The sequence below is a fragment of the Corallococcus carmarthensis genome (assembly GCF_003611695.1).
GTDB lineage: Bacteria > Myxococcota > Myxococcia > Myxococcales > Myxococcaceae > Corallococcus > Corallococcus carmarthensis.
On sequence record NZ_RAWE01000019.1, the window covers coordinates 1 to 57671 of the forward strand.

Consider the following 57671-nt stretch of genomic DNA (forward strand, 5'->3'; position numbering starts at 1 on the left):
GTAGAAGCCCCCGTCCCGCCCGTCCCGGTACACCCAGGCGGGCCCCAGCCCCTCGAAGTGCACGCGGTAGTAGTCCCGCTGGTACGGGGTGTCCGTCCACCACTCACCACCCAGCCGCTCCGGCCCCGCCATCGCCGTCACCCGGTGCCGCCGTCCCGCGAGCCGCGCCGCCAGCAGTTCCCCGGACGGCGCCACCTCCGCCTCCAGCCGGGCCGGCTGGGCCAACAGCCGCGACGGCCGCTCCCGGGCAGCGCCCGCCTCGCGCCAGACGGTGATGGGCGGCGCGGGCTCCAGAGCCTGCGCCGCTGGCGCTTGCGTGGACAGCAGGCCGCGCCGCGTCTCCGGCGGGTGGAAGGCCCGGGGCGTGTGCGCGGACTCCGGCCGGTGCACGGCCTCCAGGGACGCGGCGAATAGCGCCTCTTCCCCCAACGTCGTCGCCAACCGCGACAGCACGCCCTCCAGGGCCGCGTCCCCTTCCGGCGCGTCCCCCAGCGCGAGCTGCTGGCCCAGGTCCTCGTCGTGCGCGTCCACCCGCACGGCGACCTCCGCCACCGGCCGCTCCAGCCGCAGCTCCCCCAGCTGGTGCCGCGCCAGGTCCAGCAGCAGCTTCGCGCGCGCCGTGGGCCGCGCCAGCAGGAGCGGCACCTGGGCTTCGCCAGTGGGATCCAGGCGCAGCACGAAGGTGAGCCGCACCGCCGCCCGTTGCCGCCCGGAGAGCCGCGCGCCCAGCCGGTCCAACAGCGTCTTGAGCGCGAACTGCACGGGTTCGAAGGTGTCCGCGGGCGCGTCCAGCACCACCCGGTCCTCCAGCGCCTCCTCCAGCGCCTCCGGAGTGAAGGGCGTGTCGTCCACACCCCGGCACCGCGCATGGGCCCGGGCCGCGCCCGCGCCTCCGCGCGCCGTCACCGCCCCGGCAGGCAGCGCCGCCACCTCCCCCAACGTGGACAACCCCAGGACGGAGAAGGCCCGCGCCGCGGTGTCCTCCAGCGCGCTCAGTGGCAGGGGCGCCAGCGCCCGCGCACCCTGCCCCTCCGCGACCACCTCCACCCGCCGGGAGCCATGCCGCGCCAGCACCCGCGAGGTGAACGCCTCCGACGCCACCGTCACGTGCGCCCGGTAGCCCTGCTCGCCGCAGACCTCCAGCACGCGCGCGCCCAGCTCCAGCTCGCCGCCCACCAGGTGCGCCGCGCTCGCGTCGAACCACAGCCCCTCCGGCGCGTCGCGCTGGAAGCCCGGACACAAACCGAGCAGCGACTCCCCCAGGGCGCTCAGCGCCTGGGCCTCGTCCTTGGGCCGGTACGGGAAGTGCCGCAGCGTGGGCTCCAGCGCCGTGGCCGCCGTCAGCGTCATCCCCGGCCGCACGCCGGCCTTCAGCGCGCGCGTGGAGGCGAAGGCCACCCGGCGCTGTCCGCGCACCTCCTCCACCAGCGCCAACGGCTGTCCCGCGAGCGCGGGCGACTCAATGACCTTGCGCTGCACCGGGAAGCGCGTGACGTGCAGGTAGCCCTTCCGCATGGCCCACCGTCCTCAGCGGCCGCCCGGCGACGGCCCGGCGAGCGCATCACCCAAGGCAGGCATGGGCGCGTCGCGGCCGGGACGCTGGCCCAGGATGCCCAGGCCGTTGCGCACGCGGTCTCCCGGGTCGCGGTAGAAGCCCGGCCCCGCGTCCCCCGGCTCCGCCACGTCCGCGTCCAGCATCCGCGCCCCGGCATCCAGCCCCACCTCCGGGTAGAGCTCCCGCCAGGGACACACGATGCGCGTCCCCACGCCACCGCCCCGGCTGCGCTCCAACTCCACGGACCAGCCCTGGACGCCGCGGGCCTCCAGCCGCAGCCGCGCGAGCCCGTCCGCGGGAGCCTCCGGCGACGTCAGGAGCAGCACCAGCGTCCCGCCCCGCGCCGCCGCGTCCGCGAGCTTGCGCGCCTCCGACAGGGACAGCCGCTCCGGACGCCCCGGGGCGCCCACGCCGAGCGTCAGATCCAACACCACCGCCGTGAAGGCACCGCTGCGCGCGAGCTGCACGGTGGACCACACCCGCTGCGCGAAGGCCCGGGGCCGCACGACGAGCAGCCGCTCCAGGTCCACGCCCAGCGCCGCCGCGGCGGGGGGATAGAGCTCCTTCGGACCATCCACCCACGCGCACAGGCGCAGCTCCCGGTGCGCGGACGCCACCGCGCGCAGCGCCAGGCTGGTGCGCCCCGACGCCGCCTCGCCGCACAGCTCCACGGAGTGCCCCAGCGGAAGGCCGCCCTGGGGCAGCAGCGCGTCCACCGCGTCCACGCCCGTGCGCAGCACCGACAGCGCGCGACGGGGCGCCGCCTGCAGTTGGCGGATCCGTTCGCGCAGCTCCTCCACCACGCCCAACCCCGACCGCTCCACCGCCGCGCCCATGTCGCCTCCTCGCGTGCGCACCGCGCGCATGGGGCCAGTATCCGAAGCCGTCTGACACCCCGGCAGGCGGTATTCCGAGCGGGTGGAACCTGTCGCGTCGGGTGCTCCGCTCGACGGGAGGGGTCGGATCCGCGCGCTTCACTTTTCTTGGCACCGGACATGACAGGTCACGTGCCGGCCCACGAAAAAGGGCCCCGCGTGCTTCGCGGGGCCCTTCGGGTGAGGCGCGCGGATCAGCTCCGGGCTACCCGGCGCACAGCACCTTTACTTCGACCTTCGTGTCGCCCACGCGCCGCAGGCACGTGCCCAGGAAGAAGATGCGCGCGGGGCGGTCGCCGCTGGGGGGCTCGTAGCGGAAGTCGCCGTTGGCCGCCGTGCACGTCTGCACGGATCCGTCCGAGCGCGTGACGTTCACCACCGCGAGCCGCGGATCCGGCAGGTTCACCACCGCCACGCTCTGCGCCACCGTGGCCAGCTCCGCGATGTCCAGCAGCGTCTGCTGGTAGCTCGGCTTGCAGATGGAATCCAGGTTCGCCTTGGTCACGTCGAACGCCTGCGCCATGGCGCTCTGCCGGTAGCCGGGCCCGTAGGACGTCGGGCAGTCGACGTTGCGCACGTAGGTGGTGCTGCCCACCGTCTCCGTCGTCAGCTCCGCCCGCTTGTCCGTCAGCGCCACCGGCCCGATGGTCGCCCACAGCACCTCGCGCGACGCCCCCCGGCCATCCCGCAAGGACTGGAACGCCTGGTAGTACTCCGACACCGGGGTCAGCTGATCCCCCTGGGCGGTGCACGAATCCACGGACGTGTCCTGCCCCAGCGCCACCGGGGGCGGGCGCTGCTCGGAGCTGCAGTCCTCCTCGTCCGACACCACCACCACCAGCAGGCGGGCGTCGTCCCGCAGGAAGCCTCCGTTGCCCCCTTCCGCCAGCGGCTGCGTGGCCAGGGGGGAGGCGACCGCCAGCCGCACCGCCTCGAAGGGCGCCTCCTGGCCGCTGCCGGACGTCCCCTGATCCACCAGGCGCTGGAACTTGGGCAGCAGCTGCGGATCCGAGCTCTCGATGAAGCGCTCGGCGGTGGGCTGGTTTGACTCGTCCCGCACCGGTTGCAGCTTCCCCTCTTGATCCGGGAAGGAGCGGAGCACCTCCCCTCCGTCCGGGAAGCGCTGGCGCTGGTACACGGAGGTGGTGATGACCCCCACGCGGAAGTCCTGGATCACGCCGCTGCCCGCCTTCAGCGCGGTCAGGAAGGCGGGCAGCTCCGTCGCGATGCCCAGCTGCTCCTCCCGCATGGATCCGGAGTTGTCGATGACGAAGAGGATGTCCGTCTTCTGGGGGGCCACCACCGGCGGCGTCGCCTGGCAGGCCTCGGGAACGGTGGAGCCTTCGTCGTCCACGGGAGAGTGGCAGCCGAGCGCCAGGAGCGCGGACAGCGACATCAGGTGGGCGCAGGTGTGGAGCTTCACATCGGCCTCCAGTGCGGGGGCGCGCGCTCGCGCACCGCATCAAGCGTGAGAGGGGGCAAGCATGCCCCACCCCTTCGCCGGACGCGAGACTTCTAGGCCGTTACAAGGAGGAGCGTCGTACAGCCGACGAGGCACGGAAATAACGCACATCGCGTTTGCCATGTCCGGTTTGGTTGTTACGTTGGTTCATCCGTCGCAGAAAACAACCGGATGGTTCACCGGCCCGGCCGCTTGCTGACCGGGTTCAAGCAAGGAAGAGGCCGAACTCCCATGTCTGACGAGAAGAAGAAGGGCACCGCGGCCAGCGCCATGCCCACCGCGATGGCCCCTCCGGGGCTCATCAACAAGGAAGACATCCCGCAGGTGCTGCCCATCCTGCCGCTGCGCAACAGTGTCTTCTTCCCCGGTGGTGTGCTGCCCCTGGCCGTCGGCCGCCAGAAGACGATCGCGCTGATCAAGGACGCCGTCCGCGACGACCAGGTCATCGGTGTCGTGACGCAGCGCCGCGCCGAGGAAGAGGATCCGGGCGCGTCCGACCTGTACACGATGGGCACCGTCGCCCGCATCGTGAAGCTGCTGAAGATGGGCGAGGACAACTACTCGCTGGTGGTCCAGGGCCTCGCGCGCTTCCGCGTGATGGAGCTGGTGCAGGAAGCCCCCTACCTCAAGGCCCGCGTCGACGCGGTGGAGGACAAGACCTCCTCCGAAAACGTCGAGGTGGAGGCCCTGGGCATCAACCTGAAGAAGCTGGCGCGCGAGGTCATCGAGCTGATGCCCGAGCTGCCGGCCGCCGCCACGGAGCTGGTGGAGAGCATCACGCACCCGGGCCACCTGGCGGACCTCATCGCCGCCAACGTGGACGTGCCCATCGAGGAGAAGCAGGCCGTGCTGGAGACGGTCGACCTCAAGGCGCGCATGAAGCTCGTCCTGGAGCTGCTCAACCGCAAGCGCGAGATCCTCAAGCTCTCCAACAAGATCGACTCCGCCGTGAAGGGCGAGATGTCGAAGACCCAGCGCGAGTACTACCTGCGCCAGCAGCTCAAGGCGATCAAGGAAGAGCTCGGCGAGATGGGCGAGGAAGAGGAAGAGCTCGACGAGCTCCAGGAGCGCCTGAAGAAGGCCGCCCTGCCTCCTGAGGTGGAGAAGGTCGCCCAGAAGGAGCTCAACCGCCTGAAGACGATTCCGGCGGCCTCCAGCGAGTACACCGTCGCGCGCACCTACCTGGATTGGATCGCGGACCTGCCGTGGTCGAAGATCAGCGAGGACAACCTCGACATCGAGAACGCGCGCCAGCAGCTGGACAAGGATCACTTCGGCATCAAGAAGGTGAAGAAGCGCATCCTGGAGTACCTGGCCGTCCGCAAGCTGAAGAACGACATGCGCGGGCCCATCCTGTGCCTCGTCGGTCCCCCGGGCGTCGGCAAGACGTCGCTGGGCCAGAGCGTGGCGAAGGCCACCGGCCGCAAGTTCGTGCGCCTCAGCTTGGGCGGCGTGCGTGACGAGGCCGAGATCCGTGGCCACCGCCGCACCTACGTGGGCGCGCTGCCGGGCCGCTTCATCCAGAGCATGAAGAAGGCCGGGACGAAGAACCCGGTCATGATGCTGGACGAAATCGACAAGCTGGGCGCGGACTTCCGCGGCGACCCGAGCGCGGCGCTGCTGGAGGTGCTGGACCCGGAGCAGAACAGCACGTTCAGCGACCACTACCTGGACGTGGCGTTCGACCTGTCGAAAGTCATGTTCGTCGCCACGGCGAACCAGCTGGATCCCATCCCCGGGCCGCTCCGCGACCGCATGGAGATCATCGAGCTGACGGGCTACACGTTCGAGGAGAAGCAGGCCATCGCCCGCATCCACCTCGTGCCGAAGCAGCTCAAGGAGCACGGCCTCAACGGGGACCACATCGAGGTGCAGGACGACGCGCTGCTCATCCTGACCACGTCGTACACCCGCGAGGCGGGCGTGCGTAACCTGGAGCGCCGCATCGCGGACATCTGCCGCGCGGTGGCGGTGGAAGTGGCCGGTGGCAAGCTGGACAAGCAGACCATCAACTCCGAGCGCGTGAAGGAGATCCTCGGGCCCGAGATGTTCTACTCGGAGGTCGCGGAGCGCACGGAGGTTCCCGGTGTGGCGACGGGCCTCGCGTGGACCGCGGCGGGTGGCGACCTGCTCTTCATCGAAGCGACCAAGATGGCGGGCAAGGGTGGCATGACCCTGACCGGCCAGTTGGGCGACGTGATGAAGGAGTCCGCCACGGCGGCGCTGAGCTACCTGCGCAGCAAGGCGGAGGCGCTCGGCATCCCGTCCAACTTCCTGGAGAAGACGGACCTGCACCTGCACTTCCCCGCGGGCTCCATCCCCAAGGATGGTCCTTCGGCCGGCGTCACCATCCTCACCGCGCTCACCAGCCTGCTGACGGGCATCCGGGTGCGGCACGACACGGCGATGACGGGCGAGGCCACGCTGCGTGGCCTGGTGCTGCCGGTGGGCGGCATCAAGGAGAAGGTCCTGGCGGCGCACCGCGCGGGCATCAAGCGCGTCATCCTGCCGGAGCGTTGCCGCAAGGACCTCATCGACGTGCCGGATCAGGCGAAGAACGAGCTGGAGTTCATCTTCGCCACGCACATGGACGAGGTCCTCAAGGCCGCGCTGGAGACGTCTCCGTTCAAGGAGGGGGCCGCGATTCCGGCCACCACCACGGACACGCCCCCGGCGGAAGTCCGGGCGTAAGGCTCGGCTTCAGCTCCTGATGTGAAGCAGTGACGCGGGCAGGTTCCTTCACGGGGACCTGCCCGTTGTCTTTGCGGGGGCGGGTCCCCTGCCCTGCTTTTCGTTCAGTGCGGGTGCAGCACGAGCGGCAGCGTGGCGGGCCCGCGCACCACCAGCGTGCGGTGCCACGTCATGGGCTCCGGGCCGGCCTGCAGGTGGCGGAAGGTGTCCAGCAGCGCCTCCAGGGCCAGCCGTCCCTCCATGCGCGCCAGCTGCGCGCCCAGGCAGAAGTGGACGCCGTGGCCGAAGGGCAGGTTCTGCGGGACGGGGCGGGACAGGTTGAAGCGGTCGCCATCCGGAAAGTGCGCGTCGTCATGCGCGGCGGAGCCCAGCAGCACCAGCACGGGAGCGCCCTTGGGCAGGCTCACCCCGCCCACCTCCACCGCCTCCGTGGTGAGGCGCGGCGCGGCCTGGGCGGGCGGCTCGTAGCGCAGCACCTCCTCGATGAAGGCGGGGATGCGCGAGCGGTCCGCGCGCAGCTGGGCCCAGATCTCCGGATGCTCCCTGAGCACGACGAGCGACGCGCCCAACAGGTGCACCACCGTCTCGATGCCGCCCACCAGCAGCAGGGCCATGAAGGCGATGAGCTCGTCCTTCGACAGGGCCTCGCCGTCCACGCGGGCTTGTTGAAGCTCGCTGACCAGGTCCGTGCCGGGCGTGCGGGCTCGGGCGTCCAGCACCTCGCCGAAGTACTGGCGCAGCTCCGCCACCGCGTCGCGGGCCCTCTGCTTGCGGTCCTCCTCCTCCGGCCGGACGGTGGTGACGCCGCCGGTGATGAGGTCCGCCCACTGCTTCAGCCGCGTGGTGCGCGAGGGGTCCAGGCCCAGCAGGTCGCTGATGACGGCGGCGGGGATGCGCAGGGCGTACGGGGGCATCAGGTCCACCGGGACGCCCCGGGGCAGCTCCGCCACCGCCTGCCGGCAGATGTCGCGCACGCGGGGCTCCAGGCGGGCCATGGCCGCCGCGCCGAACGCCTTCTGCACCAGCACCCGCAGGCGGCCATGCTGGGGCGGGTCCAGGGTGAGCATGGATTCGGAGAAGGGATTGCCGCCCAGCCACGGCGGGTTGGTGGCCACGCGGAAGCCCTGCGAGGAGAAGCGCTGGGGGTCCTTGAGGACGCGCAGCACGTCTTCATGGCGCGACACGGCCCACATGCCACCGGGCTCCACCTGACACACGGGGGCCTCGCGGCGCATGCGGGCGTAGGTGGGATAGGGGTTGGCCTTCACTTCCGGCGACAGGAGGTTGAAGCGCTCGCGCATGCTGGGCATACGCAAGCTGCGAACGAAGCTGGCACCACCAGACGCCCCGGCACCTTGAGGTGCCTGCCACGCGAAGGAGCGGACCAATGAAGTACGCCAACCTGGGTCACACGGGCCTGCGGGTCTCCCGCATCTGCCTGGGCTGCATGAGCTACGGCACTCCGAAGTGGCGCCCGTGGGTGCTGGATGAAGAAGCCGCGCAGCCCTTCTTCCGCCGCGCGGTGGAGCTGGGCGTCACCTTCTTCGACACCGCGAACATGTACTCGGACGGGGTCAGCGAGGAGGTGACGGGCCGCGCGCTGCGCAAGTACGCGAAGCTGGACGAGGTGGTGCTGGCGACGAAGGTCTACTTCCCCACGGGCAGCGGCCAGAACGAGCGCGGCCTGTCGCGCAAGGCCATCACGCAAGCGTGCGAGGCGAGCCTCAAGCGGCTGGGCGTGGACACCATCGACCTGTACCAGATCCACCGGATGGACCCGAACACGCCCATCGAGGAGACGCTGTCCGCGTTGGATCAGCTCGTGCGCCAGGGCAAGGTGCGCTACCTGGGCGCGAGCTCCGCGTACGCATGGCAGTTCATGCGCGCGCTGAGCGTGTCCGAGCGCAACGGCTGGGCGCGCTTCGTGTCCATGCAGAACCACTACAACCTCGTCTATCGCGAGGAGGAGCGGGAGATGCTGCCCCTCTGCGAGGCGGAGGGAGTGGGCGTCATCCCCTGGTCGCCGCTGGCGCGGGGACTGCTCGCGGGCTCGCGCAAGTCGCTGGACGACAAGGAGTCCACGACGCGCGCGGGCTCCGACACGCTGTCGCCGGTGCTCTACAACCAGCCCGGGGACTGGGACGTGGTGGAGGCGGTGAAGCAGGTGGCGGAAGCGCGCAAGGCCCCGCCCGCGCAGGTGTCCCTGGCGTGGCTGCTGTCCAAGCCCGTGGTCACCGCGCCCATCATCGGCGCGACGAAGCCCGAGCACCTGGAGGACGCGGTGAAGGCCGTGAACCTCAAGCTCACGCCGGAAGAGGTGAAGGCGCTGGAGGCCCCCTACAAGCCGCACGCGGTGCGCGGCCTGTAGGCCCTGAAGCGGTGGACGCGCCTCAGGGCTCCTTCACGAGCGCGTCCACCTTCTTCTCCAGGGGCTTCACGTCCTCGAAGAACGAATCCACTGAGTGCGCCGGGGCCACGCGCAGCACCGGCGGCAGCAGCGACCGGGGGAACTCCAGCGACTCGCTGAAGGGCTCGTTGCCCAGAAGCTCCGACACGTTCGTCAGCACCAGCACACCCACCGACGCGATGACGAGCCCGCGCACCACGCGCTTCGCGCTCCAACGCGTCACGTAGCGCAGGTGCCAGTAGATGCCCCACCCCACCAGCCCCAGCACGGCCAGCATGCGCACGAAGCCCAACCCCGCGCCCAGCGAGAAGCTGAAGCTCAGGAGCGAGAACAGCGGCGGCGCCACCGCGAAGCCCAGCAGCAGCAGCGCGCCAATGGTGGCGTGCACGCGGAAGTAGAAGCTGCGCCGCGCGATGCGGCTCGCCAGCGACCAGCCCCCCGCCCACAGGAGCGCCAGTCCCAGAGGCAGCACGCTGGACAACAACAGGTCGCCCCAGTCCGTCTTCTGGAACTGGGTCACCCGCTCGGAGATGAAGGACATGGCGACCAACGCCTGCATGGCCAGCGCGAAGGCCCGGGGGCGCTCGAAGAAGCGCTCGCGCGGCGAGGCGGCCGCTTCGTTGACGACGGTGTCCTCCACCACGAAGGAGCGCGGCCGGAAGCGCAGCACCGTGTCCCCCACCGACACGCGCGTGTCCGGGGTGAGCACCAGCTCCTTCACCGCCACCCAGGGCTCCACGCTGAACGTGCCGTTCACGCTGCCCACGTCGCGCAGCACCACCGCGCCGTCCTCGCGCCGCTCCAGGCGCAGGTGTTCGGCGGAGACCTTCGGGTCGTCCAGGATGATGTCGTTGGCGTAGCCGCGCCCCACCGTCACCGGCAGCGTGTCCAGCCGGTGGCGTGACTGGACGGCGTCCCCTTCCAGCACCTCCAGGAAGATCACTTCGTCCACGACAGACCCTCCAGGTAGCGGCGCGCCAGCTTGCGTGCGTTGTCCGCGGAGAAGCCGCCCAGCGTGAGGCTGGTGTCCACGCCGTGCGTGGAAGCGTTCAGCGTGGCCGCGCGCAGCACCAGGTCATAGAGGCCCGGGAAGCGGCGGTAGGCGCGCAGGCAGAGCGCGGCGCGCACCGTGAGGCCATTCACGTTCACGAACTCCGACTTGCAGCGGAAGTTGGTGACGTCCTCGCGCGTGGCGGCCACCGCGTCCGGATCCTGCGAGAAGAGCGTGCTGTAGAGCGCGGAGAAGCGCATCGCGCCCAGCTTCTGGCTTTCGACGTGCTGGTGCAGGTAGGCCACCACACCCGTGCGGTGGCTGGAGGACAGGAAGATGTCCTCCTCGGAGGAGCACTGGTAGCTCGTCACCGTGTAGGGCGTCTCCGGATCATGCGGCGTGTCGCCCCAGCACTTGAGGAACGGGCTCCAGCGGCCGGGGACGCGGTACTCGCCCAGCGCCTGCTTCGGCAGGTCCGTGGCCATCAGCCGGTCGGTGATGCGCTGCTGGTTGGCCAGCAACTGCTCCTGCACGGACGTCATCAGCGCGGCCGGGTCCGGCGGCGCTTCCTGTTGCAGCGCCCGGTCCAGCAACGTCCGCGCGCGGGCCACCGGCACGAGGAAGCCCACCTGGTTGCCCATGGTGGCCACGTTGACGCCCACCACGCCACCCTCGCCGCTGAGCGTGGGCCCACCGCTCATGCCGGGGTTGATGGCGCCGGTGAAGTGCACGCGCTCGTAGAGGGCATCGCGCACCAGGCCGTTGTAGGTGCCCTCCACGATGGTGGTGCCCAGGTCGCGCGGGTTGCCCATGGCGAACAGGCGCGTGCCCTGCGGGGGTTCGTGCTCCTCCAGCTTGAAGTAGTCGCTGACGGGCGCATCCATCTGGATGACGGCCAGGTCGCTCGCCACGTCCACCGCGAGCAGGCGCACCGGCACCGTCGCGTCGCCCCGGTCCAGCTCCGCAGTGTAGTCCTCCGGGTGGAGCACCAGGTCGGAGACGACGTGGTAGTTCGTGAGGGCATGGCCCTTCGCGCTCACGAAGAACGCGGAGCCGATGGAGGACTTCGTTCCGGAGCGGCGCTCGATGATGCGCACCTGCGCGACGCGGCCCTGGATGCGGCGGAACAGTTCATGCGTGGCCGGGGGCAGCGAGGCCACCGGCAGGGGCGGCACCACCGCGTCCGCGACGCCAGCGTCCGGCGCCGGAAGGACGACCGGCGGGGCTGGGGACGCCGAAGGCTCCGGAGGGACCACGGGCCCCTGCGCGAGCACGGCGACAAGGAGGAGGGAGAACATGGGCGGCGGCAACGTATCCCACCGCGAGCTCCACCGGGGGACGCTGTCGCCCTCTGTTGAGAGGGACTACGAAGCGGCCGGCCCCTCCCCCTGCCTGCGGCGGCGCCAGGCCGCGTAGGACACCAGCAGGGCTCCGGCCAGGGTGCCCGCCAGCGCCCCCGCGAGCCGCCGGGACAGGACGCCCGTCACCGGGGCCTCCATGCGGAAGGTCTCCAGCGAGGCGCGCACCCCGGGGGCCAGGGCATCCCAGCGGGCGGCGGGCGCGCTGACCGTCACCACGGCGTGGCGGCCTTCGGAGGCCAGCCCCGTCACCAGCACCGTGCGCACCTGCCCTGCCTCACGCAGCGTGCCCAGCACCTCCACCCGGGGCACCGGCCCGCCCACCCGGTCCACCCGCTCCGGTGTGAGCGCCACGCCCAGCTCCCGCTGGAAGTGCTGGACCACGGCGGTGGAGAACGCGTCGCGCTCGGATGGGCTGGCGGAGAAGCCCCCGTCCACCACGGCGATGAGGAACGTGGCCGCGTCGGCCCCCTCCCCGTCCGCCAGCGCCGCGGACAGGCCGCGCGTGCGCATGGAGTCCTCCGACACCGCGCCCACGTGCGAGCCGGTGTAGCGCTCCCAACGCGTCATCCGGAACGCGTCCGGCGGACGGAAGCTGTAGCCATCCCGCCGCAGCTCCGTTCCGAGCGCGCCGGACAGCGACAACCAGACACCGGTGAGGACGGGCAGGAGCACGGGCCCCGAGGATAACCCCGAAGCCCGCGCCGTGCCCGCGCCCCTGCCCCGCCGCTACCCGATCTTCTTCTTCTGGTCGTCCACCGGCGCCGTCCAGGACGCGATGCGGGACTGGAGCTCCCGCGCCACGTTCGTGATGAGCGGCTTGCGCATCATCGTCATGTGCGTGCCCGGCATGTCCACGACCTCCACGCCGCCGGTGACCAGCTCCTCCCAGCCGTGGCTCTCACGCGTGTCCGGCCGCTGGCTGGCGCGCAGCAACACGAGCTTCCCGTCGTGCGGCTTCGCTTCGTACTGCGTGAAGGCGCGCGAGGTGGCCTCGAACACCCGGTACAGGTTGCGCACGCGATCCACGCCCACTTCGGCGATCTGCGTGTCCGCCTGGCTGCCCAGTTCGTAGAAGTAGTCCACGCGCTCCGGCTGCGTCATGCCGGAGATGCGCTCGCGCAGCTCCATGGGATCGCCTCCGGTGGTGGCCGCCAGCATCATGGTGAGCTCGGACGTGAGCATCTCCTCCAGCACGCGTGCCGGCGCCTTGTCCGGCACCATGTGCTGCACGGTGTACGCGTCGATGCTCGCCAGCAGCGCCACCTCTTCGCCCTGCGCGCGCAGCTGCCGCGCCATCTCGAAGCCGATGATGCCGCCCAGCGACCAGCCCGCCATGTGGTAGGGCCCGTGCGGCTGCACCTCGCGCATGGCCGCCAGGTACAGCGCGGCCATCTCCGCCACGGTGCCCAGGGGCTCCTCGCCCTCGGTGCCCCGGGCCTGCAGGCCGTAGCACGGCTGATCCGCGTCCAGCTCGCGCGCCAGGTCCACGTAGCAGAGGACGCCACCGCCCGCCGGGTGGATGCAGAACAGCGGCGGCTTCGTGCCCTCCGGCTTCAGCGCCACCAGCGGCGACCACGCGCGCGCCTCCTGATCCAGGAGCGCGGACAGCTGCTCCACCGTCGACGCCTGGAACAGCGACGCCAGGGGCAGGCTGCGGCCGGTGAGCTGCTGGATGCGGCCCATCAACTGCACCGCCAGCATGGAGTGGCCGCCCAGGTCGAAGAAGTCGTCGCGGATGCCAATGGGCGACACCCCCAGCGTCTCCTCCCAGATGCGGACCAGTTGCAATTGCAGCGGCGTACGCGCCACCACCAGCGCGGCGGCCTCCGCGCGCGTGGTGTCCGGCGCGGGCAGCGCGCGGCGGTCCACCTTGCCGTTGGACGTGAGCGGCAGCGACTCCAGCGGCACGAACGCGGACGGCACCATGTACTCCGGCAGCGTGCGCCGCAGTTGCTCGCGCAGCTCCTGGGCTCCCGCCACGGTCTGGCCCGGCGCGCCCACCAGGTACGCCACCAGGCGCTTGTCGCCTGGCACGTCCTCGCGCACCAGCACCACGGCCTCGCGCACGCTCGGATGCGAGAGCAGGCCCGCTTCGATTTCGCCCAGCTCGATGCGGAAGCCGCGCACCTTCACCTGGAAGTCCGCACGGCCCAGGTACTCCAGCGTGCCGTTGGGACGCCACCGCGCCAGGTCTCCGGAGCGGTAGAGCCGCGCCCCGGGCCGCGTGCTGAACGGATCCGGGAGGAAGCGCTGCGCGGTGAGCTCCGGCCGGCCCAGGTAGCCGCGGCCCAGGCCCTCGCCGCCCACGTACATCTCCCCCGTGACGCCCGGAGGTACCGGCTGGCCGTGCGCATCCAGCACGTACACCTGGAGGTCCGGGATCGGCACGCCCACTTCGCTGCCGCGCCCGGCTTCCGCGTCCGCCGCCTTGAGCGCGCGGTAGGTCACGTGCACGGTCGTCTCAGTGATGCCGTACATGTTGACGAGCACCGGCGCATTGTCGGCGTGCCGCGCGTACCAAGGCCGCAGGCTGCCGAACTCCAGGGCCTCGCCGCCGAACACCACCGTGCGCAGGGACAGGCCCTCGTGGTCGCCCGTGCGCTCCTCGTGCTGGATGAGCTGACGGAAGGCGGACGGCGTCTGGTTGAGCACGGTGACGCCCTCGCGCTTGAGCAGCGCGTGGAAGTCCGCGGGCGTGCGGCTGACCTCGTAGGGCACCACCACCAGCTTGCCGCCGTACAAGAGCGCGCCCCACATCTCCCAGACGGAGAAGTCGAACGCGTACGAGTGGAACAGCGTCCACACGTCCTTCGCGCCGAAGTCGAACCAGTGCTTCGTGCCGTCGAAGAGGCGCACCACCTGGGCGTGTTCGATCTGCGCGCCCTTGGGCCGGCCCGTGGATCCGGACGTGTAGATGACGTACGCCAGGTGATGCGGCGCCACGCCGCTGTCCGGCGTCGTGGTGGGCGCGGAGGCCCACGCGGAGGCATCCGAGTCCAGGCACAGGCGCTTCGCCGCGCCCGACGGCACCACGTCCAGCAGGTGCTGCTGGGTGAGCACCACCGGCACGCGCGCGTCCTCCACCATGAACTCCAGGCGCTCACGCGGGTACGCCGGATCCATGGGCAGGTACGCGCCGCCGGCCTTGAGGATGGCCAGCAGGCCCACCATCAGCTCCAGCGAGCGCTCCACCGCGAGCCCCACCAGGACCTCCGGTCCCACGCCCAGCGAGCGCAGGTGGTGCGCCAGCTGGTTCGCCCGCGTGTCCAGCTCGCGGTACGTGAGGCGCAGTCCGTCGTAGGTGACCGCGACGGCGTCCGGGGTGCGTGCGGCCTGCGCCTCGAACAGCGTGTGCAGGCACGCCTCCACCGGGAAGCGGGCGTTGGCGTCGTTCCAGCCCGCCACCACCTGCTTGCGATCCTCCGGCGTGAGCAGCGGCAGTTGGTGCAGGCGCGCATCCGGGTTGGCCGCGATGCCCTCCAGCAACACGCCCAGGTGCCGGGCGATCCGCTCGGCGGTGCTCGCGTCGAACAGGTCGGTGTTGTACTCGATCCCGCCCTCCAGGCCGTTCGCCGTCTCCCCAAGGCCGAGCGCCAGGTCGAACTTCGCGGTGCGGTGCTCCACCTCCACGCCTTCCAGGGTGAGGCCGGGCAGCGTGACCGCCCCCTCCGGCGCGTTCTGCAGCGTCATGGACACCTGGAACAGCGGCGTACGGCTGGTGTCGCGCGTGGGCGCCAGCTCCTCCACCAGCTTCTCGAACGGCAGCTCCTGGTGCGCGTACGCGCCCAGTGTCGTCTCCCTCACGCGGCCCAGCAGCTCGCGGAACGTGGGGTCGCCGTCCAGCTTCGTGCGCAGCACCAGCGTGTTGACGAAGAAGCCGATGAGGCCCTCCGTCTCCGCGCGCTGCCGGCCCGCGATGGGCGTGCCCACGCTCACGTCGTCCTGTCCGGAGTAGCGCGACAGCAGCGTCTGCCACGCGGCCAGGAGGACCATGAAGGGCGTGGTGCCCTCCTTGAGCGCCAGGGTCTTCAGCGCTTCCGTCAACGCCGCGCCCAGCTTCACCGGGACGCTGGCGCCGTGCGACGTCTGCACCGCAGGACGCGGACGGTCCGTGGGCAGCTCCAGCGCGGCAGGCGCACCGGACAGCTGCTGCTTCCAGTAACCGATCTGCTTCTCCAGCACCTCACCCTGGAGCCAGCCGCGCTGCCAGCCCGCGTAGTCCGCGTACTGCACCGGTAGCTCCGGCAACGACGGCGCGCCGCCGGAGGCGAAGGCCTTGTAGGACGCGATCATCTCGCGCACCAGCACGCCCATGGACCAGCCGTCGGAGACGATGTGGTGCATGACGAGCAGGAGGATGTGCTCCTCCTCGTCCAGCTTGAGCAGCTTCACGCGCAAGAGCGGGCCGGTGGCCAGCTGGAACGGGTGCCCCGCTTCTTCGTCCGCGAGCCGGCGGGCCTCGTCATGGCGCTCCGGCTCCGCGATGTCGGAGAGGTCCACCACCGGGAGCGGCAGCGACACCGCCGGGTGGATGACCTGCGCGGCCTGTCCGTTCTCCAGGTGGAACGACGTGCGCAGCGATTCGTGCCGCCGCACCAGCTCCGTGAAGCTCTGCTCCAGCGCCGTCACGTCCAGCGAGCCCTTCAGGCGAAGGACCATGGGCACGTTGTAGGCCGGGCTGGACTCATCCAACTGGTGCAGGAACCACAGACGCTGCTGCGCGAACGACAGCGGCAGGCGGCCCTCGCGAGGCAGCGGCACGATGGCGGGCGCCTGGGTGCCCGCGCCGGCCTGGAGCGCCTGGTCGATGATCACCGACAGCTTCTGCACCGTCGGAGCGTTGAAGACGTCCCGCAGCTGGAGGTCGATCCGGAAGATGCTCCGGACGCGCGACAGCACCTGCGTGGCCAAGAGCGAGTGGCCACCCAGTTCGAAGAAGTCGTCCGTCGCCCCCACGCGCTCCACGCGCAACAGCTCGCTCCAGGCTCCGGCGAGCAGCTCCTCCGTGGGCGTGCGCGGCGCGATGAACGCATCGGCTTCCGAGCGCTCGTCACTGGGGACGGGCAGCGCCTTGCGGTCCACCTTGCCGTTGGACGTCACCGGCAGCGCTTCCAGCACCACGAAGGCCGACGGCACCATGTACTCCGGCAGCGTGCGCTCCAGGTGCTCACGCAGCCCCTGACGCTCCAGCGACTCCACGTCTCCCGCGACGTACGCCACCAGCCGCTTGTCTCCCGCCACGTCCTCGCGCACGACGACGACGGCCTCGCGCACGCCGTAGGCGCCCATGAGGGCCGACTCAATCTCCCCCAGCTCGATGCGGTAGCCACGCACCTTCACCTGGTGGTCGACGCGGCCCAGGTACTCCAGCGTGCCGTCGGCGCGCCAGCGTGCCAGGTCTCCGGAGCGGTACAGCCGTGCCCCACCGTCCGTGCTGAAGCCGTCCGGGATGAACTTCTCCGCCGTGAGTTCCGGCCGTCCCAGGTAGCCGCGGCCCACCTGCACGCCGCCGATGTACAGCTCACCCGGCACGCCCACCGGCACCACTTGCAGGTGCGCATCCAGCACGTACATCCGCGTGTTGGGCAAAGGCTTGCCGATGCGCACCGCGCCCGCGCCCGAATCCTCCGGGGCCACGACGTGCACCGAGCAACCCACCACCGTCTCCGTCGGGCCGTACTCGTTGATGAGCCGCGTGCCCGGCGCATGCTTGCGCCAGAAGGCCAGCTCCTCCGAGAAGAGCGCTTCGCCGCCGATGACGAAGGCGCCCGTGCGCCCCGCCGCCGCGTCCGCGCCCAGCAGGTCTGACAGCAGCCGCAAGTGGCTGGGCGTCAGCTTCACGAGGCTGAAGCCCGTGCCCTCACGCAGCACGTCGCCCAGGCCTTCCACTCCTCGCGCCTCGGACACCATCACCACGCCACGCCCGGCCACCAGCGGCGCCAGCATGCTGGTGACGGTCAGGTCGAACGCGAGCGACGAGTGCACCGGCGCACCCGCTCCCGAGTCGAGCCCGTACGCCGACAAGCACCACGTCAGGTAGTTGGACACGCCCCGGTGCTCAATCGCCACGCCCTTGGGCTTGCCCGTGCTGCCCGACGTGTAGATGACGTAGGCCAGGTTGCCCGCGCCCACCGCCGTCACGGGCGCGTCTTCGCGCTCGCGGGAGATGCTGCGCTTCCAGTCGCCATCCAGGCTGATGAGCTGCTGGGTGGTGACGGGCAACTCATCCGCCAGCGAGTCCTGGGTAAGCACCACCGGCACCTGCGTGTCCTCCAGCATGAAGGACAGGCGGTCCAGCGGGTACTTCGGGTCGAGCGGCACGTACGCGCCGCCGGCCTTGAGCACGCCCATCACGGCGATGACCATCTCCAGCGAGCGCTCCAGGCACAGGGCGACCTTCACCTCGGGCCCCACGCCCAACCGGCGCAGGTGGTGCGCCAGTTGGTTGGCCTTCGCGTCCAGCTGCCGGTACGTCAGTTGCTCACCCTCGAAGGTCGCGGCAATCGCGTCCGGAGTGCGTGCCACCTGCGCCTCGAAGCGCTGGTGGATGCAGGCATCGCGCGGGAAGTCGGCCTGCGTGTCGTTCCACGTGTTCAACAACAGCTGGCGCTCATCGGCCGGGAGCAGCGGCAGGCGCTGGATGGGGGCGTCCGGCGAAGCCGCCGCGCCCTCCAACAGCACCTTCAGGTGCGAAACCATCCGCTCGGCGGTGGTCGCGTCGAACAGGTCGGTGTTGTACTCCATTGCTCCACGCAGCTCGCCGCCGTCCTCGGTCAACGTCATCTTGAGCTCGAACTGGGCCGTGCGGTGCTCCAGCGGCACGGCGCGCAGCGTGAGCCCCGGCGCCTTCAGCTCCGACACTGGCGCGTTCTGGAACGACAGCATCACCTGGAACAGCGGCGAACGGCTGGTGTCGCGCGTGGGCGCCAGCTCCTCCACCAGCTTCTCGAACGGGACCTCCTGGTGCGCGTACGCGCCCAGCGTCGTCTCGCGCACCCGCGCCAGCAGCTCGCGGAAGCTCGGGTTGCCACCCAGCTTCGCGCGCAGCACCAGCGTGTTGACGAAGAAGCCGATGAGGCCCTCCGTCTCCGTCTGGCCACGGCCTGCGATCGGCGTGCCCACGCTCACGTCGTCCTGCCCGGAGTAGCGCGCCAGCAGCACCTGCCAGGCCGCCAGCAGCACCATGAAGGGCGTCGCGCCCTCCTTCCGCGCCAGGGCCTTCAACGACTCCGTCAGCTCCTGGCCCAGCTTCACCGGCACGCTGGAGCCCCGGTAGGTCTGCACCGCTGGACGCGGCCGGTCCGTGGGCAGCTCCAACGCGGCGGACGCGCCAGACAGCTGCTGCTTCCAGTACGTCATCTGCTGGGCCAGCACATCACCCCGCAGCCAGCCGCGCTGCCAGCTCGCGTAGTCCGCGTACTGCACAGGCAGCTCCGGCAGCGACGGCGTGCGGCCCGTGGCGAACGCCTCGTAGAAGGCCGCCATCTCCCGCACCAGCACGCCCATGGACCAACCGTCCGAGACGATGTGATGCATCGTCGCGAGCAGCACGTGCTGCTCCGCTTCCAGCTTGAGCACCTTCACGCGCAACAGCGGACCCGTGTCGAGCCGGAACGGCCGCTGGGCCTCTTCATTGGCCTGCCGCGAAGCCTCGGCCTCGCGCTGGGCCTCGGGCAGACCGGACAGGTCCATCATGCCCAGCAGGAACGGCGCCGCGGGATGGACGACCTGGGCCGGCTGGCCTTCCTTCGTCGGGAAGGTGGTGCGCAGCGATTCGTGCCGGCGCACCAGCTCCGTGAACGCCTGCTCCAACGCCGCCACATCCAGCGCTCCCTCCAGCCGGATGGAGAGCGGGATGTTGTAGAAGGCGCTGTCCGGTTCCAGCTGGTTGAGGAACCACAAGCGCTGCTGCGCGAACGACAGCGGCATCCGCTCCTCGCGGGCCAGCGCCACGAGCGGCGGCGCCTGCACGCCCATCCCTTCCGCCACCAGCGCGTCCACGCGCCGCGCGAGCTCCGCGACGCTGGGCGCCTCGAAGAGCATGCGCACCGGCAACTCCACGCCGAACGTCTCGCGGATGCGCGAAGCCACCTGCGTGGCCAGCAGTGAGTGCCCGCCCAACTCGAAGAAGTTGTCGCGCACCCCCACCCGCTCCACGCCCAGGACCTCCGTCCAGACCGTGACCAGCAGCTCCTCCGTCGGAGTGCTCGGGGCCACGATCTCCACTTCGCTGCGCTCCGCGCGGGACTCGGTCGGCGCGGGCAGCGCCTTGCGGTCCACCTTGCCCGCGGGCGTCATCGGCAGCGCGTCCAGCACCACGAAGGCCGACGGCACCATGTACTCCGGCACCTCGCCCTTCAGGTGTTGCCGCAGCTCGCTTGCATCCAGCGAGCCCTCCTCCGCCGCCACCACGTAGGCCACCAGGCGCTTGTCGCCCGGCACGTCCTCGCGCACCACCACCGCCGCCTCACGCACCTCCGCGTGGTGCAGCAGCACCGACTCCACCTCACCCAGTTCGATGCGGAAGCCGCGCACCTTCACCTGGTGATCGATGCGGCCCAGGTACTCCAGCTCGCCCGTGGCCAGCCAGCGCACGCGGTCTCCCGTGCGGTACAGCCGCGCTCCCGGCTCCGCGCTGAACGGGTTCGGCAGGAACCGCTCCGCCGTCAGCTCCGGCCGGCCCTGGTAGCCCCGTGCCAGGCCCACGCCCGCCACGTACAGCTCCCCCGCGACGCCGGGCGGCACCGGGCCGAGCGTGTCGTCCAGCACGTACACGCGCACGTTCGCCCAGGGGCGGCCAATCGTCAGCCGCTCCGGATCCACGCCCTCGTGCGTGAGCGTCGCGCACACCGTCGCTTCCGTGGGGCCGTAGGCGTTGAGCATCAAGCGCCCCTCGCCCCACTTGCGCGCCAGCTCCACGCTCAGCGCCTCGCCCGCGGACACCACGCTGCGCAGCCCGTCCAGCCCTTCGGTGCCCAGGCGCGACAGCACGGACGGCGTCAACGTCACGGCCGTGATGCGCTGCTCCTGGAGCAGCGTGCGCAGCGGTTCGTCCGGCAGCAGCCGGTCGCGCGGCGCGAGCACCAGCGTCGCGCCCGCCACCAGCGTGCCGAACACCTCCGCGACGCACGCGTCGAAGCTGGACGCCGCGTACTGCAACACGCGGGAGCCCGGCGCGTAGCGGTGCACCTGGCCCGCTTGGAGCGCCGTGTTCACGAGACCCTGGTGCTGCAACAGCGTGCCCTTGGGACGGCCCGTGCTGCCCGACGTGTAGATGACGTAGGCCAGGTTGCCGGCGGCCACGCTCGTGGCCGGTGCCTCCTCCGGCATCCGTTCGATGCTGTCCCAGTCCGCGTCGATCTGGATGAGCAGCCGGCCCCCGGTGGGCAGCGTGTCCACCAGCGACTCCTGGGTGACGAGCACCGGCGCGCCCGAGTCCGCGAGCATGTAGTCCAGGCGGTCGATGGGGTACGCCGGATCCAACGGCACGAAGGCGCCCCCGGCCTTGAGGATGCCGAGCATGCCCACCACGAGCTCCAGCGAGCGCTCCACGCAGAGCGCCACGCGCACCTCGGGCCCGACGTAGCGGCGGCGCAGGTGATGCGCCAGCTGGTTCGCCTTCGCGTCCAGCTCCGCGTACGTCAGCGACTGGTCCTCGTACACCACCGCGACCGCGTCCGGGGTCTGCTCGGCGTGCGCCGCGACGAGCTGCTGGATGCAGGCGTCGCGCGGGAAGTCGGCCCGCGTGTCGTTCCACGCCACCAGCACCTGGTGCCGTTCCTGCTCGGACATCATGGGCAGGGCCCGCACCGGCTGGCCCACGTTCGCGACGATGCCTTCCAGCAGCATCACGAAGCGCTGCACCATGCGTTCGGCCGTCGCGTGCGAGAACAGGTCGGAGTTGTACGCGAGCCGGCCCAGGAAGCCTTCGGCCGCGTCCACCAGCGACAGGGCCAGGTCGAACTTCGCCGTGCGCGACTCCACCTCGTAGGTCCGGAGCGTCAGGCCCGGCAGCGACACCTGCGCGGACAGCTCCTCCGCCTCCAGCACGAACCACACCTGGAAGAGCGGAGAGCGGCTGGTGTCGCGCACCGGCTGCAGCTCCTCCACCAGCTTCTCGAACGGCACGTCCTGGTGCGAATGCGCGCCAAGCACCGTCTCCCGCGCCTGCGTCAGCACGTCGCGGAAGGTGGCGTCCGCGGGCAGCTTCGCGCGCAGCACCATGGTGTTGATGAAGAAGCCGATGAGGGCTTCCGTCTCCGCCCGGCCACGGCCCGACACGGGAGAGCCGACGGTGAGGTCGTCCTGGCCCGCGTGGCGAGACAGCAGCACCTGCCATGCCGCCAGCAGCAGCATGAACGGCGTCACGCCCTCTTCACGGCAGAGGTCCTTGAGCGAACGGGACAGGGAGTCGGGGATCTTCACCGTCACGCCGCCGCCCGAGTACGTCATCACCGCGGGGCGCGGGAAGTCCGTGGGCAGCTCCAGCGCGGCGGGCGCGCCGGAGAGCTGCTGCCGCCAGTAGTCCACGTGCTTGCCCATGACGTCGCTGCGCAGCCAGTCGCGCTGCCAGCCGGCGTAGTCCGCGTACTGCACGGTCAGCTCCGGCAACGGCGACGCCCTGCCCTCGCGGTAGGCCGCGTAGAGCGTGGCGATCTCCCGCACCAGCAGGCCCATGGACCAGCCGTCGGTGATGATGTGGTGCAGCGACAGCAGGAGCACGTGCTCCGTGTCCGACATCCGGAGGACCAGGGCGCGCATCAGCGGCCCGGTGTCCAGGCGGAAGCCGCGGTTCATCTCCAGGTCGGTGAGGCGCTTCGCCTCGGCCTCGCGGTCGGCGTCGGACAGGCCGCGCAGGTCCACGACCTGGAGCGACGCGGGCGCGGGCGCGTGGATGCGCTGCACCGCCTGGCCACCTTCGGCGTGGAAGGTGGTGCGCAGCGATTCATGCCGGCGCACCAGCTCCGTGAACGCCTGCTCCAGCACCTCGATGTCGAGCGCGCCGTCCAGCCGGACCGGCAGCACGATGTTGTAGAGGGCGCTGTCCGGTTCCATCTGGTGCAGGAACCACAGGCGCTGCTGGGCCAGCCCCAGCGGCAGCTGGCCGTCACGCGGCAGCGGCACGATGGGAGACGTGCTGACGCCCGCTCCGGCGCGGAGGGCGTCGTCGACGAGGACGGCCAGCTTCTCCACCGTCGGAGCGTTGAAGACGTCACGCAGCTGGAGGTCGACGTTGAAGAGGCTCCGGACGCGCGACAGCACCTGCGTGGCCAAGAGCGAGTGGCCACCCAGCTCGAAGAAGTCGTCCGTCGCCCCCACGCGCTCCACGCGCAGCAGCTCGCTCCATGCACCCGCGAGCAGCTCCTCCGTGGGCGTGCGCGGCGCGATGAACGCATCGGCTTCCGCGCGCTCGTCGCTGGGAACGGGCAGCGCCTTGCGGTCCACCTTGCCGTTGGACGTCACCGGCAGCGCTTCCAGCACCACGAAGGCCGACGGCACCATGTACTCCGGCAGCGTGCGCTCCAGGTGCTCACGCAGCCCCTGACGCTCCAGCGACTCCACGTCTCCCGCGACGTACGCCACCAGCCGCTTGTCTCCCGCCACGTCCTCGCGCACGACGACGACGGCCTCGCGCACGCCGTAGGCGCCCATGAGGGCCGACTCAATCTCCCCCAGCTCGATGCGGTAGCCACGCACCTTCACCTGGTGGTCGACGCGGCCCAGGTACTCCAGCGTGCCGTCGGCGCGCCAGCGTGCCAGGTCTCCGGAGCGGTACAGCCGTGCCCCACCGTCCGTGCTGAAGCCGTCCGGGATGAACTTCTCCGCCGTGAGTTCCGGCCGTCCCAGGTAGCCGCGGCCCACCTGCACGCCGCCGATGTACAGCTCACCCGGCACGCCCACCGGCACCACTTGCAGGTGCGCATCCAGCACGTACATCCGCGTGTTGGGCAAAGGCTTGCCGATGCGCACCGCGCCCGCGCCCGAGTCTTCCGGGGCCACGACGTGCACCGAGCAACCCACCACCGTCTCCGTCGGGCCGTACTCGTTGATGAGCCGCGTGCCCGGCGCATGCTTGCGCCAGAAGGCCAGCTCCTCCGCGAAGAGCGCCTCGCCGCCGATGACGAAGGCGCCCGTGCGCCCCGCCGCCGCGTCCGCTCCCAGCAGGTCCGACAGCAGCCGCAGGTGGCTGGGCGTCAGCTTCACGAGGCTGAAGCCCGTGCCCTCACGCAGCACGTCGCCCAGGCCTTCCACGCCCCGGGCCTCGGACACCATCACCACGCCACGCCCGGCCACCAGCGGCGCCAGCATGCTGGTGACGGTCAGGTCGAACGCGAGCGACGAGTGCACCGGCGCACCCGCTCCCGAGTCGAGCCCGTACGCCGACAAGCACCACGTCAGGTAGTTGGACACTCCCCGGTGCTCAATCGCCACGCCCTTGGGCTTGCCCGTGCTGCCAGACGTGTAGATGACGTACGCCAGGTTGCCCGCGCCCACCGCCGTCACGGGCGCGTCCTCACGCTCGCGGGAGATGCTGCGCTTCCAGTCGCCATCCAGGCTGATGAGCTGCTGGGTGGTGACGGGCAGCTCATCCGCCAGCGAGTCCTGGGTCAGCACCACCGGCACCTGCGTGTCCTCCAGCATGAAGGACAGGCGGTCCAGCGGGTACTTCGGGTCGAGCGGCACGTAGGCGCCACCGGCCTTGAGGACACCCATCACGGCGATGACCATCTCCAGCGAGCGCTCCAGGCACAGGGCCACCTTCACCTCGGGCCCCACGCCCAGCCGGCGCAGGTGGTGCGCCAGCTGGTTCGCCTTGGCATCCAGCTGCCGGTACGTCAGCTGCTCACCCTCGAAGGTCGCGGCAATCGCGTCCGGCGTGCGCGCCACCTGCGCCTCGAAGCGCTGGTGGATGCACGCGTCGCGCGGGAAGTCGGCCCGCGTGTCATTCCATGTCGTCAGCAGCAGCTGACGCTCTTCGGCCGGCAGCAGCGGCAGGCGCTGGATGGGTGCGTCCGGTGAAGCCGCCACGCCCTCCAACAGCACGCCCAGGTGCGCGAGCATCCGCTCGGCGGTGGTCGCGTCGAACAGGTCGGAGTTGTACTCCATCGCTCCGCGCAGCTCGCCGTCGACTTCCGAGTGCGTCATGTTCAGATCGAACTGGGCGGTACGGTGCTCCAGCGGCATGGCGCGCAGCGTGAGCCCCGGCGCCTTCAGCTCCGGCACCGGCGCGTTGCGGTGCGACAGCAGCACCTGGAACAGCGGCGTGCGGCTGGTATCGCGCGTGGGCGCCAGCTCCTCCACCAGCTTCTCGAACGGCACTTCCTGGTGCGCGTACGCGCCCAGCGTCGTCTCGCGCACCTGCGCCAGCAGCTCGCGGAACGTGGGGTTGCCACCCAGCTTCGCGCGCAGCACCAGCGTGTTGACGAAGAAGCCGATGAGGCCCTCCGTCTCCGTCCGGCCACGACCCGCGATGGGCGTGCCGACGCTCACGTCGTCCTGGCCGGAGTAGCGCGCCAGCAGCACCTGCCAGGCCGTCAGCAGCACCATGAAGGGCGTCGCGCCCTCCTTCAAGGCCAGGGCCTTGAGCGCATCCGTCGCGTGCTTGCCCATCCGGAACTGGATGCTGGCGCCCCGGTACGTCTGCACCGCCGGACGCGGCCGGTCCGTGGGCAGCTCCAGCGCGGCGGGGGCGCCAGACAGCTGCTGCTTCCAGTACGCGAGCTGACGCGCGAGCACGTCGCCCTGCAACCAATCCCGCTGCCAGCCCGCGTAGTCCGCGTACTGCACCGGCAGCTCCGGCAGGGCCGGCGTGCGGCCCGTGGCGAACGCCTCGTAGAGGGCCGCCATCTCCCGCACCAACACCCCCAGCGACCAGCCGTCCGAGACGATGTGGTGCATCGTCGCGAGCATCACGTGCTGTTCCGCGGCCAGCTTGAACAGCTTCACGCGCAGCAGCGGACCCGTGTCGAGCCGGAACGGCCGCTGGGCTTCTTCATTGGCCTGTCGCGAAGCCTCGGCCTCACGCTGGGCCTCGGGCACTCCGGACAGGTCCACCTTCGTCAGCGAGAACGGCGCCGCGGGATGGACGACCTGCGCGGGCTGCCCCTCTCGCGTGGAGAAGGTGGTGCGCAGCGATTCGTGCCGGCGCACCAGCTCCGTGAACGCCTGCTCCAACGCCGCCACGTCCAGCGTTCCGTCCAGCCGGACGGACAACGGCATGTTGTAGAAGGCGCTGTCCGGTTCCAGCTGGTTGAGGAACCACAAGCGCTGCTGCGCGAACGACAGCGGCATCCGCTCCGCCCGGGTCAGCGCCACGAGCGGCGGTGCCTGCACGCCCCGCCCCTGCGCCACCAGCACGTCCACGCGCCGCGCGAGCTCCGCGACGCTGGGCGCCTCGAAGAGCATGCGCAGCGGCAGCTCCACGCTGAAGGCCTCGCGGATGCGCGAAGCCACCTGCATGGCCAGCAGCGAGTGACCACCCAACTCGAAGAAGTTGTCGTGCACCCCCACCCGATCCACGCCGAGCAACCGCGACCACAGGGCCGCCAGCAGCTCTTCCGTCGGCGTGCGCGGCTCCACGTACGCCTGACGCGCGTCCGCGGCGTCCTGCTCCGGCGCGGGCAGCGCGCGGCGATCCACCTTGCCGTTGGACGTCAGCGGCAGGGCCGCCAGCATCACGAAGGCGGACGGCACCATGTAGTCCGGCAGCCGCGCCTTCAGGCCCTGGCGCAGCGCGCCCGCCTCCAGCGTGTGGCCGGGCACCGCGACGACGTACGCCACCAGACGCTTGTCGCCGGGCACGTCCTCGCGCGCCAGCACGACGGCCTCGGCCATGCCGGGCAGTCCGCTCAGCGCCGCTTCGATCTCCGGCAGCTCGATGCGGTAGCCGCGCACCTTCACCTGGAAGTCGACGCGGCCCAGGAACTCCAGCGCTCCGTCGTCCAGGTAGCGCACGCGATCACCCGTGCGGTACACGCGCGCGCCGGGCTCCGGGCTGAACGGATCCTCCAGGAAGCGCTCCGCCGTGAGGACCGGCTGATCCAGGTAGCCCCGGGCCACGCCCGCGCCGCCAATGAACAGCTCGCCCGGCGTGCCGATGGGCAGCGGCTGCATCGCCGCGTCCAGCACGTACATGCGCGCGTTGGGCAACGGCCGGCCCAGCGGCACGGAGGCCGTGGTGGAGAGCTGCGTGCCCCGCTCCACCTTCCACGTCAGCACGCCCACCGTCGTCTCGGTGGGGCCGTAGTGGTTGAACACCTCCAGGCCGGGCACGAGCGCGTGCACGCGGGCGATGAGCGCGGGGTCGGACGCCTCGCCGCCCAGCACCAGCCGCTTGCGCGGCAACACGCGCTCGGGCGACTGCGACGACAGGAGCGCCGTGAGGTGCGAGGGAACGATCTTCAGGCAGTCCACCGCGTGGCGCTGGAAGTAGTCGCCGAGCGCGGCCGGATCCGTGGCCCGTTCCTTGGAGATGAGGTGCAGCGTCCCGCCGCCGCTCAGCGTCGGGAACACGGCGGTGTGGCCCAGGTCCGCGGCCAGCGTGGATACGGACGCGAAGCTCGCCGCCGGGGGTAGCTCCAGCCGGCGCGTCACGCCCTCCACGTAGTGGTTGAGCTGCCGGTGTTCCACCGCCACGCCCTTGGGCCGGCCCGTGGAACCAGACGTGAAGATGACGTAGGCCAGCGAGCCCGCGTCGCCCAGGCGCTTCGGGTTGTCATCACGCTCACGCGACAGCAGCGCGGCGTCGGAGTCCAGGCACACGTGTCCCCTGGAGGCGTCCGCCACGTGCGCGGCGAGCGAGGCCTGGGTGACGACGAGTGAAGCCCGCGCGTCCTCCAGCACCGTGCGCAGGCGCTCCGCCGGGTGCGACGGATCCAGCGGCACGTACGCGCCGCTGGCCTTGAGGATGCCCAGCATGCCGACGATGGCGTCCGGGGTGCGCTCGGTGAGCAGGCCCACGCGCACGTCCGGGCCCACGCCGCGCGCGCGCAGCCAGTGCGCGAGCTGGTTGGCCCTGCGGTTCAGCTCCCCGTAGGTGAGCTGGCCGTCGTCGCAGACCACCGCCACCGCGTCCGGCGTGCGGGCCGCATGGACGGCGAAGTGCTCATGCACGCAGGTGTCGCCCGCGGGCGCCGCGTCCGTGGCGTTCCACTCCACCAGCAGCTTCTGGCGCTCCACGTCCGGCAAGAGCCGCGCGTGCTCGTGACGCGCGTGCGGGTTGGCGGCGATCGCTTCGAGGGCGCGGAAGTAGTAGCCCGCCAGCGCCTCCGTCTGATCCGCGTCGCGCTGCGTGCCGTTGGTGCGCAGCACGAGCATCAGCGCGCCGGTGTCCGGCCGCTGGAGGAACAGCGTGCTCAGCGGCAGCTCCATCCACGCGGTGGACGGCGTCTCCTCCAGGAGGCGCACGCCTTCGAGCTGCGACAGTCCTCCGGCCACGTGGAAGTGGACGAAGTTGAAGATCGTCTCGAACAACCGCTGGCCGCCCAGCTGCTGCTGCATCCGGCCCATGGGGTAGCGGCGGTGCGGCCAGATGTCGCCATCCGCCTTCGCCACCTGGCGCACCAGGTCCAGCCACGTGCCGTCCTCCAGCGTCACCGGGAACGGGATGCTGTTGAGGAACAGGCCCACCATGCGCTCACTGTCGGCCGTCTCCGGACGGCCGTTGGCGACCACGCCCGTCACCACCGAGCGCTGTCCTTCCATGAGCGCGCGCACGCGCAGGTGCGCCGCCAGCAACACGGTCTTGAGCGGCACGTTGGCCGCCTGCGCCACGCGCAGCAGTCCTTGCTGGAGCGCGGCGGGCACGTCCTGCTGCCGCATGCTCAGCACCGGCTCCTGGCCCGCGGGCAGCGGCGCGCGGGGCGCCGGACGGTCCACTTCCGCCAGACGCGACTTCCAGAACCGCTCGCCCTCGCCGGAGGTGAGCGACTGGTGCTCCAGCGCGACGAACTGACGGTAGGTGACCGCCAGCGGCGCCGCCCCCGGGGCCGGCGTGCCGCGCAGCAGGTTGACGTAGCCGCGGAACAGCTCCGACAGCAGCGTCGCGAGGCTCCAGCCATCCAGGATGGCGTGGTGGAAGATGAGCGAGAACTGGAGCGTCTTCTCCGTGCGGCGGTAGATCGCGAAGCGCAGCAGCGGCGCGCGGCTCCACTCGAACGGACGGCAGCGGTCCGCTTCCACGAGCCGGGCCAGCAGCGCGTCCTGCTCCGAGGCGGGCACGTGGCGCACGTCGTGGATGACGAGCGGCACCTGGGCCTCGCGGTGCACCAGCTGCAACGGCTGCTCGTAACCGGTGAGGTTGAACGAGGTGCGCAGGATGGAGTGACGGCGTGCCAGCTCGGCCAGCAGCTGGTGCATCTTCGCCTCATCCAGCGCCATCTCCAGGTGGTAACTGGTGGCGTCGTGGTACATGCCCGACGCCTGGTCCAGCTCGCTCTGGAAGAGCATGCCGGCCTGAAGCACGGCCACCGGGTACGCATCCTCCACGTCCGCGGGCAGGCGCGCGCGGTCCGCGTCGGACAGCAGGCTGAAGGGCTCCGAGCCCGGGACGGCCTGCGCCGCCGCCTTCGACGGCGCCGCGTGCACCAGGTTGCCGAGCGCGCGGATGGTGGGCTGACGCAGCAGCTCCACCATGGGCAGATCCAACCCGCGCTCGCGCAGCTTCGCGATGAGCTGGATGCTGCGGATGGAGTCACCGCCCAGGTCGTAGAAGCTGTCGTCGATGCCGACGCGCTCCACGCCCAGCACGTCCGCCCACACCTCGCACAGCGCGGTCTCCTCCGCGGTGCGGGGCGCGGCGTACGCGGTGGACATCTGCGGACGCTCGCTGCCGGGCACGGGCAACGCGCGGCGGTCCACCTTGCCGTTGGGCGTAAGCGGCAGCGCGTCCAGCGCCATCAGCGCCGTGGGCACCATGTACGCGGGCAGCTTGTCGTGCAGGAATGCACGCATCGTGTCCACGCCCAGCGGCTCCGCGCCCTCTTCCGTGACGACGTAGGCCACCAGGGCCTTCTCGCCCGCGACCTCCTGCACGGCCACGGTGACGTCCCGCACGGACGCGTGTCCGCGCAGCACGGTTTCAATCTCTCCCGGCTCAATGCGGAAGCCGCGCACCTTCACCTGCTGATCGATGCGGCCCAGGAACTCCAGGGCGCCGTCCGCGCGGAAGCGGACCTGGTCGCCGGTGCGGTACAGCCGCGCGCCCGGGACCTGGCTGAACGGATCCGGGATGAACTTCTCCGCCGTGAGCTCCGGCTGGTTCAGGTAGCCGTGCGCCAGGCCGTCGCCGCCCGCGAACAGCTCGCCGGGGGCGCCCAGGGGCACGGGCTCCAGGGACGCGTTGAGCACGTGCACGCGCGTGCCGTTGATGGGGCGGCCGATGGGCACGGAGATGCCCAGCGCGCCAGCGCCCTCCACCGGGTAGCACGCGGTGAACGTCGTGTTCTCCGTGGGGCCGTAGCCGTTGATGACGCGGCAGCCCGGCAGCTGCTCCAGCACGCGCAGCACGTGCGCGGGGGACAGCACGTCACCGCCCGCCAGCAGCTGGCGCACGGGCCGCAGGCCCTCCAGGTTCCCGTCCACCATCTGGTGGAACAGACCCGCGGTGAGCCACAGGGTGCTCACGCCCTCGCGGGTGATGACCTCCCCCAGTTCATCCAGGGTGGGTGCGCGCGGCGGGAATACGGCGAGCTTCGCGCCGTTGAGCATCGCGCCCCACAGCTCGAAGGTGGACGCGTCGAACGCGAGCGGCGCCAGCTGGAGGAACACGTCCCGCGGCGTCAGGCTCACCCACTCCGGGCCGCACACCAGGCGCACCACGGCGCGATGGGGCACGGACACGCCCTTGGGCCGGCCCGTGGAGCCGGAGGTGTAGAGGACGTACAGCTCATCCTCGCTGCCCGGGGCGGTGTCGAGGTTCACGTCCGGGCGCTTCGCGAGCGCGGCCGCGTCGTCATCCAGGCAGACCACCTGGAGCCACTGCGCGGGCAGCTCATCCGCGAGCGCGGAGACGCTGACGAGCGCGGACAGGCCCGCGTCCTCGATGAGCAGCGAGAGGCGCTCCGTGGGGAAGCTGGGGTCGAGCGGCACGTACGCACCGCCCGCCTTGACGATGCCCAGCACCGCCACGACGAGATCCAGCGACCGTTCCAGGGACACGCCCACGCGCTTGCCGGGCCTGACGCCCAGGGCACGCAGGTGGTGCGCGAGCTGGTTGGCGCGCGCGTTGAGCTGGCTCGCGGTGAGCGTTTCACCCTCGAAGCTCACGGCCACCGCGTCCGGAGCGCGGGCCACCTGCGCTTCGAAGACGCGCGACACGGGCTGGCCGTGCGGGTACGTCCGGGCGCGGTCGTTCCACGCGGCGAGCGTGTTGCGCTCATCTGGCGTGAGCAGCGGCAGCGTTCCGATGCGGCGCTCGGGGTCGTCCACGACGGCGCGCAGCAGCGTCTCGAAGTGGGCGAACAGGCGCTCCACCGACGTGCGGTCGAGCACGTCCGTGTTGTGCTCCACCGTGACGGTGAGCCCGCCCTGCCACGGGAAGACGACGACGAGCAGGTCCCACTTCGCGGTCCCGTTCGTCTCCGCGTCCAGCAGGCTCAGCTCCAGGCCCGGCAGCTGGAGCGCCGGCAGCGGCGCGTTCTCCAGCACGAACTTCACGTTGAAGAGCTGCCCGCCCGGCTCGCGCGGCGGCTTGAGCGCCTGCACCAGCGTGCCAAAGGGCAGGTCCTGGTGTTCGTAGGCGTCCAGCGTCCCCTTGCGCACGCGGTCCAGCAGCGCGCGGAACGACAGGTCGCCCGTCACCTGCGTGCGCAGGACGAGCTGGTTGGTGAAGAAGCCGACCAGGGACTCCAGCTCCTCGCGGGCGCGGTTCGCGATGTCCGTGCCCACGACGATGTCGTCCTGGCCGGTGCGTCGGTGCAGGAGCGCGTCGAAGGCGGCGAGCAGCACCATGAACAGCGTGGCGCCCTCCCCGCGTCCCAGCGCTTCGATGCGGGACGTGAGGTCCGGGGACAGGTGGAAGCGGCGGCTGTCACCGTGGAAGCGATCCCCGGCGGGACGCGGCGCATCCGTGCGCAGCGAGATGCGAGGCGCGCCGGCCAGCTGCTGCTTCCACCAGGCGATCTGCTGCTCCAGCACGTCACCGCTCAGCCAGTCGCGGTGCCAGAGGGTGTAGTCCGCGTACTGCACGGGCAGCGCGGGCAGCGGCGAGGGCTCGCCCTTCAGGAACGCGGTGTAGAGCGCCTGGAGCTCGTGCATGAAGACGCCCACGGCCCAGCCATCCACCACGATGTGGTGCTGGACGAGGCACAGGACGTGCTCGCGCGCGTTCAGCCGCAGGAGCTGGGCGCGCAGGAGCGGGCCATTCACGAGATCGAAGGGCCGCGCGGCCTCTCCGTTCAAACGCTTCCGGGCCTCGGCCTCCGCCTGTTCGGCGGGCAGCGCGGCCAGGTCCACCAGGGGCAGCACGAACGGCTGCACCGGCAGGACGACCTGCACGGGCGCGCCGGATGCGTCCTGACGGAAGACGGTGCGCAGCGCTTCGTGGCGCCGGACGATCTCCTCCAGGCCACGGCGGAGCACTTCGACGTCCAGGTCGCCGCTCAAGCGGGCCGCGCTGGGCACGTTGTAGATGGGCGTGCCCGGCGTGAGCTGCTCGAAGAGCCAGAGGCGTTCCTGGTCGAACGACAGCGGCAGCGCGCCGTCGCGGGACGCGGGCTTGAGCGGCGGGGTCTTGAACTTCCGCTCGGCGCCGGTGGCCTCGTCCACGCGGGCGGCCAGGGCGGCCACCGTCGGGGACTCGAAGAGCGCGCGCAGGGGCAGCTCCACCTGGAACTCGCCGCGCAGGCGCGACACGAGCTGGGTGGCCATCAGCGAGTGGCCGCCCAGTTCGAAGAACGAATCCTCCGCGCCCACGCGCTCCACGGTGAGCACGCGCGCGAAGAGGGCCGCCACGCGGACCTCCGTCGGGGTGCGCGGGGCCACGTAGGCGTCGGGACGCGTGAGCGCGCCCGTGGGAGCCGGCAGGGCCTTGCGGTCCACCTTGCCGGCGGGCGTCATCGGCAGTGCGCCCAGCACCACGAAGGCCGACGGCACCATGTACTCCGGCACGCCGTCCTTCAGGTGCTTGCGCAGCGAGGCCGCGTCCACCGTCCGCTCCGGGTGCGGCACGACGTAGCCAACGAGGCGCTTGTCGCCCGGCACGTCCTCGCGCACCACGACCGCCGCCTCACGCACGTCCGCGTGGTGCAGCAGCACGGCCTCGATCTCCCCCAACTCGATGCGGAAGCCACGCACCTTCACCTGGTGGTCGATGCGGCCCAGGTACTCCAGCTCGCCGTCCGCCAGCCAGCGCACGCGGTCGCCGGTGCGGTACAGCCGCGCGCCGGGCTCCTGGCTGAACGGGTTGGGGACGAACTTCTCCGCCGTCATGTCCGGCCGGCCCTGGTAGCCGCGCGCGAGGCCTTCACCCGCGACGTACAGCTCACCGGCCACGCCCACGGGCACCGGCTGGTGCAAGGCATCCAGCACGTACACGCGCACGTTCGCCAGCGGCTTGCCGATGGTCAGGCGCTCCGCCCGGACCCCGCCGTGCGTGAGCGTCGCGCAGACCGTGGTCTCGGTGGGGCCGTACGCGTTGATCAGCGTCCTCCCCTGCCCCCACTTGCGCGCCATCTCCACTGGCAGCGCCTCGCCCGCGGAGACGATGGTGGACAGGCCGTCCAGCCCTTCGGTGCCCAGCTGCGCGAGCACCGACGGCGTCAGCGTCACGGTGGTGATGCGCTGCGACTTCAGCAGCGTGCGCAGCGGCTCATCCGGCAGCAGCCGGTCGCGCGACGAAAGCACCAGCGTGGCCCCGGACACGAGCGTGCTGAACACCTCCCACACGCTGGCGTCGAAGCTGGACGCCGCGTACTGCAACACGCGGCGGCCCGTTCCCAGGCCCTTCGCCGCGGCGGCCTGCCGGGCGGTGTTGTTGAGGCCGCGGTGCGGCAGGAGCGTGCCCTTGGGGCGGCCCGTGCTGCCCGACGTGTAGATGACGTACGCCAGGGTGTCGGCGTTGGCGCCGGAAGCCGGAGCGGTGTCCGGCAGCGTCTGGAGGTGCGCCGCCTCCAGGTCCATGCGCACCACGCGCAGGCCCTCGGAGGGCAGCTGCTTGCTCAGCGAGTCCTGCGTCACCAGCACGGGCGCGCCGCTGTCCTCCAGCATGAAGGACAGGCGCTCACGCGGGTAGGACGGATCCAACGGCACGAAGGCGCCACCGGCCTTCTGGATGCCGAGCATCGCCACCGCCAGGTCCAGCGAACGCTCCACGCAGAGCGCCACGCGCACCTCGGGCCCGACGCCCAGCGTGCGCAGGTGGTGCGCCAGCTGGTTCGCGCGTGCATCCAGCTGCGCGTACGTCAGCGAGGAGTCCTCGAACACCAGCGCTTCCGCGCCCGGCGCGCGACGCACCTGGGCCTCGAAGAGCGCCGGGAACGTCACGTCGCCCGCGACCTCACCGCGCGTGTCGTTCCACGCCACCAGCACCTGGTGACGCTCCTGGGCACCCATCAGCGCGAGGTCGGACAGCTTCGCCGAGGGGCGCGCCGCCACGGACTCCAGCAGCACCCGCAGGTGCTCCATCATCCGCCGCGCCGTCGCCGCGGCGAACAGGTCGGTGTTGTACTCCAGCGTCCCTTCCAGCCCGCCCGCCGTCTCCGTCAGCGACAGCGTGAGGTCGAACTTCGCCGTCTTCGACTCCACCTCGTACGGCGACAGCTCCACGCCCGACAGCTTCAGGTGCGGCAGCACGTCCTGCTGCAACGCGAACATCACCTGGAACAGCGGCGCATGGCTCAGGCTGCGCTGCGGCTGGAGTTCCTCCACCAGCTTCTCGAACGGCACATCCTGGTGCGCGTACGCGCCCAGCGTCGTCTCGCGCACCTGCTTGAGGACCTGCTGGAAGCTCGGGTTGCCCGAAAGCTTCGTGCGCAGCACCAGCGTGTTGACGAAGAAGCCGATCAGGCCCTCCGTCTCCGCCTGCGTCCGGCCCGCGATGGGCGAGCCCACCGTCACGTCCTCCTGCCCCGAGTAGCGCGCCAGCAGCACCTGGAACGACGCCAGCAAGAGCATGTACGGCGTGACGCCTTCCTGCTTCGCCAACGCATTCAGCGTGCGGCTCAGGTCCGCGCCCAGCTTCACCGGCACCGTCGCGCCCCGGTACGTCTGCACCGCCGGACGCGCGAAGTCCGTCGGCAGCTCCAGCACCGCGGGGGCACCCGCCAGCTGCTGCTTCCAGTAGCCGACCTGCTTCTCCAGCACTCCGCCCAGCAGCCACTCCCGCTGCCACTGCGCGAAGTCCGCGTACTGCACCGCCAACTCCGGCAACGGGGACTGCTGATTGCGGACCTGGGCCTCGTAGAGCGCGGCGACTTCCCGCACGAGGACGCCCATGGACCAGCCGTCGGAGACGATGTGGTGCATCGTCACCAGCAGCACGTGCTTCGTCTCACCCAGCTTCAGCAGCCGGGCGCGCATCAACGGGCCGGTGCTCAGATCGAACGGGCGCGCGGCTTCTTCATCCGCCAACCGCCGCGCTTCCAGCTCCTGTGCACCGGAGAGTTCCACCACCGGCAACTCGAAGGCCTTCGCCGGGTGGATGACCTGCACTGCCTGACCGTTCTCATCGCGGAAGGTCGTGCGCAGCGCTTCATGCCGGCGGACGATCTCTTCCAGGGCTCGCCGCATGGCTTCCACATGCAGCGCGCCCTCCAGCTTCACGCCGCCCGCCACGTTGTAGAAGGCGCTGCCCTGCTCCAGCTGATCGAGGAACCACAGACGCTGCTGCGCGAACGACAGCGACTGCGTGGCATTCCGGGGCCTCGGCGTGATCGCCGGAGCCTTGGACGCATCACGGCCCGAAATGGCCGAGTCCACGGACGCGGCCAGCGTCGCCACCGAGGGTGACTCGAAGAGCGACCGCAGCGGGACCTCGACGCCGAAGGCCGTGCGAAGCCGGGTGACCAACTGCATCGCCAGCAGCGAGTGACCGCCCAGCTCGAAGAACGAATCCTCCGCGCCCACCCGCTCCATGCGCAGCAGCTGCGCGAAGAGCGTCGCGACCTGCTCTTCCGTCGCCGTGCGCGGTGCCACGTACTGGTTCTGCGACGACTGGGCTTCCGGAACCGGCAGCGCCTTGCGGTCCACCTTCCCGTTCGGATTCAGAGGCAGTGCGTTCAGCACCACGAACGCCGACGGAACCATGTACTCCGGCAGCCGCGACTTCAGGCCCTTGCGCAGCTCCGCCACGTCCAGAGACGCGCCCGCCACGTACGCCACCAAGCGCCTGTCGCCGGGCACGTCCTCACGCACCACCACCACGGACTCGCGCACACCGGCCTGCGAGGACAGCACCGACTCCACTTCACCCAGCTCGATGCGGAAGCCGCGCACCTTCACCTGGAAGTCGATGCGGCCGAAGTACTCCAGCTCGCCATTCGCCAACCAGCGCACGCGGTCGCCCGTGCGATACATCCGCTCGCCGGGATCCTGGCTGAAGGGATTGGGGATGAACTTCTCCGCCGTCAGCGACGGCTTGGCCAGGTAACCTCGAGAGAGGCCCGCACCCGCGATGTACAGTTCGCCCGGCACGCCCTGCGGCACCGGACGCAGCCATGCATCCAGCACGTACCCGCGCGAGCCCGTCAGGAGACGGCCCACCGTCGGCTCCCGCGCCGCGCCTTTCTCCACTCGCAAGTACGTCGAATACGTCGTGTCTTCCGTCGGGCCGTAGAAGTTGTAGACGGCCTCCACGTTCTTCAGTCCGTACACCGCCTGCGCCAGCCGGTTCAGCAACGGCTCACCGGCGAGGTTCACCGTACGCACCGTCTCCGGCACGCCCTGGCTGCGCAGCAACTCCGCCATCGCGGAGGGCACCGTGTTCACCAGCGTCACCCGCCTCGCGTCCTTCAGCGCCGGCAACGCCAGCGCGTTCTCCGCGACGATGACGGCACCACCGACGCTCAGCGGCGCGAAGACTTCAAACACCGAGATGTCGAAGTTCAGCGACGTCGACGCCAGCATGCCCGACAGCTGCTGCGGCGTGAAAAACGCCGTCGCCCAGTGCAGGAATGCCACCACGCTGCGCTGCTCGATGGCCACGCCCTTCGGACGGCCCGTCGAACCCGACGTGTACAGCACGTACGCCAGGTTCCTTACGCCCGTGCGCGGATCGACGCGCGAAGCAGGATGCCTGGCGATGGTCTCCCAATCCGTATCCAGGAACACGTTGCGCGCCGAGTGCTCGGGCAGCACGCCCAGCAGCTTCTGCTGCGTCAGCACCACCGGCGCCTGCGCGTCCTCCAGCATCCAGCCCAGACGGTCACGCGGGTACGCCGGGTCCAGCGGCACGTAGGCGCCACCCGCCTTCAGCACACCCAGCAGCGCCACCACCATGCGCGCGGAACGCTCCAGGCTCACGCCCACCAGCGTGTCCGGGCCCACGCCCATTCCACGCAGGTGATGCGCCAGCTGATTCGCCTGCGCCTCCAGCTGCGCGTACGTCAGCACCTGCCCATCGAAGTACACTGCGGGGGCATCCGGCGTGCGCGCCGCCTGCGCCTCGAAGAGCGCCTGCATCGTCCCGCGCACCGGGCTCGCCAGGTCCGTCCCCGACACGTCCTTCAGCAGCGTCTGCTTCTCCTGCGCTCCCATCAGCGACAGGTCGAACACCTTCGCCATGGGCCGCACCGCCACGGACTCCAGCAGCACGCGCAGGTGCTCCGTCATCCGCCGCGCCGTCGCCGCCGTGAACAGGTCGGTGTTGTACTCCAGCGTTCCTTCCAGCCCGCCCGCGGTCTCCGTGAGGAAGAGCGTCAGGTCGAACTTCGCCGTCTTGGACTCCACCTCGTACGGCGACAGCTCCACACCCGACAGCTGCAGGTGAGGCAGCACGTCCTGCTGCAGCGCGAACATCACCTGGAACAGCGGCGCATGGCTCAGACTGCGCTGAGGCTGGAGTTCCTCCACCAGCTTCTCGAACGGCACGTCCTGGTGTGCGTACGCGCCCAGCGTCGTCTCGCGCACCTGCTTGAGGACCTGCTGGAAGCTCGGGTTGCCCGAAAGCTTCGTGCGCAGCACCAGCGTGTTGACGAAGAAGCCGATGAGGCCCTCCGTCTCCGCCTGCGTCCGGCCCGCGATGGGCGAGCCCACCGAGATGTCGTCCTGGCCGCTGTAGCGCGCCAGCAGCACCTGGAACGCAGTCAGGAGCAACTGGTACGGCGTCACGCCTTCCTGCTTCGCCAGCGCGTTCAACGTGCGGCTCAACTCCGCACCCAGCTTCACCGGCACCGTCGCGCCCCGGTACGTCTGCACCGCCGGACGCGCGAAGTCCGTCGGCAGCTCCAGCACCGCGGGGGCTCCGGCCAACTGCTGCTTCCAGTAACCGACCTGCTTCTCCAGCACCCCGCCCAGCAGCCACTCCCGCTGCCACTGCGCGAAGTCCGCGTACTGCACCGCCAGCTCCGGCAGCGGCACGGTGCGGCCCTGCGAGTGCGCCTCATAGAGCGCGGCCATCTCGCGCACGAGCACGCCCATGGACCAGCCGTCGGAGACGATGTGGTGCATCGTCACCAGCAGCACGTGCTTCGCTTCACCCAGCTTCAGCAGCTTCGTGCGGAAGAGCGGACCCGCACCCAGATCGAACGGACGCACGGCCTCTTCATCCACGCACCGCCGCGCCTCCGCCTCGCGTGCCGCTTCGGCCAAGGTGGACAGGTCCACCACGGGCAGGTCCATCCGGCTCGCGGCGTGGATGATCTGCGCCGCCTGACCGTTGTCCTCACGGAACGTCGTGCGCAGCGACTCGTGCCGCGCGACGATCTCCTGGAGCGTCAGCCGCAGGGCTTCCACGTGCAGCGCGCCCTCCAGTTGCACCGCACCCGGCACGTTGTAGAGCGCGCTGCCCTGCTCCAGCCGGTCCAGGAACCACAGGCGCTGCTGCGCGAACGACAGCGGCAGCACGCCTTCACGCGAAACCCGCTTCAGCGGCGGCAGGTTCGCGGCTGCCGTCTGCTTCCCGTCGATGAACGCCGCGAGCGACGCCACCGTGCTCAGCTCGAAGAGCGAACGCAGCGGGACCTCGACGCCGACGGCGGCGCGCAACCGGGAGACCAGCTGCATCGCCAGCAGCGAGTGACCGCCCAGCTCGAAGAACGAATCCTCCGCCCCCACCCGCTCCATGCGCAGCAGCTGCGCGAAGAGCGTGGCTACCTGCTCTTCCGTCGCCGTGCGCGGCGCCACGTACTGGCCCTGCGCGGACTGGCCTTCCGGCACCGGCAGTGCCTTGCGGTCCACCTTCCCGTTCGGCGTCAGCGGCAGTGCGTCCAGCACCACGAAGGCCGACGGCACCATGTACTCCGGCAGCCGCTGCTTCAGCCCCTTGCGCAGCTCCGCCGCGTCCAGAGACGCGCCCGCCACGTACGCCACCAGCCGCTTGTCGCCGGGCACGTCCTCACGCACCACCACCACCGACTCGCGCACGCCCGCCTGCGAGGCCAGCGCCGATTCCACTTCGCCCAGCTCGATGCGGAAGCCACGCACCTTCACCTGGAAGTCGATGCGGCCCAGGTACTCCAACTCTCCCGTCGCCAGCCACCGCACGCGGTCACCGGTGCGGTACATCCGCGCGCCCGGCTGCACCGAGTACGGGTTCGGCACGAAGCGCTCCGCCGTCAGCGACGGCTTGGCCAGGTAGCCGCGCGCGAGGCCCGCGCCCGAAAGGTACAGCTCGCCCGGCACGCCCTGCGGCACCGGGCGCAGCCACGCGTCCAGCACGTACGCCCGCGAGCCCGTCAGCGGACGGCCAATCGTCGGCTCACGCCCCGCGTCCTTCTCCACGCGCGTGTACGTCGAATACGTCGTGTCTTCCGTCGGGCCGTAGAGGTTGTAGACGCCCTCCACGCTCTTCAGCCCGTACAGCGCCTGCGCCAGCCGGTTCAGCAGCGGCTCGCCCGCGAGGTTCACCGTGCGCACCGACTCCGGCACGCTCTGGCTGCGCACCAGCTCCGCCATCGCGGAGGGCACCGTGTTCACCAGCGTCACCCGGCCCGCGTCCTTCAACGTCGGCAGCGCCAGCGCGTTCTCCGCGACGATGACGGCACCGCCGCTGCTCAGCGGCGCGAAGACTTCGAAGACGGACAGGTCGAAGTTCAGCGACGTCGCCGCCAGCACGCCGGCCAGCTGCTGCGACGTGAAGGCCGCCGTCGCCCAGTGCAGGAACGCCACCGCGCTGCGCTGCTCAATGGCCACACCCTTCGGACGGCCCGTCGAGCCCGACGTGTACAGCACGTACGCCAGGTTCCCCACGCCCGTGCGCGTCGCGACAGGCGTCGTCGGCTGACGCGCGATCAGCGCCTGGTCCGTGTCCACGCAAACGGTCTGCGCGGAATGCTCGGGCAGTACGCCCAGCAGCTTCTGCTGCGTCAGCAGCACCGACGCCTTCGCGTCCTCCAGCATCCAGCCCAGGCGCTCACGCGGGTACGCCGGATCCAACGGCACGTATGCGCCGCCCGCCTTCAGCACGCCCAGCAGCGCCACCACCATCCGCGCCGAACGCTCCAGGCTCACGCCCACCAGCGTGTCCGGGCCCACGCCCAAGCCGCGCAGGTGGTGCGCCAGCTGGTTCGCCTGCGCCTCCAGCTGCGAGTACGTCAGCACCTGCCCGTCGAAGTGCACCGCGGGCGCGTCCGGCGTGCGCGCCACCTGCGCCTCGAAGAGCGCCTGCATCGTCCCGCTCACCGGGTCCGACAGGTCCGTCCCCGACACGTCCTTCAGCAGCGACTGCTGCTCCTGCGCTCCCATCAGCGCGAGGTCGGACAGCTTCGCGCCCGGACTCGCGACCAGCGACTCCAGCAGCACCCGCAGGTGCTCCATCATCCGCCGCGCCGTCGCCGCGGCGAACAGGTCGGTGTTGTACTCCAGCGTCCCTTCCAGCCCGCCCGCCGTCTCCGTCAGGTAGAGCGAGAGGTCGAACTTCGCCGTCTTCGAATCGACCTCGTACGGCGACAGCTCCACGCCCGGCAGGCGGAAGTGCGGCAGCACGTCCTGCTGCAACACGAACAACACCTGGAACAACGGCGCATGGCTCAGGCTGCGCTGCGGCTGCAGCTCCTCCACCAGCTTCTCGAACGGCACGTCCTGGTGCGCGTACGCACCCAGCGTCGTCTCCTTCACCTGGGCCAGCAGCGCACGAAAGCTCGGGTTGCCTTCCAGCTTCGTGCGCAGCACCAGCGTGTTGACGAAGAAGCCAATCAGGCCCTCCGTCTCCGCGCGCGTCCGGCCCGTGATGGGCGAACCGACGGAGATGTCCTCCTGCCCGGAGTAACGCCCCAGCAGCACCTGGAACGCGGCCAGCAGCAGCATGTACGGCGTGACGCCTTCCTGCTTCGCCAACGCGCCCAGCGTGCGGCTCAGGTCCGCGCCCAGCTTCACCGGCACCGTGGCGCCCCGGTACGTCTGCGCCGCTGGGCGCGCGAAGTCCGTCGGCAGCTCCAGCACCGCAGGGGCCCCGGCCAGCCGCTGCTTCCAGTAGCCGACCTGCTTCTCCAGCACCCCGCCCAGCAGCCACTCCCGCTGCCACTGCGCGAAGTCCGCGTACTGCACCCGCAGCTCCGGCAGCGGAGAGCCCCGGCCCGCACGGAACGCGTCGTAGAGCGCGGCGACCTCACGCACGAGCACGCCCATGGACCAGCCGTCGGAGACGATGTGGTGCATCGTCACCAGCAGCACGTGCTTCGCCTCACCCAGCTTCAGCAATCGCGCGCGCACCAGCGGACCCGCGCCCAGGTCGAAGGGACGCACGGCCTCTTCGTCCACGCACCGCCGCGCCTCGGCCTCGCGCGACGCCTCCGCGAAGCCCGTCAGGTCCACCACCGGAAGCTCGAAGGCCTTCGCCGGATGGATGAGCTGCACCGCCTCGCCGTTCTCCTCTCGGAACGTCGTGCGCAGCGACTCGTGCCGGCGGACGATCTCCTCCAGGCTCCGCCGCATCGCCTCCGCGTCCAGCGCGCCGTCCAGCCGCACCGCGCCCGGGATGCTGTAGAGCGCGCTGCCCTGCTCCAGCCGGTCCAGGAACCACAGGCGCTGCTGCGCGAACGACAGCGGTTGCGTGGCACCACGCGGCCGGGGCGCGAGCACCGCCGCCTTCGGCGCCTCCTGCTTCGAGGCCGTGATGCGCTGGGCTAGATCCACCAGGCTCGGCCCCTGGAGCAGCAGCTCCATGGGCAGCGCCACGCCCAGCCCCTTCTCCACGGCGTGCGCCAGCTCCACCGCGCTCAGCGAATCCAGGCCGTACCGCGTGATGGGCTCACGCACGTCCACCGTCTTCGCGGGCATCCGCAGCTGCTCCGCCACGCGCTCCACCAGCCACGCCAGCGTGGACCGCACGGGCGCCGACACTTCGCCACCCGCGGACCCGGCGGGGGCTTCGGTGGGAGAAGGCGAGGTGGTGGACTTCCCCGGCTCCGGATCAGGCTCCGGGCCGTCGAATCCCGGCTCGCGCCACACCAGCACCGTGCGCAGCTCGTCCGCGAGGAACCCCGCCTTGCACGCGTGCCGCTGGATCTTCCCACTGGAGGTCTTCGGGATGCTGCCCGGCTCGATCAGCGCCACGGCGTGCACCTGCACCTCGTGCCGCTCGGCCACGCGCTGGCGGATCTCCTTGACCGCCGCCTCCGCCATGTCCACCTGCTTGCGGAGGTTGCCCGCCTTGCGCAGGTCGATCTCCTGCACCAGCACCAGGCGCTCCTCGCCCGCCACCTCCAACGACACCGCCGCGACACAACCGGCCCGCAGCGCCGGGTGGCTCTCCTCCACCGTCAGCTCGATGTCGTGCGGATAGTGGTTGCGGCCGCGGATGATAATCAGGTCCTTGGACCGGCCGGTGACGAACAGCTCCCCGTCCCGCAGGAAACCCAGATCCCCGGTGCGCAGGAACGGCCCCGCGTCACTGCCCGCGAGCCGCGCCTGGAAGGCATCCTGCGTCGCCTCCGCCTTGTTCCAGTACCCCAGCGCCACGCTGGGACCGTCCACCCAGATCTCCCCCACCCGGGAGGGCGCGCACTCCTCGCGCGTCTGGGGATCCACGATGACCACGCGATGCCCCGGCCGCTCCACGCCGCAGCCCACCAGCAGGCGCGCGTCCGGCTTCGCCGCCTCCACCTCCACGGCCTGACGCTGCTCCAGCGACGGCACATCCACCGCCAGCATGACCGGCGCCGCCGCCGCCTTTCCTCCCGAGACGAGCAGCGTCGCTTCCGCCAGCCCGTAGCAGGGATAGAAGGACTCGCGCCGGAAGCCGTGCGGCTTGAACGTGGCCACGAACCGGTCCAGCGTCGCCGGGCGGATGGGCTCCGCGCCGCTGAAGGCCAACCGCCACGAGCTCAGGTCCAGCGACTGCCGCTCCTCCTCGGAGATGCGGCGCACGCACAGGTCGAACGCGAAGTTGGGCCCGCCGCTGACGGTGGCCTTGAGGCGGCTGATGGTCTCCAGCCACACCCGGGGCTGCTTGAGCATGGTGAGCGGCGACATCAACGCCACGGGAGACGCCACGTACAGCGGCGTGAGGATGCCGCCAATCAAGCCCATGTCGTGGTACGGCGGCAGCCAGATCACGGTCGAGTCGCCCGGGCCGAACTCGAAGGCGTCCGAGATCAGCGCCAGGTTGTGCGTCAGGTTGCCGTGGCTCAGCATCACGCCCTTGGGCGAGCCCGTGGACCCCGACGTGTACTGGAGGAACGCCAGCGTGGACGCGTTCACGTCCGGCGGCGTCCAGTCCGCTTCCAAACCCGCGGCGATCTCGTCCGTCGCCACCCAGTGCAGCGAGCGCAGATCCGGCGCCTGCTCGAAGACGAACTCCGTCATGCTCAGGATGCCGGACGTGGTGAGCACCACCGTCGCGTTCGCGTCCTGGATGATCGCCCGCAGGCGCGGCAGCGTCCGCTCCAGCCGCATCGGATCCGGCGGGTACGCCGGCACCGCGACGAGCCCCGCGTAGAGGCACCCGAAGAACCCCGCCACGTACTCCAGGCCGGGCGGGTACAGCAGCATCACGCGCTCGCCCGGCTTCGCCACCGCGCGCAGCGCCACCGCGATCCGCCGCGCCCTTGCGTCCAGCCCCGCGTAACTCAGCGTCCCGTCGTCCTGCCCCGCATCATCCAGGAAGGTGTACAGCGGCTGTTCGGACAGGACATCGGCCCGGTTCCGCAGAATTTCGACGAGGGTGGAATGCGAAGGCGTCAGCTCAACGGAACGGGAACGCGACAAGGAAGAACCCATCAGGAAAGCCGGAGCGCACCGCAAGGGTTTCAGTGGGCCGACTTGCCGTGCCCCACACGGGTACTCCGTGTAGGTGACACAGGCGCCCTTGCAATGCATCCGGGGGGAGCGGAACTCGATACGAGAATACCACTACGAATGGGTTCTACCGAACTTGAACAAATTGCTCGAATCGCTCAAATTCGCCTGTCAGCTCTGCTTCCTGGTCTTCAGCACGCGCCCCGTCCTGCCTTGACTCCGCGAGTTCCATTCTCGGGACCGCTTGGGGTTCTGTCCGGGTTGGGGTGCCTCCCCGATTGCACGTACCCGCCATGACCGCTCCTCTGTATCGCCTCGCGGACGCCACCCTCGTTGAACCGCTGGTCCAGGACTTCCAGGCCTGGTGGATGACGGTGGCGCCCATGCCCGCGAGCCTGCATCTGCAGGCCTATCTGCTGCCGCTGCTGAAGGCCTACCTGCAGACGCCGGACTTCCACGCGAAGGCGGCGAAGGATCCCGCGCTCAGCGGCAGCTCGTTCGTGGGCATCGCGCCCGAGCGCGCGGACGAGGTGCGGGCGCTCATGCAGCGGATCACCGCCGAGCAGGACGACCGCATCAAGCTGGCGGAGGCGTTCGACGAGTTCCAGACGCAGCTGCTGGCGGAGGCGAAGGGCCAGTCCCTGGAGCCGCTGTACGCGCGGCTGCCGGAGCCGCTCAAGGGCGTGGTGGAGCTGGTGTACGACTACGTGAACCGCCCGTCGATGCGCGTGCACGAAGGCCTGCTGTACCGCGGGCGGCTCCACAAGACGGACCTCCAGTCGATGCGGATCCGCCGGCTGAAGGCGGACTCGGAGCGGGACTCGCTGCTCACCACGCCGCGCCTGCGCGAGCCGGGGCAGCTGGACTGGAAGGTGCCGTTCCACGACGAGCGCCTGGACAAGCTGTTCAGCCTGGACCTGGAGCCCCGGCCGCTGGAGTGGATCCGCGACGTGCTGGGCGACGCGGTGAAGTCCGACGCGGACCTGATGCCCCTGCTCACGGAGGCGCCGCAGACCGTTTCCGACACCTGGAACGGGCCGGGGCCGCGCATCCGCTACGTGGGCCACGCGTGCGTGCTGGTGGAGTGGAAGGGCACGTCCATCCTCGTCGACGCGGTGGTGCCGGTGCGGCCGGAGAAGATGGGGCCGCTGGAGCGCATGTCCTTCGCGGACCTGCCCCGCCGCATCGACTACGTGCTCATCACCCACAGCCACCCGGATCACCTGGACATCGAAACGCTGCTGCGCCTGCGCCACCGCGTCGGCACGCTGATGGTGCCGCGCTCCAGCGGCGCCCTGGCGGGTGACTACTCACCGCGGCTGTTGGGCAAGGCGCTGGGCTACCGCAACGTGCTGGAGCCCTACTTCTACGAATCCCTGCCACTGCCGGACGGAGAGATCATCGCCGCGCCGTTCATGGGCGAGCACGGCGACGTGGCCCACGCCAAGACGGCGTGGATCATCCGCACGGGCGAAGAGCGCGTGTTCTTCTCCGCCGACTCCATGTGCGTGGATGAGACGACGTACCGCGACCTGCGCAACACGGTGGGCCCGCTGCACACGGTCTTCATGAACACGGAGATCGAAGGCGCGCCGCACACGTGGATGATGGAGGGCTTCTTCCCCAAGAAGCGCGACCGCAAGCTGGAGAAGAACCGCCGGTGCCGCGGCAGCAACTCCACGGAGGGCCTGCGCCTGCTGGAGCTCGTGGGCGCGAAGCGGCTCTTCAACTACGCCATGGGCCTGGAGCCCTGGATGGAGCACATCATCGGGCCCGCCGCCACGCCGGAGACGCCCCGCATGAAGGAGTCCGATCTGCTCCTCGCCACCGCCCGCGAGCGCGGCCTCCAGGCCGAGCGGCTCCAGGGCGCGCAGCAGGTCCACCTCAAGGGCTGACGCGGACCGGGCGCAGGGCGGCCTGGCCGCCCTTCCCTCGTGTACGTGACGCTCGACGGGGCGGATCCAATCGGTATGCTCCGGAACATGAGGAATCCCCGGAAAGAAACCCTCGCGTTCATCGTGGTCACGCTCGCGGTGAGCTGGGCGATGGCCACGCTCTTTCTGGTGGGCGGAGAGAAGTCTCCGTGGCTGATGCGCTGGATGATGTGCGTGCCCGGCATCGTGGGGCTCGGGTGCTCGTGGTTCTTCCGCCGCGAGCCTCCGTCCGCGGTGGGCTTCGCGTTCCCCGGCTGGAAGTGGTGGTTCGTGGGGCTGGCGCTGCCGCTGGCGTACGGCGCCGTGATCACCCCGCTGGCCTACGCGATCCGGTTCGTGACCGGGGACGCGGCGTTCATCCAGTACCAGCCCCAGCTGCTCAAGGGGCCGTTCGGGGTCACGGGCCTGGCGACGGTGCCGGTGATGATCCTCTTCTTCTGGGCGCTGACGGTGACGTGGTGGCTGGCCGCGGCGTCCGTGCGCTGGCGCTGGGTGGAGAAGCTGGGCGCGAAGCTGCCCGAGCGCTGGCGGTGGCTGCGGTTCGGACTGGCGGCGCTGGTGTGGTGGCCCGTCGTCGGCTTTGGCGTCCCCAGCGAGCTGGGTGAAGAGGTGGGTTGGCGCGGGACGCTGGTGCGCTGGTGGATGCACCGCCCGGGCGTGGCCGCGGCCATCACCATGCCGGTGTGGGCCGCCTTCCACCTGCCCCTCATCTTCTCCTCCACGCAGCGCGGTCACGTGGCGCAGAACGTGACGTTCCTCCTGTCCATCGCCGTGGCCGCGGTGGTGTTCGCGCAGCTCTACATGGCGTCGCGCTCCATCTGGCCGCCCGCGCTCTTCCACATCAGCTGGAACCTCATCAACCCGCTCCTCTTCGGCAGCGTCTACAACGGGCGGCCGGGGCTCTTCGGCGGTCAGGTCTGGGTCTTCAACGGCGAGGGCGTCTTCGGCATGGTGCTCAACGGACTGGTCGCCGCATGGCTCTTCCGCCACTGGCGGCGCAGCGCCCGGAACGCGGAGCGCGCCGTGATGCCGGAGCCCGCCGCCACGCCCGCCTGAGGCCTTGCGGCCCGCCGAGCGCAGGCTTTTCCGAATGTGACATCCCGGGTGGGCTCCAGTTACTCTCGCGCGCGAGATGACTCCTGCCGTCAGGGCCGACATGGAAGCACGTGCCGACCGCGCCCTGCGCCGGGGTGAGCTGGCGGAAGCGTTCGAGCTGTTCGAGCACCTGCTCGCCGCCTTTCCGCGCGAGGAAGCGCTGGCCGTCAAGCTGGCCCACCTGCGCGACAGCCTCCAGCCGGAGGAGCTCCAGCTCCTGAAGAACCGCGTGCGGGAGCCCCAGCGCCTCCCGCTGGGCCCCGTGTCGCCCATGCAGGAGGGCGAGCGCCTCTTCCACCTGGGCGACTACGTGGGCGCCGCCGCCGCGTACCGCCGGGCACTGCAGGAGCGCCCCGGCAACGAGCTGGTGCTGGAGCGGCTGGAGGAGCTGTACCGGATGGCCCGCGAGATGCCCGTGCAGTCCCCCACGGACCGGGCCCTTCCCGCGCAGAAGGAGGACCGGCTCCAGGCCCTCCTGGACCGGCTGGCCTCCCGGCGTCGCCTCAAGCGCGACTGAGGGGTCGCCCCCGCGTCCTTGCGAGCGCGGATCCGACGTCACCGCTGATTCGTGCGTTGCGCCCCCCTGGGGTGGCACCTACAATCCGCACCGACGTTGCTGTCATAGTGTCGCCCGTTCCCACTGACACCCGCGTCCGACTTTCTTCGCTCCTATGGCCCGACCTCTTCGACTCGGCGTCCTCACCGGTGGTGGTGACTGCCCGGGACTCAATGCGCTCATCCGTGGCCTCGTCCGTCGGGGCGTGCACGAGTTCGGCCATTCGTTCGTGGGCATCGAGAACGGCTACATGGGGCTGGTGGAGCCGGAGCTCGTCCGCCCGCTCGGGGTGGAGGACACGCGCGGCATCCTGCCCAAGGGCGGCACCATCCTGGGCACGTCCAACAAGGCGAACCCGTTCTCCTACCCGGTGCGTGAGGCTTCCGGCTGGGTGGACAAGGACGTGTCGGATGGCGTCCTGCGCCGCTGCGAGGAGCTGCGGCTGGACGGGCTGGTGGCCATTGGCGGGGATGGCACGCTGTCCATCGCGCACCAGCTGGCGGGCAAGGGACTGAAGGTCGTCGGGTGTCCGAAGACCATCGACAACGACCTGTCGGGCACGGATCAGACGTTCGGGTTCGACACCGCGCGGCTCATCGTCACGGAGGCGCTGGACCGGCTGCACTCCACGGCGGAGTCGCATGACCGCGTGATGGTGCTGGAGGTCATGGGCCGCCACGCGGGCTTCCTCACGCTGGACAGCGGCATCGCGGGCGGCGCGGACGTCATCCTCATCCCGGAGATTCCCTACCGCGTGGAGTCCGTGCTGGAGACGCTGAGGCGCCGGGCCACGCGGCGGCGCAGCTTCTCCATCATCGCCATCTCCGAAGGCGCGTATCCGGAAGGGGGCGCGCTGTCCGTGCTGGCGCAGGCCGCGGACATCCCGGGCCGGGGCGTGGTGCGGCTGGGCGGCTCCGGCAAGGTGTGCGCGGACCTGCTCGCGAGCCACATCGAGGCGGAGATCCGGGTCACGGTGCTGGGCCACCTGCAGCGCGGCGGCAGCCCCAGCGCGGCGGACCGGCTTCTGGCCACGCGCTATGGGTGCAAGGTGCTGGACCTGGTGCGGGACGGCCAGTGGGGCCACATGGTGGCGCTCAGGAACAACGACATCATCGCCGTGCCGTTGAGCGAGTCTCGCAAGGAGCGACGGGTGGACGTCCAGGGAGACCTGGTGCGGTTCGCGCGGAGCATGGGCATCGGGTTCGGGGATTGAGGGGAGTGCGCCGCTAACGCCATGTCGCTCGTCGGCCGCCATATCGGTCGCTATCGCATCCTGGAGGAGCTGGGCTCCGGGGGCATGAGCGTCGTGTACAAGGGCCTGGACACGGCCCTGGACCGCGAGGTCGCGGTCAAGGTGCTGCACCCGCACCTGGCCGGCAAGGACGAGTCGCGCCGCCGGCTCGCGCGCGAGGCCCGCGCGGTGGCCAAGCTGCACCACCCCAACATCCTGGAGGTGTTCGACTTCTCCTCGGCGGAGGCGCACGACGCCTTCATCGTCACCGAGTACATCCGCGGCCGGACGCTCAAGACGTACCTGGATGAAGGCCCGCTGGAGCCGCCGGAGCTGGCGGCGATGATCATCCACGAGCTGGCGGCGGCGCTGGCGCACGCGCACGAGGCGGGCGTCATCCACCGCGACCTGAAGCCGGAGAACGTCATGGTGCGCGAGGACGGGGTCCTCAAGCTCATGGACTTCGGCATCGCGCGGCTGCTGGACATCGAGGACCGGATGACGGTGACGGGCGCGCTGGTGGGTTCGCCCGCGCACATGTCCCCGGAGATCATCGAAGGCCTGGAGGCCGGACCGGAGGCGGACGTCTTCAGCCTGGGGATCATGTTCTACGCGCTGATGACGGGCCGGCTGCCGTTCACCGCGTCGAACACCACCGCGACGCTGAAGCGCATCCTGGACGGAGCCTACGAGGACCCGCGCCGCCGCGTGCCCGCGCTGTCGGACGAGCTGGCGGAGATCTGCGCGACGTGCCTCCAGCGCGACCCCGCGCGGCGCTATCCCAACGCGGGGAAGCTGCGCGACGCGCTGGCGGATGCGCTCGCGGGGCTGGGCTTCTCGCGCGTGGGCGAGGAGCTGATTTCGTTCTTCGCGGATCCGCCGTCGTACCAGCGGCTCGCGCGCCAGCGCATCGTCGCGGCGCTGCTGGAGCGCGGGGAGCGGCAGCTCGCGGAGAAGCGGACGCCGCGCGCGCTGGCGTGCCTCAACCATGTGCTCGCGCTGGACGCGACGAACGAGCGGGCGTTGGGGTTGCTCAAGACCATCCAGCGTCAGCAGCGGCAGCGCACGTGGCGCAGGCGCGGCATCCGCGCAGGCATTGGAGCGGGCGTGGCGCTCGCGCTGGGGTTGGGCGGCTGGCAGCTGTACCGGATGAACGCGAGCGCGCCCGAGACGCCGAAGGAGGAAGCAACGGCTCCGAGCGCCGGGGGCCCCGGCACGAAGGCCGCGAACGGTCCGAGCGGGCTCCCCACGGGTTCACCTCCTCCGGCGGATACCGCTGCGTCCAACGGCGCGCAGGACACGGGCGATGTGCCGGCCACTCCCAACGGCGCACAGGCCACGAACCCCTCGGGCACGCCCAACGGCCCGCGCCCCACTGGCGCGCAGGGCACGGGCGGCACCGGCACGGGCACGCCCGGCCGCGACGCTCTCATTCCTCCCGAAACCAACCCGCGCCTCCCCTCCTCCCCGGATCGCGCGGCGCGCCCCACGGTGGTCGCCAGCCTCGACGCGCAGGACGACTCCAAGCACGCGCGCAACGGCCGGCTCCCGGTGTCCATCCTCGTGCGCCCCTACGGCTCCATCCGTGTGGACGACGGCCCCGCCGGCACGCAGCAGCTCTCGCAGCACGACGTGCACCTGTCTCCGGGCCCGCACACCATCACCGTCTCCTGCGGCTACTGCGAGGACGCCACGGAGACCATCGACGTGAAGCCGGACGGCGAGAACGTGTTCCGCCTGCGCGCCCTGCTGAGGTCCTCGCAGCTCGCGCTGGACTACCAGCCGCCGGACGCCACCGTGCGCGTGGGCGACGTGGAGCGCACCGCGCACGACAGCCTCCAGCACCCCTTCGACGTCCGCTCGCCCCGGGGACCCGCCAGCTTCCAGCACCGCGTGGAGGTGGAGATCTCCTCCCCCGGCTACAAGACCGAGAAGCGCGTCGTCCTGCTGGAGCCCGGCAAGCCCACCACCCTGCGCGGGAACCTGGCGCCCGAATGAGCCGAGGCCCGCTGCTGCTCATCGCGCTGTTCGCCCTGGCCCTGCTCGGCCCGGCGTCCGTGCGCGCCCAGGTACCCAACGGCGCGGATCCGGAGGTCGCCGCCCTGCGCTCGTCCTTCGAATACGGCAAGTACGCCGAGGTGCTGGAGCGCGCCGGTCAGCGCATCGACCGCGGTGACCTGCCCGAAGAGGACCTCGTGGAGCTGCACAAGCTCGCGGGCCTGTCCGCCTTCAACCTCAACAAGACGGACGAAGCCGAACGCCACCTGCGCGCCGTGCTCCGGCTGGACCCCGACTTCAGCCTGGACCCCTTCGTCGTCCCGCCCCCGGCCGTCGCCTACTTCGAGGACCTCAAGAACCAGATGTCCGGCGAGCGCGATTTCCTCCGCCAGGAACAGCGCCTGCGCGTGGAGCGCGAGAAGGCCGAACAGGAGCGCCGGGAACAGGAGCGCGTCGCCCTGGAGACGCAGCGCCGCCGCGCGGAGGAGCTGGCCCGCCAGGTCACCGTGCGCACCGTGGAGAAGCGCAACTTCCTGGTCAACTTCGTCCCCTTCGGCGCCGGCCAGTTCCAGCAGGGCCGCAACGGCATGGGCATCGCCTTCGCGGCCACCGAAGGCGCCATGGCCATCACCAGCATCATCGCGTTCTTCGCGTACGACTCGCTCTTCGAGCAGCGGTTCGTGAACCTGGACAACGTGCTGGACGAGGACGGCCGCGCGTCCATCCCGGTGCGCTACATCCCCACGGACCGCGCCCGGCAGGCGGACACCTGGCAGCTGCTCAAGCTCGCGTCCGCGACCGGCTTCTACACCGTCTACACCCTGGGCGTGGTGGACGCCGTCTACCACCACGAGGACCAGGTGGTGACCAGCACCACCGTGGAGTCCCGCCCCGAACCGAAGCCCTCTCCTTCCGTCTCCCAGGCCGCGCCGCCGCGCGTGCGGCTGTACTCCACCCGTGGTGGGCTGGGCGCCGGCTTCTCCCTGACGTTCTAGCCCCAGAAACCCAAAGTCCGCCCATGGCCAGCCTCACCGTCCGCACCCCCGATGGAAAGGTCCGCACGGTCTCCCTGCTCAAGCGCATCACCAGCCTGGGGCGGGGATCCGACAACGACGTGCCGCTGGAGGACGCCAGCGTCCCCGCCAACGCCCTGCACGTCACCTTCGACGGCACCCGCTACGAAGTGGGCAGCCTGGGCGCCACCTTCCACGTCAACGGCAAGCGCCGCGACAACCACGCGCTGGCCACCGGCGACGTGGTCAAGGTGGGCGGCACCGAGCTGACCTTCTCCCGCGAGGACGCCCCCCGCGAGCCCGTGCGCCGCGAGGTGCCCGAGCGCGAGGTGACCCTTCCTTCCGCCGCCACGGCCTCGTCGGATTCGCACACGGCGGAGCTGCCTGGCGTGGTGGGCCGGGAGCTGGTGCTGCTCAAGCGGCTCACCGCGTTCAGCGAGCGGCTCTTCGGCAGCTACGACGTGGACCGCATCCTGGAGAGCCTGCTGGACGAGGCCATCGAGGTGACCCGCGCCGACAAGGGCTTCCTCATCCTGATGGAGAGCGGCGAGCCGCGCGTGAAGGCCGCGCGCAACGTGGCCCGGGAGAACATCGAGGACGCGGTGGAGAAGCTGTCCGACTCCATCATCGCCAAGGTGGTGAAGGACCAGAAGGCCATCATCGTCGCGGACGCGCTGGACGCGCCGGAGTTCAAGGCCAGCGAGTCCGTGGTGAACCTCAAGGTCCACTCGGTCATGTGCGTGCCCGTGATGCACAAGGGCGACCTGTTCGGCGTGCTCTACGTGGGCAACGACCGGCTGGTGAACCGCTTCGAGCCCAAGAGCCTGGACATGCTCACCGTGTTCGCGGCGCAGGCGTCCCTGCTCCTGTCGAACGCGCTGCTCGTGAACGACCTGAAGCTCGACAACACGGAGCTGCGCCGCAAGCTGGAGGACCAGCGCTACGGCGACATCGTGGGCGCGTGCCAGGGCATGCGGGACGTGTACAAGCGCATCGACAAGATCGCGCCCACGGACATCTCCGTCCTCATCACCGGGGAGACGGGCACGGGCAAGGAGCTGATTGCCCGGGAGATCCACCGCCGCTCGCCGCGCACCAAGGGCCCGTTCATCACGGTGAACTGCGGCGCCATCCCGGAGAACCTGCTGGAGAGCGAGCTGTTCGGCCACGCCAAGGGCGCCTTCACCGGCGCGGTGGCCACGCGGCCCGGCAAGTTCCAGGCGGCCATCGGCGGCACGCTCTTCCTGGACGAAATCGGCGAGATGCCGCTCCAGCTCCAGGTGAAGCTCTTGCGCGCGCTCCAGGACAAGGTCGTCTACAAGGTCGGCGAGAACCGCGGCGAGCCGGTGGACATCCGCGTGGTGGCCGCGACGAACAAGATCCTGGAAGAGGAGGTGAAGCGGAACATGTTCCGTGAGGACCTCTACTACCGCCTCAACGTCGTCACCGTGAAGCTGCCGCCCCTGCGCGAGCGCGGCGAGGACGTCATCGTCCTGGGCCGCTTCTTCCTGCAGAAGTACGCGCGCGAGTTCAACTCCAAGGCGCGCGGCTTCACGCCCGCGGCCGCCGTGTCCATGAAGAAGTACGGCTGGCCGGGCAACATCCGCGAGCTGGAGAACCGCCTCAAGAAGGCCGTGGTGCTGGCGGACAAGCCGCTCCTGGGCGCGGACGACCTGGACCTCAAGCCGGAGAACCTGGAGCCCATCATGCCGCTGCTCCAGGCGAAGGAAGAGTTCCAGAAGCGTTACATCAACGAGGTGCTGGCCCGGAACAACGGCAACCGCACCAAGACGGCCAAGGACCTGGGCGTGGATCCGCGCACCATCTTCCGCCACCTGGAGAAGCTGGAGGCGGAGAAGACGGGCGGGCCGCTTCCTCCCGACGACAACGAGGAATTGCTATAGGGTTCCCGTAGGTAGCCACGCCATGCACCGTCACGCGCCGCGACAGTCCCGGGGCATCCTCCAGCCGCTCGTGGCGGCCCTGGGGCTCGCGGCGCTCGCGGCGGGTTCCGGGTGCCTCATCCCGCAGGATGAGGCGCTGCTGGAGAGCGTGCCCCAGTTCAGGAACCGGCCGCCGCGCATCCTGGAGGAACAGGTGGAGCCCTCCGAGCGCATCCTGCGCGCCTTCGGCGTGGGCAGCTGCACCCAGGACTTCAACGTGGTGGTGGAGGACCTGGACGTGGACGACCGCATCACCGTGGAGTGGTACGTGGACTACAACCCGTCCAACCCCACGGGCTTCTACCGGCAGATCGTCCTCGCCAACACCGGCCAGCCCCGGCGTGATGACCGCGGCACGCTGCGCATGGACCTGCGCTCGGCCAACAATCCGCTGTCGCCTCCGGGCATCCACCTGGTGGAGGCGCTGGTCACCGACCGGCACCTCACCAACCGCCAGCCGGATCCGCCGGAGGAGGTGTTCCTCGCGGACGGCGGCGTGGTGAAGAACCCGGGCTTCGTCACCTCGTACTCGTGGGTGGTGAACACGGTGCCGGGGGACTGCCAGTGAGGCGCGCGCTCCGGGCCCTGGCGCTGGCGCTCGGGCTGACCGGGGCCGGGTGCGGCTTCCTCGATGAGGAGCCTCCGCCGGAGCAGCTGGTGTGCCGCTCCGACGCGGAGTGCGCCTCCGGCCAGGTGTGCTTCGTGGACGGCTGCGGCAACCCCGGCGGCGACATCGTCGTGGAGGTGCAGCCCCTGCCCAAGGCGGGCCTGCTCGCGCAGGACTTCCCGGTGGACCGGCTGCGGGCGGAGCAGAACCTGGAGCTGTTCAGCCCCGTGCGCCTGCGGGGTGAGGTATCGCGCGGCACCGCCACCACGGCGGACGGCGGCACGCAGGCCCTCCCCTACCGCGCGCCCATCCACCTGCTGGCCACGGGCGAAAGCCGCCTCATCCCGGGCGTCGCGCGGCGCTATGAGACGACGCTCGCCCCGGACAACGGCGCGTGGGTGCTGCCCGTGGGCAGCGGCGACTACACGGTGACGCTCACGCCGCTGGACACCGCCTTGCCGCCGCTGTCGCGCAGCGCCTCCGTGGATCCGGCCACGGGCGGCATGGTGACGTTCGACCTGCCCACGGCCTCGCGCGTGGTGATGCTGACGGGGACGCTGGTGCTCCAGGGCTCGCGGCGGGTGGACGCGGACATGGAGGTGCAGGCGCTGGATGAATCGCTGCGCCCGCTGTCCCAACGCGCCCGCGTGGCCCGCGACACGGGCGCGTTCCAGCTGGCCCTGGGCCCGGAGGACGCCGCGCGCGACACGGTGCTGCTGCGCGCGACGCCCGTGAACGCCGGGGACCTGCTGCCCTGGAAGACCTTCGTGGTGGAGCCATCCGCGTCCCATGCCTCCCCGCTGGAGTTGGGCGACCCCGGCGCGGCCGTGCGGGTGGAGGGCCGCGTGCTGGAGATGGATGGCCAGACGCCCCTGGCTGACGCGCGTGTGTCGATCCAGGGACGCGTGGCCGGCGGCGGCACGTTCCAGGGCGTGCCGGTGATGACGGACGCGCAGGGGCGCTTCCAGCTCATGTCCCTGCCCGGCCTCGCGGAGTCCCCGCTCACGCTGGTCATCGTCCCACCGCCCCGCTCGTCCTCGCGCCTGACGCTCCAGCCGGTGACGGTCGCGGCGGAGGACACGGCGTTGCCGGACGTGACGTGCCAGGCGCGCATGGTGGTGGCTGGCAGCGTGAAGAACCCGGAGGGCACCGGCCCCGCGTCGGGCGTGCGCATCGTGGCGGAGCCCGTGGGCGCGTTGACGGGCTGGCCGCAGCCGCCCCTGGGCTTCGAGTCTCCCCTGACCACCAATAGCGAGGGCAGCTTCTCGCTGGCCCTGGATCCGGGTGAGTACCGGCTGGACTTCCTGCCCGGGGAGAACCTGCCGCGCGTCAGCCGCTTCGTCACCGTGCCGGCCAGTGCCTCCAGCTCGGACACGCTGCTCCTGGCCGCCTTCACCCTGTCGCGGGGCCGTTCGCTGAGCGGCCGCATCACCCTGCCCCCGGATCCGGCCGTGGCGCCGGACGGCATCGCGGCGAACGCGTCCGTGCGCTTCTTCCGCGTGGTGACGGTGGCGGGACGGCCGGAGTCGCTGCTGCTCGCGCAGACGGTGTCCGACAGCACGGGGCGCTACTCCACCGTGCTGCCCACGCGCTGAGCGCGGCCTGCTACCGGCCGCTGTCCTTGCGGCGCGCGGTGTCGAAGGCGGCGTGCAGCGCGTCCACCGCGCCGCCCACCTCACCCGCGTACTGCACCGCGTGGATGGTGTAGAGGTCCTGCACCCGCGTGAGGTGGCGGTACACCGTGCGCAGCTCCACGCGCGCGGGGTCCCTCGACTCCAGGGCGCACTCGGATTCGGACTTGCGCACGCGCGTCAGCCAGTCCGTGCGGAAGCGCATCCATTCCAGGTCCACCTTGCGGGCGGGAAGGACGTGCACGAGCTTTTCGCGCTCGGCCTCCAGGTCCTTCCAGTGCCCGTCCGCGGCGTCCAGGCATTCGCGGACGGTGAGCGGTGGAGTCACGGCCGGGGGCCGCTCGGGCGTCATCGCCGCGACGGAGTGCCCCACGTTCCAGATCATCCACAGCGAGAACAACGTGGCCAGCGTGATGTGGACCCCATAGGCAGCGCCACGGTAGCGGCGGAAGCGGGGGTCTTTCCGGGGGTCGGGAGCGGACACGGGGCCCAGGTCTTACGACCCTGGACCCCGGGTGGCAATCCTTCCCTTACGCACCGTCCGGAAGCGCAAACCTCCGGACGGCGGCGGGGCTCCGGGGAACTACTGGCCCGCGGGGGCCACCGTCTGCGCGGCCGGGGCGGCCTGGGGCGCGGCGGCCGGGGCGGCGGGCAGCGCGGCGTCGGCGCCACCGGAGGCGGCGCGCTTGGCGGAGCTCAGGCGGCCGCGGAACTGCGACAGGTACTGGGTGGCCGGGTACGTGGCCAGCGCGTCGCGCACCGTGTCCGCCGCCTTATCGAACGCGCCCGTCTCCTGGTACGACTGGGCGAGCAGCAGCATGGCGTAGTCGCGCGTCTTGGACTTCTTGTCGCCTTCCACGAAGCGGGCCAGCAGCGGCACGGCCTTGTCGTGCTGACGCAGTTGGTTGTAGGCGGTGCCCAGGAAGAAGGACGCGTCCAGCGCGTCGGCCTCCGGCGGGTTCATGGCCAGGAAGCGCGACAGGTCCTCCACCACGGCGGACATCTCGTTCTTGCGGAAGGCGATCTTCCCGCGCTCGAAGGCGGCGTCGCCCGTCTCGCGGCGCAGGATGGCGGCGCGGTCGTTGAGGGCCTGGCGCTCCAGCGAGGACAGCTTCTGCGTGTCCAGCTTCACCAGCGCGTCGATGCCCTTGAGGCGCTCGTCGCCCGGCAGCGTGGTCATCATCTTGTAGACCTCACCCGCGGCGCGCTGGGCCGTCAGGTGCGAGGTGCTGTCCGCGCGCTGCTTCTCCAGCTGCGCGGAGAGGTCCGACACCTGCTTCTCCAGCCGCTCGCGCTCGTTGGTGTTGCTGGAGCTGCGTGCGCCGTTCACCAGCACCGCGCCACCGACCGCCAGCACCGCGAAGAGCGCGTAGGCCACCGCCGAGGAGATCCACTGCCGCTTCTGGAAGTCCTCGTGGCGCTTGCCCACCGCCTTCACCTCCGCATGGAGGTTCTTCAGCAGGTTGTCCGTCTTGATGACGAGGTTGCGCGACTCGATGACCTCTCGGCGGAGCTCGGAGAGCTCCTTCTCGATGTCGGTCTTCGGCTGTTCAGAGGGGGGCATGGACATCTTCCTGGGACCGGAAATGACTTCGGCCGACTCACGCATGCTAGGGGACTCCTCCGGGATGAGGGGCGGGTTCTTTTTCCGCTCCCCAACAGAGCCCCGTGGCACTGCCATTCCCCGGAGTCCGGGGCACGCGCGCGCTCGCCTGCTTTCATGTTGGAACTTTCCGCGCGACTAGAACGACGTCAGCGGCCGCGACGGATCTGGCGGGAACGTATACGTCACTCCCAGCGCGAACCAATTGCCTCCGTTGCTGAAGCTGAAGGGCCCGGCCCACTTCGCCGCGTCCGGGGACTCCACGGGGCCGCGCAGGAACGTGAAGCGGTACTCGGCGGTGAGGCCCCACTTCGAGGACAGGCGGAGCGTGGCGCCAAGCGAGCCCACCCAGGCTTGAGAGACCTTCTCCTGGAGGGCCGAGCCCTC

General features: G+C 70.8%; 22 protein-coding genes (1 of these 22 running past the window's edge). 11 read left to right on the top strand and 11 right to left on the bottom strand.

The window, feature by feature from the left end; genetic code table 11:
• The 3 genes from D7X32_RS08095 to D7X32_RS08105 all read right to left on the bottom strand — a co-directional run.
• Positions 1-1515 (bottom strand): Y-family DNA polymerase (locus D7X32_RS08095; RefSeq protein WP_147450075.1); only part of this gene is annotated, 1515 nt, incomplete at its 3' end.
• A 12-nt stretch (positions 1516-1527) separates the two neighbouring features.
• A complete protein-coding gene (locus D7X32_RS08100; protein ID WP_120601933.1) occupies positions 1528-2391 on the bottom strand; it encodes an ImuA family protein in 864 nt (287 codons plus the stop codon).
• 244 nt (positions 2392-2635) lie between these two features.
• The gene (locus tag D7X32_RS08105) at positions 2636-3853 is read right to left on the bottom strand and encodes a vWA domain-containing protein (RefSeq protein ID WP_120601934.1); all 1218 of its coding nucleotides are present in this window, start codon (positions 3851-3853) and stop codon (positions 2636-2638) included.
• A 270-nt stretch (positions 3854-4123) separates the two neighbouring features.
• Between D7X32_RS08105 and lon the strand changes: the two genes are divergently transcribed.
• Positions 4124-6583: an endopeptidase La gene (gene lon / locus D7X32_RS08110; protein ID WP_120601935.1), complete on the top strand. Its 2460-nt coding sequence runs from the start codon at positions 4124-4126 to the stop codon at positions 6581-6583.
• Positions 6584-6687: 104 nt separating this feature from the next.
• Here the strand turns inward: lon and D7X32_RS08115 are convergent, their stop codons facing one another.
• Positions 6688-7893 carry a cytochrome P450 gene (locus D7X32_RS08115; protein WP_279635567.1) on the bottom strand — a complete coding sequence of 402 codons (1206 nt, stop codon included), beginning with the start codon at positions 7891-7893 and terminating at the stop codon, positions 6688-6690.
• A gap of 77 nt (positions 7894-7970) precedes the next feature.
• Here D7X32_RS08115 and D7X32_RS08120 point away from each other — a divergent pair, with 77 nt between their 5' ends.
• Entirely contained in the window at positions 7971-8951 is a 981-nt protein-coding gene (locus D7X32_RS08120; protein ID WP_120601937.1) for an aldo/keto reductase, read from the top strand.
• Between the two features lie 22 nt (positions 8952-8973).
• On the opposite strand, the gene D7X32_RS08125 is transcribed toward D7X32_RS08120, so the two are convergent.
• The 4 genes from D7X32_RS08125 to D7X32_RS08140 form a co-directional block, all read right to left on the bottom strand.
• Positions 8974-9942, bottom strand: a complete 969-nt coding sequence (locus D7X32_RS08125; protein WP_120601938.1) for an FHA domain-containing protein — start codon at positions 9940-9942, stop codon at positions 8974-8976.
• Positions 9930-11279: a S1 family peptidase gene (locus tag D7X32_RS08130; protein WP_120601939.1), complete on the bottom strand. Its 1350-nt coding sequence runs from the start codon at positions 11277-11279 to the stop codon at positions 9930-9932. Before D7X32_RS08130 ends, D7X32_RS08125 begins: the two co-directional genes overlap by 13 nt.
• Positions 11280-11345: 66 nt before the next feature.
• Entirely contained in the window at positions 11346-12014 is a 669-nt protein-coding gene (locus tag D7X32_RS08135; RefSeq protein ID WP_120601940.1) for a hypothetical protein, read from the bottom strand.
• A gap of 54 nt (positions 12015-12068) precedes the next feature.
• Positions 12069-43643 carry a non-ribosomal peptide synthetase gene (locus D7X32_RS08140; RefSeq protein ID WP_158625630.1) on the bottom strand — a complete coding sequence of 10525 codons (31575 nt, stop codon included), beginning with the start codon at positions 43641-43643 and terminating at the stop codon, positions 12069-12071.
• Between the two features lie 323 nt (positions 43644-43966).
• Here D7X32_RS08140 and D7X32_RS08145 point away from each other — a divergent pair, with 323 nt between their 5' ends.
• The 9 genes from D7X32_RS08145 to D7X32_RS08185 all read left to right on the top strand — a co-directional run bounded on the left by D7X32_RS08145 (position 43967) and on the right by D7X32_RS08185 (position 55645).
• On the top strand, positions 43967-45568 hold the full coding sequence (locus tag D7X32_RS08145) for an MBL fold metallo-hydrolase (RefSeq protein ID WP_120601942.1): 1602 nt from the start codon (positions 43967-43969) through the stop codon (positions 45566-45568).
• 87 nt (positions 45569-45655) lie between these two features.
• The gene (locus D7X32_RS08150) at positions 45656-46663 is read left to right on the top strand and encodes a CPBP family intramembrane glutamic endopeptidase (protein ID WP_158625631.1); all 1008 of its coding nucleotides are present in this window, start codon (positions 45656-45658) and stop codon (positions 46661-46663) included.
• Positions 46664-46739: 76 nt separating this feature from the next.
• On the top strand, positions 46740-47219 hold the full coding sequence (locus D7X32_RS08155) for a hypothetical protein (RefSeq protein ID WP_120601944.1): 480 nt from the start codon (positions 46740-46742) through the stop codon (positions 47217-47219).
• Between the two features lie 154 nt (positions 47220-47373).
• Positions 47374-48471 carry a 6-phosphofructokinase gene (locus D7X32_RS08160; RefSeq protein WP_120601945.1) on the top strand — a complete coding sequence of 366 codons (1098 nt, stop codon included), beginning with the start codon at positions 47374-47376 and terminating at the stop codon, positions 48469-48471.
• 21 nt (positions 48472-48492) lie between these two features.
• A complete protein-coding gene (locus D7X32_RS08165) occupies positions 48493-50487 on the top strand; it encodes a serine/threonine-protein kinase (protein WP_120601946.1) in 1995 nt (664 codons plus the stop codon).
• The gene (locus tag D7X32_RS08170) at positions 50484-51482 is read left to right on the top strand and encodes a tetratricopeptide repeat protein (RefSeq protein WP_120601947.1); all 999 of its coding nucleotides are present in this window, start codon (positions 50484-50486) and stop codon (positions 51480-51482) included. The genes D7X32_RS08165 and D7X32_RS08170 overlap by 4 nt, the downstream gene beginning before the upstream one ends.
• Positions 51483-51505: 23 nt before the next feature.
• Complete coding sequence (locus D7X32_RS08175) at positions 51506-53404, top strand: sigma 54-interacting transcriptional regulator (protein ID WP_120601948.1); 1899 nt, start codon at positions 51506-51508, stop codon at positions 53402-53404.
• 22 nt (positions 53405-53426) lie between these two features.
• Positions 53427-54011 carry a hypothetical protein gene (locus tag D7X32_RS08180; RefSeq protein WP_171446620.1) on the top strand — a complete coding sequence of 195 codons (585 nt, stop codon included), beginning with the start codon at positions 53427-53429 and terminating at the stop codon, positions 54009-54011.
• Positions 54008-55645, top strand: coding sequence for a peptidase associated/transthyretin-like domain-containing protein (locus tag D7X32_RS08185; RefSeq protein ID WP_244238905.1), 1638 nt, complete (start codon positions 54008-54010; stop codon positions 55643-55645). The genes D7X32_RS08180 and D7X32_RS08185 overlap by 4 nt, the downstream gene beginning before the upstream one ends.
• 10 nt (positions 55646-55655) lie before the next feature.
• On the opposite strand, the gene D7X32_RS08190 is transcribed toward D7X32_RS08185, so the two are convergent.
• From D7X32_RS08190 to D7X32_RS08200, 3 genes are all read right to left on the bottom strand, one after another.
• The gene (locus tag D7X32_RS08190; protein ID WP_171446622.1) at positions 55656-56165 is read right to left on the bottom strand and encodes a hypothetical protein; all 510 of its coding nucleotides are present in this window, start codon (positions 56163-56165) and stop codon (positions 55656-55658) included.
• A 99-nt stretch (positions 56166-56264) separates the two neighbouring features.
• On the bottom strand, positions 56265-57290 hold the full coding sequence (locus D7X32_RS08195; protein WP_120601951.1) for a tetratricopeptide repeat protein: 1026 nt from the start codon (positions 57288-57290) through the stop codon (positions 56265-56267).
• Between the two features lie 132 nt (positions 57291-57422).
• Positions 57423-57671: the final stretch of a hypothetical protein gene (locus tag D7X32_RS08200; protein WP_120601952.1), read on the bottom strand. 483 nt of this gene lie beyond the right edge of the window; the window shows 249 of its 732 coding nt (coding positions 484-732); the start codon falls outside the window, past its right edge — the gene reads right to left on this strand; its stop codon occupies positions 57423-57425.

Excerpts from the sequence above, each read along its gene's own strand:
- D7X32_RS08100 (WP_120601933.1), bottom strand. The coding sequence starts at position 2,391 with ATGGGCGCGGCGGTGGAGCGGTCGGGGTTGGGCGTGGTGGAGGAGCTG.
- lon (WP_120601935.1), top strand. The coding sequence starts at position 4,124 with ATGTCTGACGAGAAGAAGAAGGGCACCGCGGCCAGCGCCATGCCCACC.
- D7X32_RS08115 (WP_279635567.1), bottom strand. The coding sequence starts at position 7,893 with ATGCCCAGCATGCGCGAGCGCTTCAACCTCCTGTCGCCGGAAGTGAAG.
- D7X32_RS08120 (WP_120601937.1), top strand. The coding sequence starts at position 7,971 with ATGAAGTACGCCAACCTGGGTCACACGGGCCTGCGGGTCTCCCGCATC.
- D7X32_RS08130 (WP_120601939.1), bottom strand. The coding sequence starts at position 11,279 with ATGTTCTCCCTCCTCCTTGTCGCCGTGCTCGCGCAGGGGCCCGTGGTC.
- D7X32_RS08145 (WP_120601942.1), top strand. The coding sequence starts at position 43,967 with ATGACCGCTCCTCTGTATCGCCTCGCGGACGCCACCCTCGTTGAACCG.
- D7X32_RS08150 (WP_158625631.1), top strand. The coding sequence starts at position 45,656 with ATGAGGAATCCCCGGAAAGAAACCCTCGCGTTCATCGTGGTCACGCTC.
- D7X32_RS08155 (WP_120601944.1), top strand. The coding sequence starts at position 46,740 with ATGACTCCTGCCGTCAGGGCCGACATGGAAGCACGTGCCGACCGCGCC.
- D7X32_RS08160 (WP_120601945.1), top strand. The coding sequence starts at position 47,374 with ATGGCCCGACCTCTTCGACTCGGCGTCCTCACCGGTGGTGGTGACTGC.
- D7X32_RS08165 (WP_120601946.1), top strand. The coding sequence starts at position 48,493 with ATGTCGCTCGTCGGCCGCCATATCGGTCGCTATCGCATCCTGGAGGAG.
- D7X32_RS08170 (WP_120601947.1), top strand. The coding sequence starts at position 50,484 with ATGAGCCGAGGCCCGCTGCTGCTCATCGCGCTGTTCGCCCTGGCCCTG.
- D7X32_RS08175 (WP_120601948.1), top strand. The coding sequence starts at position 51,506 with ATGGCCAGCCTCACCGTCCGCACCCCCGATGGAAAGGTCCGCACGGTC.
- D7X32_RS08180 (WP_171446620.1), top strand. The coding sequence starts at position 53,427 with ATGCACCGTCACGCGCCGCGACAGTCCCGGGGCATCCTCCAGCCGCTC.
- D7X32_RS08195 (WP_120601951.1), bottom strand. The coding sequence starts at position 57,290 with ATGCGTGAGTCGGCCGAAGTCATTTCCGGTCCCAGGAAGATGTCCATG.